The organism is Enterococcus sp. DIV1444a (assembly GCF_051712125.1).
Lineage (GTDB): Bacteria > Bacillota > Bacilli > Lactobacillales > Enterococcaceae > Enterococcus > Enterococcus faecalis.
The window spans coordinates 1-47,172 of record NZ_JBIOOG010000003.1 but is presented as its reverse complement, the minus strand read 5'-3'; the positions used below and the strand labels follow the sequence as shown (position 1 = coordinate 47,172).

54 protein-coding genes are annotated in these 47,172 nt (G+C 37.0%); 8 read left to right on the top strand and 46 right to left on the bottom strand.

Going from position 1 to position 47,172, the window contains the following annotated elements; genetic code table 11:
• Nucleotides 1–396 precede the first annotated feature (396 nt).
• Together IGI87_RS14270 and IGI87_RS14265 are read left to right on the top strand one after the other, a co-directional pair.
• Nucleotides 397–1,299 (top strand): AAA family ATPase, encoded by a 903-nt coding sequence (locus IGI87_RS14270; RefSeq protein WP_002382055.1) that lies wholly within the window; start codon nt 397–399, stop codon nt 1,297–1,299.
• A 3-nt stretch (nt 1,300–1,302) separates the two neighbouring features.
• The gene (locus IGI87_RS14265; RefSeq protein ID WP_002382053.1) at nt 1,303–1,644 is read left to right on the top strand and encodes a hypothetical protein; all 342 of its coding nucleotides are present in this window, start codon (nt 1,303–1,305) and stop codon (nt 1,642–1,644) included.
• Nucleotides 1,645–1,810: 166 nt separating this feature from the next.
• Here IGI87_RS14265 and IGI87_RS14260 read toward each other — a convergent pair whose 3' ends face one another.
• The 6 genes from IGI87_RS14260 to IGI87_RS14235 form a co-directional block, all read right to left on the bottom strand.
• On the bottom strand, nt 1,811–2,107 hold the full coding sequence (locus IGI87_RS14260) for a hypothetical protein (protein ID WP_002393081.1): 297 nt from the start codon (nt 2,105–2,107) through the stop codon (nt 1,811–1,813).
• Between the two features lie 239 nt (nt 2,108–2,346).
• Entirely contained in the window at nt 2,347–2,448 is a 102-nt protein-coding gene (locus IGI87_RS14255; protein ID WP_154082327.1) for a type I toxin-antitoxin system Fst family toxin, read from the bottom strand.
• A gap of 90 nt (nt 2,449–2,538) precedes the next feature.
• On the bottom strand, nt 2,539–2,751 hold the full coding sequence (locus tag IGI87_RS14250) for a hypothetical protein (RefSeq protein ID WP_033604193.1): 213 nt from the start codon (nt 2,749–2,751) through the stop codon (nt 2,539–2,541).
• Complete coding sequence (locus tag IGI87_RS14245) at nt 2,708–3,058, bottom strand: hypothetical protein (protein WP_010714356.1); 351 nt, start codon at nt 3,056–3,058, stop codon at nt 2,708–2,710. Before IGI87_RS14245 ends, IGI87_RS14250 begins: the two co-directional genes overlap by 44 nt.
• Nucleotides 3,055–4,383, bottom strand: coding sequence for an ultraviolet resistance protein UvrA (gene uvrA / locus IGI87_RS14240; protein ID WP_010714355.1), 1,329 nt, complete (start codon nt 4,381–4,383; stop codon nt 3,055–3,057). Before uvrA ends, IGI87_RS14245 begins: the two co-directional genes overlap by 4 nt.
• A 428-nt stretch (nt 4,384–4,811) precedes the next feature.
• Nucleotides 4,812–5,129, bottom strand: coding sequence for a DUF6440 family protein (locus IGI87_RS14235; protein ID WP_010824100.1), 318 nt, complete (start codon nt 5,127–5,129; stop codon nt 4,812–4,814).
• 278 nt (nt 5,130–5,407) lie between these two features.
• Between IGI87_RS14235 and IGI87_RS14230 the strand changes: the two genes are divergently transcribed.
• Both IGI87_RS14230 and IGI87_RS14225 read left to right on the top strand, forming a co-directional pair.
• Entirely contained in the window at nt 5,408–5,866 is a 459-nt protein-coding gene (locus IGI87_RS14230; protein ID WP_025190466.1) for a ParA family protein, read from the top strand.
• Complete coding sequence (locus tag IGI87_RS14225; RefSeq protein WP_010824098.1) at nt 5,859–6,164, top strand: hypothetical protein; 306 nt, start codon at nt 5,859–5,861, stop codon at nt 6,162–6,164. Before IGI87_RS14230 ends, IGI87_RS14225 begins: the two co-directional genes overlap by 8 nt.
• 143 nt (nt 6,165–6,307) lie before the next feature.
• On the opposite strand, the gene IGI87_RS14220 is transcribed toward IGI87_RS14225, so the two are convergent.
• The 18 genes from IGI87_RS14220 to IGI87_RS14135 form a co-directional block, all read right to left on the bottom strand.
• Nucleotides 6,308–7,123 (bottom strand): hypothetical protein, encoded by an 816-nt coding sequence (locus tag IGI87_RS14220; protein ID WP_010824097.1) that lies wholly within the window; start codon nt 7,121–7,123, stop codon nt 6,308–6,310.
• Between the two features lie 39 nt (nt 7,124–7,162).
• Nucleotides 7,163–7,366 (bottom strand): hypothetical protein, encoded by a 204-nt coding sequence (locus tag IGI87_RS14215; RefSeq protein ID WP_010824096.1) that lies wholly within the window; start codon nt 7,364–7,366, stop codon nt 7,163–7,165.
• A gap of 33 nt (nt 7,367–7,399) precedes the next feature.
• The gene (locus IGI87_RS14210; protein WP_010824095.1) at nt 7,400–7,699 is read right to left on the bottom strand and encodes a BRCT domain-containing protein; all 300 of its coding nucleotides are present in this window, start codon (nt 7,697–7,699) and stop codon (nt 7,400–7,402) included.
• A 40-nt stretch (nt 7,700–7,739) separates the two neighbouring features.
• The gene (locus IGI87_RS14205; RefSeq protein WP_025190465.1) at nt 7,740–8,357 is read right to left on the bottom strand and encodes a recombinase family protein; all 618 of its coding nucleotides are present in this window, start codon (nt 8,355–8,357) and stop codon (nt 7,740–7,742) included.
• A 272-nt stretch (nt 8,358–8,629) separates the two neighbouring features.
• Nucleotides 8,630–8,824 carry a CsbD family protein gene (locus IGI87_RS14200; RefSeq protein ID WP_010714351.1) on the bottom strand — a complete coding sequence of 65 codons (195 nt, stop codon included), beginning with the start codon at nt 8,822–8,824 and terminating at the stop codon, nt 8,630–8,632.
• A gap of 29 nt (nt 8,825–8,853) precedes the next feature.
• Complete coding sequence (locus IGI87_RS14195; RefSeq protein WP_010714350.1) at nt 8,854–9,165, bottom strand: hypothetical protein; 312 nt, start codon at nt 9,163–9,165, stop codon at nt 8,854–8,856.
• A gap of 402 nt (nt 9,166–9,567) precedes the next feature.
• Nucleotides 9,568–10,185, bottom strand: coding sequence for a hypothetical protein (locus IGI87_RS14190; protein WP_010714349.1), 618 nt, complete (start codon nt 10,183–10,185; stop codon nt 9,568–9,570).
• Between the two features lie 585 nt (nt 10,186–10,770).
• Nucleotides 10,771–12,165 (bottom strand): DUF6056 family protein, encoded by a 1,395-nt coding sequence (locus IGI87_RS14185; protein ID WP_267591450.1) that lies wholly within the window; start codon nt 12,163–12,165, stop codon nt 10,771–10,773.
• Between the two features lie 6 nt (nt 12,166–12,171).
• Nucleotides 12,172–12,303, bottom strand: a complete 132-nt coding sequence (locus IGI87_RS14180; protein WP_267591449.1) for a hypothetical protein — start codon at nt 12,301–12,303, stop codon at nt 12,172–12,174.
• 5 nt (nt 12,304–12,308) lie between these two features.
• Entirely contained in the window at nt 12,309–13,145 is an 837-nt protein-coding gene (locus tag IGI87_RS14175) for a DNA/RNA non-specific endonuclease (RefSeq protein WP_438737532.1), read from the bottom strand.
• 43 nt (nt 13,146–13,188) lie between these two features.
• Complete coding sequence (locus IGI87_RS14170) at nt 13,189–13,374, bottom strand: hypothetical protein (protein ID WP_141435780.1); 186 nt, start codon at nt 13,372–13,374, stop codon at nt 13,189–13,191.
• Nucleotides 13,375–13,541: 167 nt separating this feature from the next.
• The gene (locus IGI87_RS14165) at nt 13,542–14,003 is read right to left on the bottom strand and encodes a single-stranded DNA-binding protein (RefSeq protein ID WP_267591447.1); all 462 of its coding nucleotides are present in this window, start codon (nt 14,001–14,003) and stop codon (nt 13,542–13,544) included.
• A gap of 277 nt (nt 14,004–14,280) precedes the next feature.
• Nucleotides 14,281–14,565 (bottom strand): hypothetical protein, encoded by a 285-nt coding sequence (locus IGI87_RS14160; RefSeq protein WP_173962130.1) that lies wholly within the window; start codon nt 14,563–14,565, stop codon nt 14,281–14,283.
• Nucleotides 14,566–14,987: 422 nt separating this feature from the next.
• Nucleotides 14,988–15,476, bottom strand: coding sequence for a hypothetical protein (locus IGI87_RS14155; RefSeq protein WP_267591446.1), 489 nt, complete (start codon nt 15,474–15,476; stop codon nt 14,988–14,990).
• A 5-nt stretch (nt 15,477–15,481) separates the two neighbouring features.
• Nucleotides 15,482–16,267 carry a replication-relaxation family protein gene (locus tag IGI87_RS14150; RefSeq protein WP_173962128.1) on the bottom strand — a complete coding sequence of 262 codons (786 nt, stop codon included), beginning with the start codon at nt 16,265–16,267 and terminating at the stop codon, nt 15,482–15,484.
• 964 nt (nt 16,268–17,231) lie between these two features.
• Nucleotides 17,232–19,454 (bottom strand): TraM recognition domain-containing protein, encoded by a 2,223-nt coding sequence (locus IGI87_RS14145; protein ID WP_267591445.1) that lies wholly within the window; start codon nt 19,452–19,454, stop codon nt 17,232–17,234.
• Entirely contained in the window at nt 19,441–21,828 is a 2,388-nt protein-coding gene (locus IGI87_RS14140) for a hypothetical protein (RefSeq protein WP_267591444.1), read from the bottom strand. The genes IGI87_RS14145 and IGI87_RS14140 overlap by 14 nt, the downstream gene beginning before the upstream one ends.
• On the bottom strand, nt 21,815–22,180 hold the full coding sequence (locus tag IGI87_RS14135; protein ID WP_142657776.1) for a hypothetical protein: 366 nt from the start codon (nt 22,178–22,180) through the stop codon (nt 21,815–21,817). Before IGI87_RS14135 ends, IGI87_RS14140 begins: the two co-directional genes overlap by 14 nt.
• Before the next feature lie 86 nt (nt 22,181–22,266).
• Here IGI87_RS14135 and IGI87_RS14130 point away from each other — a divergent pair, with 86 nt between their 5' ends.
• Entirely contained in the window at nt 22,267–22,353 is an 87-nt protein-coding gene (locus IGI87_RS14130; protein WP_142657794.1) for a type I toxin-antitoxin system Fst family toxin, read from the top strand.
• A gap of 141 nt (nt 22,354–22,494) precedes the next feature.
• Here IGI87_RS14130 and IGI87_RS14125 read toward each other — a convergent pair whose 3' ends face one another.
• Complete coding sequence (locus tag IGI87_RS14125; RefSeq protein ID WP_267591443.1) at nt 22,495–24,981, bottom strand: ATP-binding protein; 2,487 nt, start codon at nt 24,979–24,981, stop codon at nt 22,495–22,497.
• Between the two features lie 256 nt (nt 24,982–25,237).
• Between IGI87_RS14125 and IGI87_RS14120 the strand changes: the two genes are divergently transcribed.
• Nucleotides 25,238–25,498 (top strand): hypothetical protein, encoded by a 261-nt coding sequence (locus IGI87_RS14120; protein WP_267591442.1) that lies wholly within the window; start codon nt 25,238–25,240, stop codon nt 25,496–25,498.
• A gap of 113 nt (nt 25,499–25,611) precedes the next feature.
• On the top strand, nt 25,612–25,719 hold the full coding sequence (locus IGI87_RS14115; RefSeq protein ID WP_142657779.1) for an LPXTG cell wall anchor domain-containing protein: 108 nt from the start codon (nt 25,612–25,614) through the stop codon (nt 25,717–25,719).
• Between the two features lie 41 nt (nt 25,720–25,760).
• Here the strand turns inward: IGI87_RS14115 and IGI87_RS14110 are convergent, their stop codons facing one another.
• From IGI87_RS14110 to ipd, 18 genes are all read right to left on the bottom strand, one after another.
• Entirely contained in the window at nt 25,761–25,988 is a 228-nt protein-coding gene (locus IGI87_RS14110) for a hypothetical protein (protein ID WP_267591441.1), read from the bottom strand.
• Nucleotides 25,989–25,992: 4 nt separating this feature from the next.
• Nucleotides 25,993–26,394, bottom strand: a complete 402-nt coding sequence (locus IGI87_RS14105; RefSeq protein ID WP_267591440.1) for a TcpE family conjugal transfer membrane protein — start codon at nt 26,392–26,394, stop codon at nt 25,993–25,995.
• Nucleotides 26,340–26,657 carry a hypothetical protein gene (locus IGI87_RS14100; RefSeq protein WP_173962116.1) on the bottom strand — a complete coding sequence of 106 codons (318 nt, stop codon included), beginning with the start codon at nt 26,655–26,657 and terminating at the stop codon, nt 26,340–26,342. Before IGI87_RS14100 ends, IGI87_RS14105 begins: the two co-directional genes overlap by 55 nt.
• Nucleotides 26,650–27,681 carry a conjugal transfer protein gene (locus IGI87_RS14095; RefSeq protein WP_267591439.1) on the bottom strand — a complete coding sequence of 344 codons (1,032 nt, stop codon included), beginning with the start codon at nt 27,679–27,681 and terminating at the stop codon, nt 26,650–26,652. The genes IGI87_RS14100 and IGI87_RS14095 overlap by 8 nt, the downstream gene beginning before the upstream one ends.
• Nucleotides 27,674–27,982 (bottom strand): hypothetical protein, encoded by a 309-nt coding sequence (locus IGI87_RS14090; RefSeq protein WP_267591438.1) that lies wholly within the window; start codon nt 27,980–27,982, stop codon nt 27,674–27,676. Before IGI87_RS14090 ends, IGI87_RS14095 begins: the two co-directional genes overlap by 8 nt.
• 4 nt (nt 27,983–27,986) lie before the next feature.
• The gene (locus IGI87_RS14085; RefSeq protein ID WP_197078142.1) at nt 27,987–28,388 is read right to left on the bottom strand and encodes a thioredoxin family protein; all 402 of its coding nucleotides are present in this window, start codon (nt 28,386–28,388) and stop codon (nt 27,987–27,989) included.
• Nucleotides 28,375–29,022, bottom strand: coding sequence for a hypothetical protein (locus IGI87_RS14080; RefSeq protein ID WP_267591437.1), 648 nt, complete (start codon nt 29,020–29,022; stop codon nt 28,375–28,377). Before IGI87_RS14080 ends, IGI87_RS14085 begins: the two co-directional genes overlap by 14 nt.
• A 3-nt stretch (nt 29,023–29,025) precedes the next feature.
• The gene (locus IGI87_RS14075) at nt 29,026–30,231 is read right to left on the bottom strand and encodes a CHAP domain-containing protein (protein ID WP_438737538.1); all 1,206 of its coding nucleotides are present in this window, start codon (nt 30,229–30,231) and stop codon (nt 29,026–29,028) included.
• 108 nt (nt 30,232–30,339) lie between these two features.
• A complete protein-coding gene (locus IGI87_RS14070; RefSeq protein WP_267591435.1) occupies nt 30,340–31,227 on the bottom strand; it encodes an LPXTG cell wall anchor domain-containing protein in 888 nt (295 codons plus the stop codon).
• 24 nt (nt 31,228–31,251) lie between these two features.
• A complete protein-coding gene (locus IGI87_RS14065) occupies nt 31,252–32,160 on the bottom strand; it encodes a hypothetical protein (protein WP_267591434.1) in 909 nt (302 codons plus the stop codon).
• A gap of 4 nt (nt 32,161–32,164) precedes the next feature.
• Complete coding sequence (locus IGI87_RS14060; RefSeq protein ID WP_142657789.1) at nt 32,165–32,437, bottom strand: hypothetical protein; 273 nt, start codon at nt 32,435–32,437, stop codon at nt 32,165–32,167.
• Between the two features lie 25 nt (nt 32,438–32,462).
• A complete protein-coding gene (locus tag IGI87_RS14055) occupies nt 32,463–32,879 on the bottom strand; it encodes a PrgU family protein (protein WP_230375005.1) in 417 nt (138 codons plus the stop codon).
• Between the two features lie 68 nt (nt 32,880–32,947).
• Nucleotides 32,948–36,868, bottom strand: a complete 3,921-nt coding sequence (locus IGI87_RS14050) for an LPXTG-anchored aggregation substance (protein ID WP_438737523.1) — start codon at nt 36,866–36,868, stop codon at nt 32,948–32,950.
• A 475-nt stretch (nt 36,869–37,343) separates the two neighbouring features.
• Nucleotides 37,344–40,016: a surface exclusion protein SEA1/PrgA gene (sea1, locus tag IGI87_RS14045; protein ID WP_267591451.1), complete on the bottom strand. Its 2,673-nt coding sequence runs from the start codon at nt 40,014–40,016 to the stop codon at nt 37,344–37,346.
• Nucleotides 40,017–40,026: 10 nt separating this feature from the next.
• Nucleotides 40,027–40,332, bottom strand: coding sequence for a hypothetical protein (locus tag IGI87_RS14040; protein WP_010714381.1), 306 nt, complete (start codon nt 40,330–40,332; stop codon nt 40,027–40,029).
• A gap of 495 nt (nt 40,333–40,827) precedes the next feature.
• The gene (locus tag IGI87_RS14035) at nt 40,828–41,139 is read right to left on the bottom strand and encodes a hypothetical protein (protein WP_010714382.1); all 312 of its coding nucleotides are present in this window, start codon (nt 41,137–41,139) and stop codon (nt 40,828–40,830) included.
• 93 nt (nt 41,140–41,232) lie between these two features.
• A complete protein-coding gene (locus tag IGI87_RS14030) occupies nt 41,233–41,550 on the bottom strand; it encodes a hypothetical protein (protein WP_010824132.1) in 318 nt (105 codons plus the stop codon).
• A gap of 386 nt (nt 41,551–41,936) precedes the next feature.
• Complete coding sequence (ipd, locus tag IGI87_RS14025; protein WP_032488634.1) at nt 41,937–42,002, bottom strand: peptide pheromone inhibitor Ipd; 66 nt, start codon at nt 42,000–42,002, stop codon at nt 41,937–41,939.
• A 180-nt stretch (nt 42,003–42,182) separates the two neighbouring features.
• On the opposite strand from ipd, the gene IGI87_RS14020 reads away from it, so the two are divergent.
• Entirely contained in the window at nt 42,183–43,148 is a 966-nt protein-coding gene (locus tag IGI87_RS14020) for a hypothetical protein (RefSeq protein ID WP_010714384.1), read from the top strand.
• 61 nt (nt 43,149–43,209) lie between these two features.
• Here the strand turns inward: IGI87_RS14020 and IGI87_RS14015 are convergent, their stop codons facing one another.
• The 3 genes from IGI87_RS14015 to IGI87_RS14005 all read right to left on the bottom strand — a co-directional run bounded on the left by IGI87_RS14015 (nt 43,210) and on the right by IGI87_RS14005 (nt 47,172).
• Entirely contained in the window at nt 43,210–44,364 is a 1,155-nt protein-coding gene (locus IGI87_RS14015) for a TraB/GumN family protein (protein WP_010714385.1), read from the bottom strand.
• Nucleotides 44,365–44,374: 10 nt separating this feature from the next.
• On the bottom strand, nt 44,375–46,012 hold the full coding sequence (gene traC, locus IGI87_RS14010; protein WP_049098560.1) for a peptide pheromone-binding protein TraC: 1,638 nt from the start codon (nt 46,010–46,012) through the stop codon (nt 44,375–44,377).
• A 158-nt stretch (nt 46,013–46,170) separates the two neighbouring features.
• A complete protein-coding gene (locus IGI87_RS14005) occupies nt 46,171–47,172 on the bottom strand; it encodes a replication initiator protein A (RefSeq protein ID WP_049098559.1) in 1,002 nt (333 codons plus the stop codon).

Here is a 47,172-nt window from a genome sequence, read left to right as displayed (position 1 = left end):
TTTAAAGCTCCTTTAGAATGTAAGTGTTATCAATCGTCCACGTATTCTTATCTTGTAAACTACAGGAATACAATTCGATTGTAAAGTAATATTTTAACGCAATATTTACGCAAGTACACAAATACACAAGTGCAAAAATGTATTTGTGTAAATATCTAATTTTGAATATTATCAGGTTAAACAAAATTATGTGTACATTTACACATTTGTAAAAATACACATAGCGGAAGACTTTCATTATTGATTATATTACTAATTACACAAATAAAAATGTGTAAATGTGTAAAAAAAACATTGATTATTTAAATTGCCTATTGTATAATTTAAGCATAGATATTTACACAAATGTAAATGTGTAAATTTGAAAAATTACACATAAAAAAAGGAGGAACTTTCATGATAGAGCTTATAGTAGAAGAGTTTGAACAACTAGCCAATCTATTAGAAGAAAGGTGCAGAGTAATTAGTATAGGTAACCAAAAAGGTGGTGTAGGTAAATCTTCCCTTGTTCGTTTACTTCCGTCTGTGTTAGCTTTTTCAGGTAAAAAAGTTTTACTCATAGATATGGACCCTCAAGCGAATACAACTAAAAGTATGTTCGTAACCCGAAAAAATTATTATGAAGACGAAGTTGTTGTATTTAAAAAAACATTAATGGCTGGTATCGTTGAAGGTAATCTTACTGATCTAGTTATCAACGTTTTACCTAATTTAGATTTTATTCCATCTTCATCAGATTTAGAAAGTTTCCCTACGTTTCTGTCTAAAAAGTTTGGATTAGTTGATAAAACAGACCCTGATTTTTATGAAGTGAAAGACAAAGCCTATGAATATTTCAATTCATTGATTGAATCATTAAAAGACAATTATGATTATATATTCTTTGATACGCCGCCTACGGTTTCTGATTATGTTAGAGCTGTATCATATGTTAGTGATTATATACTAATTGCATTTCAAACTCAGAGCGACAGTTTAGACGGTGCAAAAGAATTTTTAGAAGATACTTTAATACCTTTAGTAGAAAATACAAGAGCAGAGTTTGAAGTTGTAGGTATTTTGCCTAATCAAATGACTAAGAACGGTAGTATTGACACTTCATCACTTAATGATGCATATACAATTTTTGGAAAGGAAAATGTATTTGAGAATATTTTGCCTTTTAAAAAACCAATACAAAACATCCCTAGACATGGCGTTACATTAGAAGGTTATTGGAATAGTAAAATGTACATTGATACATTAATACCAATTACTAAAGAACTTGTCACAAGAATTAGTTTAATAGAAGGAGATTAGACCATGACTGAAAATAGAAAACCATCACTAATAGGAAATAGAAATAAAAATCTTTATCAGGAAACACCTAGACCAGAACAACCTTACAGTGGAGCTGAAACCATACCTAAGGATATCTTAGCTAATGAGAGGGGAACAATACGTGTGCCTCTTGATCAAAAAATAGAATTTGATGCATTGTTAGCGACTTCTGAATATCATTATACTTATGAGTTAATGGCTGAACTTGTATATGAAGCAGTCAAAAACAAGACTAAGGAAGAGAATAAAAAATATCAAGAAACGTTAGCAATGTTACGAGAGAAAGAATTGAAAAAAATAGAGAGAAAGAAAATGAAAAAATAAAAATATTCACATGTGTACTTTTGTAAATTTACACATGTGAATATTTTTATTATGAATCAATATATAGCAAGTAATAATTAGTTAAAAAATTACACAATTGTAAATGTCCACATTTACAAAAATACACATATATATCAACGACAGTAAAACTCCCTAAATAATATAGCTATCTTTCATCAATAATTTTTTTAGTTCGTCTGTGATGTTCTAAGTGTAGCAAATAATCGTCTTGCAGTTTTAGAAGGTCTGAATAGACCTGATCCATAGTCTTGCTGGCCGACAAAGAAAGAGAATAAATAAATGAGATAGGAAGTGTTTCAATTTTTTTGTTGCGAGTAATCCAAGAAGAAACAGTTCCTTGAGAGAAAGCATGTAATTCACAAAATTCTTCTACAGTAATCCCTAGTTGCTTGATAATGTATGCGTTGATAGGGTGTGGATATACAAAGGTTTTTCTAGGCATGGTGGGTAAGTTTCCTTTCTTAGATTATTAATGCGTTTGCAGTAATATTGTACTAAAAAACATGCAATAAGGGAAGGGCGTATCTGCTTCTTTTTGGTTGACCTCCTTTAAAAATATGTTATACTAAAGGTGCGAAACGACATTAAATCGTACAAATAACACAAAAAGCAATCCTACGGCGAATAGGATTGCTTTTTTTTACACTAGTTGCGACTCCTAGCGTGTGTGTTGATAGCAGCTTACTTTCGGTTATCGTCTTCCTCGTCCAACACACGAGAAATCATTTCCAGAACCAATCCTACAAAGATCGGTGCGATAACCAACGACATTAAATCTTTCACAAATAACACACCTCCAATCGAGGCGAGCTGCCGTATTAATTATATCATAGATTGAAATTCTGCCAATTCAATAATAAAACCTTCAACAATTTATCTAGCTGTTCTATGATCTTTTCTAAGCGTGTAAACTCGTTTACACCAGGAACATTTATACTTGTTTGAGTCACTCGTAACTCTGCTTGCTAGACAGCCACAGCTGCATTCTACATAAGCCACTTGGTGGACGCTGTCTCCTAGAGGAATAATGGTACCATTATAATCATATGCCTTCATTACGAAACCCCCAATCGCTAAAATACTCATCTAACTTTTTCTGCTCTTTTTTTGACAAAGTAGGGGAGACTAAACCTTGAAAAGGGTTTGAATTTACTCTTTCTTCTTGTTTTATTCTACTAGAATGACGATACATACACACAAAGTCAACTTCTTCTATACTATAGGAATCTTCACCAATTATTATTTTGTTTTCTTCCGCATATCCTCTAAAAGTTCCTATAACTGGTCTAGGAAAAGGATTGGTTTCTGAAGACACAAGTAATAAATATAATGGCTTATTTTGTTTGATTGAGCGAGAAAAATAAGAAGAAAATTCTTTTCTATTTTGCTTCATTTGGTTGTACCTAAGCCAACAGTTCCACCTGCATGGCCACCAACAAGGCTTGCTCGTGAAATTGCTGTGGCGCCTTCCATCAGTGAAGAAGCATGTATCAGTGCTTTAAACCCAAATTTCTGACGAATTTTATCAATAAGAAAATACATATCCGTTTCATGAATTTGCTCCTCCGGAACAGAAAATAAATCCAGCTGTAAATTTTTGTTCCATACAAGACGGCCATAGGATACCCCTAAATTTCGTACGTCGACCCCTGGTGCGTAATTCTCTTCAAAAAGACGCAGTACATGTTCAGTCAAGACTTTTGTATTATTACTTGGTTCTACTTTCATTTGTCTACGCCAGCCGTTTTGGCCGTATTTGTCTGTCTGACCTTTTGAGTAGCCAACAAACAAAGAGACACAGGTTGTCTGACACGATGCCATGCGTAAGCGACTAGCGACCTGGTCCGACAATTCCTTCAAAACCAATTTTATTTGTTCTTTATTTGCATAATCTTTGGGTAAAACCTGACTATTGCCAAATGATTTTTCTGTTGGCCGTCCCGCTTTTTGCCCTAAAAAACTACGATCTATGCCCCATGAGTGCGCGTACAGCTGTAGCCCCATGATACCAAAACGCTCTTTTAACATGTAAGGTTCAATGTGCGCTAGGTCATAAATGGACCGAATACCTAGCTTTTTTAAGCGAGCAGCCATGCGATTTCCTATCCCACAAAATTCTGTAAGAGGGGAGATTGGCCAAACTTTTTTTGGCACATCTTCATAGCGCCATTCAGCCACAAAGCCTGGTGCATTCTTTGCTTCATTATCCAATGCTAACTTGGCCAGCAACGGATTTTCCCCAATTCCGATTGTCACATACAATCCCATATGGTTATAAATCACACGTTGAATAATCTTGGCCAGTTTATAGGCGGTGTCACACTTAAAATAGGTCAGCGAAGCAGTCACATCAAGAAACGATTCATCGACACTGAATACAGAATGATCTTCATCAGAAACAAAGCGTTTATATAAATTGTTAATTTCTTGATTTTTCTTCATGTATAATTTCATGCGTGGAGATACAATAATTAAGTTCGGGTGGTCCGGAACTTCATTTTTCCTTGTAACATTGGAAATGCCTAATACTTTTTTTGCCATAGGGGAAGCAGCGAGTACCAAGCCACCCGAATTTTCAGAATTGCTCATGACCACAAGCATTGTCTTCAATGGATCAAGTCCACGTTCTACGCATTCCACGCTGGCATAAAAACTTTTTACGTCGATACAAAGCACATCACGACTGGGTTCTTTCGTATAATCGAACGTCAAATTCATCCAAAATCCCTTCTTTCTACTAACCCATTATACGAACTAATGTTCTCTTTAGCAACTAGTAAAATTCAGTTTTCCGTATTTTTTTACACCTGTAAACTTTTGGCATAGTTGGACTGAACGCAGAGAGGGAAACTATACAAAACGTTGAAGGCCAGTTGAGCAAAGCGAAACCAATTATTCGTCTTTTATATTCCAGCTGTATTCCTGGAACAAATAATTATTCGTATTTAAAAGGGATTTTTCCCATTATTTCCGTCTGCAGTCTATCATTTAACAATATAAATACGAACGTTCAATATATTCTTTGCATAACTACCGATCAATATTTTTGAAAACGGCTTAGAATTGCTCTCTCATCACTATAATTATCATTAATAATTGAATATAGAATAACCCCCAAAAAAAGATTTTCAGGGGTGGGGTTTTATTTACTTACTAATTTTATCGATGCAAGCTTTCCCAGTTTCATCAAGCAATGGTGTAATTCCTCCTTTAGGAGTTTCTAAATAATTCACACCAGTAACAGTATCAACTACAATTTTATAGCCTAATAGAGTTAAAGATTCACTTTCTTTTTCAACAAAACGTTTGTCTTTAAATACATGTTCCTTACATTTATGTCTGTCTAATGGTACGTTATCTGATTGTTCTATCAACTCACTATTTGAATTATCCCCGGCAACCATCATGCCTAAATTTTTATCATAATAAATATATTCTCCACCTAGTATTAAGGTTAATGGCATAAAAATCTTCCTTTCTTTAATTTTCTTACCGTCCTTTTTGTTCATTTTCTACGCACAATCAATCGATTAAACAGATTGCCTCTTATTCCAACAAGTAAATTTCAAGTGCAAATCATCCTATTTTTAAATAGGATCTGTTGTCAACTTTTTCTTAATTCTATCAAAAACCGGAAGATTTTGCTTGCAAACCAATTCCCTTTTACTAAATTAAAACAGGTTTTTATTTAGTATGAAACAGAAACCAACATTGAAGTAAATCTCATTATCCATTAAATTTATTGCAAAGACCACTAAAATATTTAAAAAATAACTATGATTTCATTCTTATTGATACACCGCCTGCAATGGGAATGATTTCGGCAAACGTTTTTAATTCTGTTGACGATGTTTTAATTCCATATCATCCTGAAGTATATTCTTTCAGAAGTATGGTTAAGTCAATAAAATCAATTAACAATTTTAAAAGAAGTAACAAAAATTTAAATATAAAAGCAGTGATTCCAGTTAAAATAAGAAAAGTCCTGACTCACGAGGCATTTTTACAGTCTGCACAAGCATTGTGTGAACAAAATAGTATATTAATGACTAATACAACAATTCCAGAATCAATAAGATATGCGGAATCTATAGGAAAATATAAATTACCTGTCACACTTATTGATGAAAAGAATAAATCCTTAATAGGATACAAACAAATTTATGCAAAATTAGCAAGGGAGTTGACCTATATTGGCTAGAACTAAGAAAATAGATGGCTTTTCATTCGAAGATATCGTCAACACTAATATCAATAACGATATTAATGATAATGTTAATGTCAATGATAATGGTAATGTTAATAATGATGTTGATGATAATTTAAAAGACAAGGAAAATTTCTTGGAAAATTTAAAACCTGAAAAAGAGAAAAAAATTAAAACATTACTCTATATTGATTCTGATATTGCCAATCATTTGGACTTCTATGGCGAGAAACTCGGAAAAAAAATGGTGGTAAAAGTAAATTTTGTAATGAATTATTTAAAAAATTTTTAGAAGATAATAGTTTATGGTCGGAAAAAATTGCTTCTAAAAAAAGAAAATAAAACAATAGCCATAAATGCACATATATTTATACGTATGTGTGTTTCATGGCTATTGTTTTTATTTCAGGAACTTAAGTGAAAAGTAACAACCAGTTATGACGGCCAGCCGTCAACCATGACATCAACTAATTTATTAGCATACGCTACAATAAATTGAGCATTTTCTTCTGTCTCAATGGGCACAAGTGTGTCGCCAATAAATTCATAGAGTGGTTGAGAAATAATTTCTTTCATTAAGTCTGTAGGTAAAGGAATCAGCCCTGGGGTTTTATCCATCAGTCTTTTTTCTTCCTCATAAAAGGCGGTCATTAAAGAAAGCTCATCTGTAACGGGATCTAAGCAGCCATAACTACAAGACAACATCCGGTCCACAACCACAGCTTCAGGCAAACCTAGTCTCAAAGCGATATACGCTCTAACAAAATATTTTTGATGGATACTTGCCAACATTGGGCAGGCATCCTGCCAGTCCAACACGATACTCTGTTCCTCATCTTCTTCATCCATGAGGCCTAGTAATACTTCTATGCCCGATTCTAATTCGTCTTTTTCAAAAATACGCTCAATAGTCATTGCTTTTAATCGTGGAATAGAAGCTAATATGTTTTCAATTAATGCTTCCCAACGAACAAGTTTTTCTTTAAAGCGTTTTACTTGGGCTTGTTGTTCTAAAGAAAGAGACGTTTGTTCCCAGAATGAAATTTGGTCTTTATAAGCTGGGACAAGCTCTTTTTCAGATAAGTACAAGCGCTCTGTTCTTAAGACTGTCTGATCATCTAATTGATAGGGAACCTTAAGAGCTGGCTGTAAAGAATCGTAGAGCTCTTCAGCAGATTCTAGTTGACTTGATAGTAGTTGATTCATCAGGGGAAAATAATCAATCGTGTATAAATTTTGATTTTCTGTCATTTGTTTCTCCAATTCTTGGAAATATTTTTTAAGACTTTATTAGAACTGCCCATGTTCTTCTTTGATTTCAACGTACTGTCCTAGGTTCATTTTGTATTTCCGATGACAGGTTGGACACTCATAGTAATTTTTTTGATAAACATTCTTTGCTAGCTCCCCGCAATCACATTCCACATAAAAAGCGATATTTCGATTAAAACTAGCTATTTCAATACCCCAACGATCATAAGATTTTCGCTTCATAAAAATTTTCCTCCTTGTACATTTTACTAACGATTATAAATACCGTTGCCATTCTTTCAACTGTTGACTAATTAACGCATAAAATTCGACTTCTGATAAAATGGTAATCTCATGACCTAACGCAATCAAGTCCCGCGCGGTTTGTTCCTTTTTTGTATAGAGAGAATCATCAAACAACGACTTAGAATACTGACCACAAACCAGGAAATTTGTTTTTGAAGTAACACTTGATTGACAATGGCCGTTTAAAGAGTGAACCAAACCGATGGCTTGGGTTCGTGTCATTTGCTGCAGCGTTCCAGTAAAAACGACCCTTTGATCCGTTAAGTCCATTTTCAAACTCTCCCTTCCCGTCTAATAGCTGCTATATCTATCAAGAAAAGTGGTGCAAGGTATTTTCATATTCTTTCACTCGTCGATAAAAGGTATTTCGTTTCACGCCCAATTGCTCCATAGCATAGACTGCAGTTATCTTTCCTGCTTTCCAGTCAGAATAGATCGCAGGAAATTCAGGAGGTAAAGCAATTTTCTTTCTGCCGAATTTTACACCCTTTCGTTTCGCAGCTTCTACGCCTTCTCTTTGCCGGCTATTAATTCGTTTCCGTTCGTCTTCGGCCATATAGCTCAGTAATTGCAGAATTAAGTCAGAGATAAGCGTCTCTAATCCATCTAGTTGCTTGTAACTAGCAGTATCTAACAGAGGCATGTCTAACACAGAAATATCAATCTGCTTTTCCTTAGTTAATTCCCGCCATTCTTCTAAAATCATTTGTTTATTTCTGCCTAGTCGATCTAATGATTGTAGATAGAGTAAATCTCCCTTTCGAAACATTCGTTTCATTAATTGATATTCAGGGCGTTTAAAATCTTTGCCGCTGGCTTTTTCAATAAAAATATATTCTTCAGGGATTCCTAATTCTTTCGCAGCAATTAGTTGTCGTTCGATCGATTGATCATAACTACTGACCCGGATATAAAAAAATTTTCTCATCATTATTATCTACCCTTTTTTCACTAAAATCGTTTCAAAAAACTTACATTAAATCAGAAACGTTTCAAATTGTATTATGTGATTATTATGCCATATATAAACAAAGAAAATCAAGGCATTTCAAAAAGTATACTTTTTGAAACGATGAGTTTACCCTTCGGATTCAGTATTGAATCTATCCTGTATAAAATTTGAACTTGACCATCCATAAATATATTTTTAAGCAGTTAAAATACTAAAAAAACAGACCTCAAGGCCTGCTTTTAAAGAAACTATTTATCCAATTTTTCTTTTACATCTTCAACAACATCTTCAACTTTGTCTTTCGCATCGGAAGCGACTTCTTTTACTTTGCCAATGGCTTGATCTAAGAAACCTTCTGCTTTTTGTTGATCATCGCCAGTCACATTTCCTGCCACTTCTTTTGCTTTTCCTTTGATTTTATCTGTCGTTCCTTTATCTGTCATAATGAATTCCTCCTGATATTTTATTTTTGTTAGTTATTTGTATCTGAAGATTCTAATTCTTTACTAGCACCTTCAATGGCTTTACTAGCTTTTGTTTTTCCTTCTTCTACTTTTTCTTTGCCTTTTTCAACTGCTTCACTGGCTTTTGTCTTTCCTGTTTCTACAGTATCACTGGCTTTATCTTTCGCTTCATCAAGCGCGCTGCTTCCTTTTTCCTTTGCCTCTTCTACTTTAGAAGAAGTAGCTGTAGAATTCTCTGTTTTCTTTTCTTTACTTCCGCCACACGCAGCTAATGAGAATACAGCTACTCCGGCAGCAATTGTCAATACAATCTTTTTCAACTTTCTTCGACCTCCGTATATCAATTTTTTATGGTACATATTAATTATAAAACAAATACATCAAAAAATATAATGGTCTAAAGTCTGATTTTTTACCTTACACACTTTATAAATCATGAGTGACATGGTATAAAGAAGTTGTAAGAAGCACAAATCACTTCTTTACAAATCTATCTCTTTTGCCAGTCGGCGGAAAACGACTGGCTATTTATCTGGTATTTCAATTGAAATAATGGTTAATCAGTGGTCGGTTGACTATTGCTCTTATTCAAACGCAGAGTTGGAATTAAGAGAGGTAATTAGAAAAGCAGAATCCCTTTTTTTTAAGGATTCTGCTTTTTGAGTGTTACTTGAGTTCACTATTTTAAACTTGCATTTTTACTGTAATAACAGTTACTTTTTTTATGGTTTTGTAACAGCAGAGATACCAGAAGGACCAATTTTCAACCATTTATTATTAAGAGCTGCATCAGACATTGCTTTCAAAACTGTTGCTGCTCCAAAGAATCCAATCGCTGCGCCCACAATAGTACCTGCACCTGGTACTATTGACATGGCTGCGGCTAATGCTCCTGCTAGTGCAGCTGGACCTACTCCTACTACAGCCGACATAATGCCTCGCTGATCGTCAGGACTCAAGAATAAATGCCAGTCTTTAATAAGAGCTCTAGGCTGAATATTGGTATTAGCACTTAAAACACCATGATTATACTGAGCAATGATATTTTTAACAAGTAATAATTCTGAATCGCTAAGCTTGAAATCATCTTTTAAAATATTATCAGTGACAGTTAACCGTAATAAATCGTTAGAGAATGTAAGCACTTTATCAAGCTTTACGAACAAGTCAATTCTCGCTTTTGCCTCTTCATTAAGAGTAAACGTATAATTCTCATTTCCAGAGATTTCTTGTTGGTCAGTAGATACATCTTCAGCATAGGCAGAAACACTAAAAACATTAGGTAACACAGAAGCGCTAATAGCAATTAATGACAAACTTGTAACTAGAAACTTTTTCAAAGCAAACATCTCCTTATAAGTTTAATATTTGTTACAAGTAAATTATATTAGTAAGAAAAAATAATTACAATTGATAACCTTAATATTAGTAAAAAAAACTGATATTTAGAACTTAAATTTTTCTATAAAACAACAAAAGAGCACGGTGTAGGAAATTCACTAAAAAAGTGGTAAACTACCATTATAAATATTAAAAATCAGTTTAGTCTATTTAAATGTGAAAGAGAGGATTTTATGAAAAACAAGACTTTAATGCTACTTTTATTGGTCATAATTTTTTTATATTTAATGGAATACTTATCACCTGACCTATTTAAGATAGGGAATACAGTGTTATTTTGGTTTGCAATCCTTTACTTTATTTATATGATAGTTAGTTTCTTTTATTACAAAAAACGAAATAAATAACAAGTTTATGCTCGAAAAGCAAAATAGATAAAAGAGTATATAAGACGTTGATATCGAGACAGGTTATGAGAAAAGAGGAGCCCTCAATTTAAAGGATTCCTCTTTTTTAGTTATTGCTTATTTTTGCAGTCTCACAAACCATCGTTTTTGAAACAGATTTATAGTACCCAATAATGCTTAATCAAATTGTCCTTTTATCGCATTCACTTTATAATATCTTGCCATCCAAGAATTGAACCAATGATTGGGTGCTTCTTGTAAATTAGCAGTCTGAAAGTGCGCATTGTAGTTATAATCTGATCGAGGTACTTTTAAAATGATTAAGGGGTTGGATCGTTCCTTCTCTATTTTTTTAAGATTATTTGTTATTTGAGCAAAAGTAATCGAATTATCCCGATATGCTGTTCTATATGAATTTAGAAAAGTGACTGAGACAACAAGACAAATGATGCCGAGCACACAAAATTTGGTTAGTTTAAGTTTTACAAAGCTATTAATGAATATTGTAACAAGATAAACAAAAGGAATAATTAAAAATATTACTGAACCAAAAAAGGCCCGAAGAGGTGTTTCTGGCGCAAGAGCAAGACTGTAGGCTGCTGCAACACTACCAATAAAAAATGAACTTACAAAGACGAAGTCTTTCATTGTAAGAATTTTTAAAATTAATAAGAGAATTAGTAAAGATAGGATACCTATTAATAATTCGATATAATTATTGAAGTAAATGCTGGTAACTTGTTTTAAGTTGGCGATAAATTTTGGTAACGTAATAATCACATTAGACCTTATCTTTGTACCAGGCGCTTCCAGTACAGATAAACTCCCGATAAATCCAGCTATTAAAGCTATCAGTTGCCATAGACGAACTTTTCTACTACGAAAACTGAAGTAGCAAAAAAAGAGGAACCAAATAATCAATGCCGCAGGGCCCGAATTTTCATTAGTAGCTCCTGCCATGAAACTTATAAAACTAGCCATCAAAATAAGAGACGGCTTGCTTTTCTTTTCAGTGTTAGTGAGAAAGAACAGTATTAGAGAGCAGTATATTATACTCATCCATAAGTAATTACACGATCCAGAAAGCCATAAAACGGTTTGACCAAAATCTGGAATAAAAAACCACAAAAGAAAAAACGTCAATATATGCAAAAAGTAGTTGAATTGGTAGCCATAATATTTTGCTCCAAGTTTATTGATAATAAAAAGTAATGCTACAAAAGCAAGACTATTTAGAATGTTAAATAGAAGCTTATCGTACTGCATAAAAAACTGAACGATAGTGTGCGCAACATATCGACCATTCCATGAAAGATAATGATTGTATTGAGAATGGATAATATCCCAAAAATTATTAATTTCTTTGGGATATTTACTTGGTAAATAGCTTTCGTAAAAAAAATGATAGGAATAGTCATCGGACGTGTAGCCTGTTTTTTGGTTAAGAAAAAAGATCGGCACGAAAAGAACAAGGCCTAAGAACACCTTGCCAAAAGGTGGGACAAGTAAAAAACTTCTAATACGACTTAAATCTATTCCAACCTTATTTATTCTAGCGCGTAGATTTTCCATAATAGTTTAGCTTTCCTCTTTTTCTAAAACGTGTGCAGCGTACAAATTGTTGATGCTATCAAACGGTAAGTTTTCCAATTCTTCATAGGTAAAATCACTGTTGCGTACTATTAATAGTATTTTCTCTTCTTTGGTCATAATTTTCATCTCACTTTCATTGATCGATTGATTTGACTTGTCCCATCTTCATAATTAAACACGACGTTTGGCTGCACGTTGTACTCGTATACGTTGAAATTAAGTGTACCTGCACTATCAACCGCTTGTAACCAATAACCTCGAGGCATTAATTCCTTTCCACGAAAAACCGTCACAATCTGATAAAGAACTTTATTTCCTTTAATTTTTTGTGCATCTCTGACCAGTTTCTCATAGGGCGTCTGCACTTTTTGATTGGAAAAAGCTGTTTGTGTCGCCAAGTTTTTGGGATTGTCTTGACTTCCATTTTCACCTATCTGAAAGTTTCCGTCAATATCAAAGTTAAAACTAGACGTATAGGCAAGCAAATGGCCGCGATTAATAATCGGTTCCCCATCGACCTTTTTTTGGTGCCAGCCTGTCGGCTTCCATACTTGACGTTCTCGCCCTTCAGAACGTCCTAAATTCTTCTTATCAAGGTAGGCCGTCACAAAGGTTGTCCGATTCAAGGGATCTAATTCCCCATAAATCACTTTGTTCTCTTTCCAGTTGTCAATGTTTAGCATTGATTGGCCATTATTCACGTTTAAAATGGCGTTTCCGCCACTTTGGAAGTCTAGTTTAGCTAATTGGTCATATTGGTCTTGGCTATACGGTGCGGTACTTGAATTGTTTGTTTTCGATACCTCTTTATGGTCTTGTTTGCCAGTAATTGCTTGCTCCGTTTCGTGTGATTGAACCTGGCTAATCCAAGAAGTGACTTCCGTTTTACTTACTACTCCAAAGCTAGCAAACAAAATAGCTAACAAGCAACTAACTAAATATTTCTGTCTTTTCGTCATCTTCATTTTCTCCTCTCATCAAAAAGTGCAGGCACTTATAAAATTAGTGTGGGCACTTTTCCAAACCAGTTTTGAAATGAGCGTTCTCTTGCATAATTAATAGATCTAATCCATGTGCCAGGACTTTACTCTCCGAAACAGCATATTTTTTTGCTAATTTCGTTAATTCAGCTTGTTGTAAAGGATTTAGAGTAACTGTTGCACGTTTGTTTTCACTTTTTACTGCCATATTAAAATACCCTTTCTGATTTTTTGATTGAAACCGTTTTTCCTTGCTTTTTATTTTGCACTATTGTATTCTGAAACTACCTTAATTAATTAGTTTATATTCACTAATTTCATTTCTATAAGCTCTTTTGAGAAGCCCTAACAATAGGGCTTCTCTCTTTTTTATTTTTATTGATTAAATCCGTGTTCAGAAATCCCGTTCAACGGAGGCTGCTGGTACGTTTGCTCTTGGATCATCTCGGGCTCTTCTACAGGAGGTTCGTAAGTTGTTGGTTCAGGCCCGTGTTGTTTTTGTTCCCGCTGTTGCACCGCTGCTTTTGATTCCAAAAATTCAAACTCTTCTACCACTAACTCGGTGACATAATGTGTAATTCCTTGTTGGTCATCATAAGAGCGGGTTTGTAGTTCACCACTTGCTCCAACCAATGCGCCTTTTTGAGTAAATTTCGCAAAAGCTTGTGCGGGTTTTCCCCATAAAACACATTGAACGAAGCTCGTTGGCACTTTTCCATCTTTGTCTGGCCGTTTGCGTTTGCAGGCAAGTGTAAAGTTTGCGACACTCTTTCCTGTGCTGGTGGTACGTAAATCTGCGCCTTTCGTTAAGCGTCCTACTGCGTGTACATTAATCATTGTTTTTCCTTCTTTCTTGTTTTTTTATATTAGTCCAAGGGCAGTTACCCACTCTTGGAGATTAATATCAATAGTTTCCTGTGTTACGTCTGAAATAATTTACAAGTTCGTTCCTTTGTATATCCCCGCAAGCTTTTAGCTTGCGGGGATATAGCTATTGTCAAATGTTTATAGGTACGTTATACTTAATTTACAAACTTATTCAATTCATAATGTAGTGCCTTGAGAAATCTTTTGTCCCCAAACAAAAGATTTCTTTTTTTGCATTTATCCTCTTTCAAGAAAAATTTTCCAGTTCCCCATTAACAATGTCCCATTCAAACCATTCAGCAAAATCTTGTGGAAAGCCATTTACAGCATACTTTGCTTGTTCTTGGGCTTCTTTTTCGTTCATCGGGTCTAAAGCAGTTGGTTTATCTAGTGGTCTAGCATAGCAACCGATGTACGTTTCAAAATCACCTTCAAAATTTCCCTCGATAACTAGTCCTCGTTGGTGTAAGTCGTTTCTTGCTTGCTCTTTTAGTTGTTCTACGCTTTTTGTTTCCACTGTTGTGTTTGTCATGATTTTTCATCCTTCCGATTTTGATTTTGGTTTTTGAACAACCATTTTTGTTAGGCGTTTGAGGAAGTGAAGCTGGACGGTCAAAGGCTCCTTTTCTCAAACGGTATAGACTGTCCCCCTTTGCTTGTTTGTTTAGATTGTTCATTTTCGCCAGTGTGTTCGTGTCGTTCGCTGTGCAGTGAAAGGACCATCGACATAAAGAAAAAACAAGGGCGAGCGTAGCTCGTTTATATACCCTTGTTTTTTCGACTGGCTATGGTACTGTAGCAATCAGTGAATGACACGTTACACACGGCAAAATGAATGATCTGAACAAGCAAAGGTCTGCGTGATACCGTCTTGAATCAGAAAAGGAGCATTTGACCGGAACGCCCTTGACCTTCACCAATTCATTGGTGTTCTTCTGAAAGAAGAAAAGCTTTTTAATCGTACTTCACATGTTCCTGTATTTCCTGCAAGCATTTCCTTAAAATTATTGCATAGTTTATTAACTCATCAAATTTTTCAACATATATTTCAGGCATAGTAATACAGTACCTATTAAAATTAACGCAGCGAATTTTTTCGAAATTTAAGTCAAAAGGTGTTCCATAGAAAATAGTCATTAACTTTTTTAAAGACAATAAGTCATTAATAAAAATAGGGACACCTTCTTTAGAAATACTATATGTTCCATCGTGATAAATAGTAATTTCTACATCTCCTAAAATACATAAGTTTTCATTATCTAGCGTTAATCGAAAGAATCTCACGATTGTTTTTGCAGGTGTAACAGGTCGCCACCAAATGGCATGCCACCGTCTTTTGCTGATAGAAATCATTTCTGTCTCGTCTTCTAGATAGCCTAATTTATTTAGCTCCTCTTCATAAGCGGGGAGCTTCTTGTTGAATTCTTTCTCTATTCTTCTCATGAAACTCACTCCCAATTAATAAATTTGTCTTCTTTCAGTAGTTTTTTCATTTGTTCTTCGAATTCATCGGCAGTAAAAATGTGCAGCCGGTCGAATAATTCTTGATGCTCTTCCCCTTCTTTTTTTATAAAAAAATATTTAAAGCGATCAAGTTCCTCTTTAATTAACGGACTAGGCGTAACATAGATAAGTCGCGCATATTTATATTTTTTAAGTTCAGCAACGTATTTCGGAAAAATCCCTTCTCGGTAACGTCGTCTCGTTTTCATTGTCAATTCAATTTCAAAAGACCAGTTCACCTCTGCTTTTTCTTTATTGCGGAAACGAAAAATAAAATCAGCGACAAAATATTTTTTTCGGTTCCGATTGTTGGCCAAGTCTTTTGTTTCAAAAACTTGTCTGCGTTCAGTCAGCACCCATTTTAGATTTGGATGGCCTCCTGCAAGTTTAAGCATTTTAATTAAGTAGTCATTAATTTGTAAATGGTGCTGCAGATTGTACTCGGGAACTTTTGGTAACGTATAGTACCCACCAATACTGCTGTGACCTGCTTGCGTTAAAAAGTAGTAAGCGTGATTGCTCTTTTTAATATTTTCGACCAAGTGATTTTCTCGTAAATATTTAAGAGTAGTATCTACGGTACGTTCGGCTGCAGTGTCAGTAATTGTTAAAAAAGAAATAAGTTGTTTTCTTGAAACAATTCTTAGCTCATGGAGTAAACACAAAATAGTCATAGTAGTTTTGTCTGATGAAGAAGCATCAAAAAAGTAATTATATAAAAGTGGATTCATAGTATCACCTCATTTCTAAAAAGGTACAAATTGGCAAAGCCTATTTGTTTTATTGGCTTGCTTTCTTTTTTAACTTAGTAAGTTCCGCCTCTTTCTTTTTAATGTTTACGGGTGCGCTTTTTAAAGGGCACGGTTTTGTTTTCCTTTTCGATTGGTCTTTAATCGAAAAGGAAAAGGAACAAATAGGCAACGCCTATTTGTATCGATAAAAAAGAAGTTCGCAACGTCGTGGAGAAGTTCTTTTTTGGGTCTTAAGTCCCCCAAGTTTTGTTGGGGGATTTAGGGGGTTGTTGCTTTGAACCAATCATCAATATTCCGCTAGTTATCAAACAGAACCACTCGTTTGGGTTTCCGGTCTTAGCGACAGTCCCCTCAAGAATTGGTGAGGGGGCGCAGGCGCAAGGGGGAGTTGTAAGTTTTCTCTTTCAAAAGAGGTTGAAAGAGAACGGAAAGAGATAGTTTTGAGACCCCATGATTGGGGTAGGGGTTGATCTTTTGAACTTCCTCTCCTCTCTCTGTTTTTCTCCTACTTTTTGTTTTCAATGTATCATCTATATTAGTTGTCCTCGGCGCTTGGTATTTTTTTCGAAGTTGCAAAATTCCTGACCATTTTCTCTCATAAGTGGGTTTTTACCCCACGTTGCGAGAAAATGGTCAGGAATTTTGCAGGCGGAGAAAGCCTTTAATACCAAGCGCCGAGGACTTCTCTTTATAAATTGTAAACTGCTACCCTTTCCGCTGGCCTTTCAGTTGGGCTTACCGCTTGGCATTCTGCTGTCCTTTCCGCTGATTTTACTGTCCTATATTTAACTACTTTACGTGCTGTTTAGTATTACTAACCTACGCTTTTCATTCAATTTCGTGTGCAATCCCCACACAAAATTGTCATCAAATGAGTATGAATGACTAACAATCTGTCGGTCAATTATACGCAAACGTGACAGAATTTTACCTGGTAATCGTCTTATTTAGACTTGTTCTCTTGTAACCATTTGAGGGCATTTCGTACATAAACTTTTTGTGGAGGAATGTCCACATCCATTGCCGTTCGATACACAATAAACTCCCCAGTACGCAATGCTTTGAGCGCATTTGGGTTTACTTTAAAGCGATCCACGTTCCGTTTTGTTCCTCTCTCGCCCGTCCAATCGGCTTTGCCAACGTCGGAATACCCGTCTTCTTGTTCAATCATACTTGTCACTTCGATGTCTTCATACGTTCCTATTGAGTTGCTCCAGTATTCGGGCTCTGTCGTTCCGTTGACCTTTCCAATGATTAATGTGTTGACATTTCCCACCAACTGTTCGTCTAATTTATCACCAAGCTTGGCAATGTCAGCCATCGTTTGCGGAGAAAAGATCGCATGAACACCCGCGCCTCGACCCTTGTTTACCATGTTAATAAATGCTTCATTTAGATAAGAAGCGGGCTCATCAAAGATGACTAATATGCCTTGTTTTTGATTTTTTCGGTACATTTCTGACGCAAAAAAGTTAATGTCTTCTACCAACATTTGGGCCAAGGTGCGAATAAACTCTTTATAGATTAATCCGTTCAGCGACACATAAACAATCTCTTTTCGACGAGCGATTCGTTGCACGTCGAGCTTATTTTTTGCACCTTTTGTGTCAAACAGTCGCCCCAACTCGCTATCAAGTAACATATTTAAATTCATCTGTAAGGCTTCTGATGTCGCATACAAATAGAACACACTGGATTTATGTTCGTACCGCATAAATAAACGCTCGAACATCGTTTGCTCTGCTTCAGACAAGTAAAAGAGGTTACGTTTGAGTAAAAAATAGAAGCTATCCAGGTCTAATGTCTCTGGATGCACAACGACAATTTCGGTTTCAACTTGTGGTTCATCACTGTCTGTTAGTTCCTCTAAAAGGACATCATCGTCAGTTTCTTTAGGGGCAGTTTCTGAGTCACTTCCCCCCATTTCATCCTCAATGGTTGATTTATCTGCTTCTTTTTTCTGTTTCTTTTTCGGTTTTTTCTCAATCTTTTTTTCTACTTCTATCTCATAAAGTGTTGGATTTTTAATGAGTATCTGCTCCCCAAAAAGTGTTAAAACGTTTCGAGGAAGTAAATATCTTTGAACATCGTGAAGCGTTCGCTCGATGTCCTCTCGGTAGCTAAACAAGTCTAATAGCTGAATCGTTACTTGTAAAAGTGCCTTAGCGGCATTAGAGTAATGGACACTTTCGGTCTCTGCAAGGCTTGCTAATTTGTCTCGTACGGAAATATCATTGCCATGCTCTACCGGGTTGTAACGCATGTCCCCATCCGCTTGGTTGTCTGTAAAGGCATGGACTTTTTTGTCATAGTAACGAGCAATAGCCTGCATAGAGTCATACGTATCTCGAGATCCCTTGCCATCAAGAAGAATTAATGGCAGATTAAACTTGGCCGCATGTTGAATGAATTGTTGTAACAAAGTCGTCTTCCCTGCCCCAGTAGTTGCGGGAATAAGGGCATGCTGATTCAGCTCTTCAATCGACAACTTATAAGGCAAACCAAACTCACTAGTTCCTAACAACAAGGTGTTTTGCAATTGTTCATATAAGAAGAAATCCGAGGTGTCTAAAGCTTTTTGGTACTGTGCTTCGTCTTCATCGGCGTAGCGTTGGGACTCCTTGAACTTATTTTTTTTACGGTTTTTGTATGCTTTTGAATTGGTTATTTTCTTACGTTCGTCTTCTTTTGAGATCACTTTCCGTTTGGCCACAAACGACGCAAACGAGACAAAAATGCTTCCCATCCCACAGCCTCCTAACGCTAAAGCAACGACCGTTTGCCAGTTAAAGACTAACGTGGTGTGCAATAAATTTAGCGGAAAGAATAAATACGTGGAGAAATATCCTCGTGGAATCCATAAAGTGAAACTTAGAAGATTAAGGACACAAAAGACAAAGGAACAGGCCATAAAAAAAGAGCTTCCTCGTTTCAGGAAGCTCTCATGGTCCATATCATACACATAGGCTGCTTGTTCTTTTTTATCGAGGAATAACACGACCACTAGGGGAATGATTCCTGCAAAAGAAAACGGGTAGAGGACCACACCAACCAGGCAAAAAGCCAGGAGGAGTTGTTGGTATTTGGTGCGTTGTGGGGGCTGATTGCCCCCTTTTAGACTGTTTCTTGGTTGAAACAAGCCATTAAAAAAGTTATTTTCGAACACGGGGTTGTTTCATTCCTTTCATCGTTTTTTCCGTTCCTGGAGAAGCGGGTTGTTTCATTTTTGAGCGACGAATAGGCACGGTTTTGGCTCCTTTTTTTGGTTTTTGTGGCCGCGCTGGTGGGGCATTTCGTTTGGCCATTCGTGTCACCGGAGAAGCGACAACTGGTTGAACAGCAGGAGTTGTTTGCGCCTTTGTTGGTGTGGCTTGTTGATCGATGACTTGTTGCACTGCCTGCATCTTTTGTCGTACAGGTGCTTGCCGATGCGTTGGACCACCCAGATTTCCAGCACTTATACGGGCGCTTGTTTGTTTATTTGTTTTAGGAGTCATTGGTTGCTGTGCAGGTTTTTGACCATTGACCTTGTGTTGACTACGTGCACCAGAGCGTTGCGCCATATTCGCCCGTGGTTTTGTTTCTGTTTTTGTTGGTTCTGCCGTAGGCGGTGTCTGTTTTTGCCCTTGGCGTCGCACAACAGAACGTTGCCCTTCTGTTCTAGCTTTACTTGATTGACCCGTTCTACGGATATTTTGGCGTAACTGGGTCCCTGATTGGTTGTCTCTAGGATCTGCTTTATCGGATGTTGCTTTTGGCGCTCCTGCTTTTAATGCTTGGTTTGCTGCCACAAGTGCCGCTGCAGTTTTTAAGTTAGCCTTATCATAAGCCTTCCGTTGGCGCTGACGGGCCAATTGTTGTTGCTCTTTGGCTTCTTGTTCTTTGCTGTTCTCATGCGACTTCTGTAACGATTGAGCCGCTCTTTCCACAGAAGTTGGGGCTTTGTGTTGCGCTTTTGGTTTCAATTCTCGACGCAGCGCACTTCGCTTGGCTTCTCGTTCTTTTGCCGGTTGCCGTTTTAAGCCAATGTCTGCGCCTTGTTTTTCCGCTTCCGCTTGTCGCTTCTTCAGCGCTTCTTGTCGTTGTTTTTTTCGTTCTTCACGGGCGGCTTTATTGGCCACTTTCCGCTCTTTGGCGTCTTCTCTCATTCTTCGGTTCGTTCCTATTGGATTGGTTGCAAAGCGCGCGGCATCAGCTAAAGAAACCCGCCCCATGAATAGATTGCCTAAGAAATGGCGGAAAAAATATAACCCTAAGGGCGTTAATAAATAAATCAGAATGGTTAAGATTTTCTGCCAGGGATTATCGACGGCATTACTTAATTGAAACCCTAAAGACAGAAACGTCGCAAAGAAGATACAGGCAAAGCCCGTCATGGCTTTCATGAAAATAGTAAAGCCAAAACCTTTAAAATAATTGGCAAAGACATTGATCCCTTGCATGAATAGCCCCGTCAACAAGATAATTGGTAATAGGGGCAATAGAAAGACTTGTAGGACAGCAATCACTAAGCGTACAAAACACAAGATAAAATACACCAGGGTCTGAATAAGATTGACAACTAAATAAAATAACCCATAAAACGTATTCCCAAAATTATTGAAATACATGATACTGCGATTATTTAGTTCATCCGCCTCTATTTCGGTGACTTTGTCATGTAATTCTGTATTCGCTTTATTGACGACATCGTTATCTAACAGAATATTAATCCGGTCGTAGTCTTTCTTTTCGTAGGTGATTGTTTTTTTGCGAATCGTTTCAGGATTTGAAGTACCGTAGTTCATTAGTAAATACGGTTCATAGACGTTTGTGTAAAAAACACGGGAAGCAATTAATTCGCCCGCACTTTTCATTCGATCCTGCACGTTTCCGTCTTTGCTTTCTGGTACACTTGTGCCACCTAAGACAGGATTGACTTTAACAAAAGCTGCTTCGATTTGTTTGTCTGCCTCAAACATCTGATTGAACAAAGAATCCGCTGATTTCGCGTCTTTACAAACAACTAATCCCGTAAAAATAAAAATAGTCATTAAAAACACTTTTAGTGCTTGGCGGAATCGTTGTTCGCCAATAAACTTAATCCCCATAACCAGCGTAACAAAGCCAATACCGATTGTTCCGGCGATGGATAACATGTTGCCAGCAATATTTGAGGTGAGTTTCTGGATCGGTGCTTTAATCGGGGTAACGACGTCCATGCTAAAGAGATATTTGACCATTTCAGCATTAAATTGTCCTAAGCCTTTTACTGCTCCCCAGGTAAAGTTTTTCATGGTGGCAGACGAATTAACCATCGCTTCTTTGATACCGGTTAATGATTCCTCTTCCATATTTTGTGTCATTAGTTCGAAAGAATTGTCTTTGTAGGTGTCATAAAGGGTGTCTACATTTGTTGTTGGTTCTCGAATGACTACTTTATTTTCATCAGGTTCAGGCGCTGCGTAACTGACCATTGATTGAGAGAAGAAAAAAAGACAACCGAAGAGCAGCACAAGCAATTTTCCTTGTTTTCTTCTCTTTTTCTTAGTCGTCTTCATGCACTTTTACCAATGTGATTGATTTTCCGCCATGATCCATCGTCAGCGTCTTGTCATCGCTTTGTTTGATGTTTCGGTAAACGGTGTCTTTTTTACGACTAACCAAGGATAGCTGCTCGTCTCCTTTAGATAGTTCATAGGTTCCTTCAGTAATGGGTACCTGTTGGCCATCTACTTTAGTAAAAGTATCATCGTCATAAAAATAGAAACAGTTCGTAGGAATTCCATTTCCCGCCTCTATTTTCCATTTTCCGCCATCAGAAACTAAGGTTTGCTTTAGATTTGATTGATGACTACAGCCACCCAAAAAAACCGCTACTAAAAGCAGTAGCGGGACTAGATATTTTTTCATTTCTTTCACATCCATTCATTGTTGATTTAAGGTATAATAAATTGTCGCCTATCCGACAGTCTTGCGACTGGAAGGAGGTGAACTGTATGATCTCAGATTTTTTATTCCCTCTTCTTGTCGGCATTTTACTTGCCCTATTCGAGTATTGGCTGAATAAGCGAAACAAGAAGTAAAACCTACTAAGGCGACATCAGCCCACAGAAAAACCCCTAGAGAATCCGACTTCTCTAGGGGTTTGGTGTACTGCATGATCTCATCTTCACCTAGTATATTAGCATGTTTTCCACCAATTATCAAATATTTTAGCTGAAAAATTAGCTCTTTTGTTCCATAGCAAGAGCTGCTTGGGTGGCTTCATCTTCTTTGTTGGTGGAAGAAATCGCCAGTAGCCAGCTGTCAAACAAGACATCGATAGCAATTGGCTGGTTTCGCCCCTCGTGATCCTGGAATAAACAGGTTCCAGCTTTTAAGTTATTCATCATCTGCAGATTCGCTTTATTGGCTTCCATCCCAAAGAAGGCCAATACTTTGGCTTGCGCTTCTTTTTGATTTGGGCGAAAAGCAAACTTATACGACAAGAGTTCTTTCTTGTCTTCGGAATCATAATCCATAAAGGCTTGGGTCACGAGATAAATATCGGTCATATTGGCACGACCTTTTCGCAAGCTATCCTCAATTAAGAATCGGCCTTGAGCAGTATCCTCGAAGCCTTTGGCCTCGTCGAATATTATGGCTGCGTCTTCGGCTTTATCTGTAGAGAAAATGTAGGTCATTTTCATAATGACTTCCATAATAGACATCCCAGCAATTTGTTCTTTCTTTAGTTTATTTGCCGCGATTTCTTCTTGTGTCGGGATTTGAAGACCTTGTGTTCCTAGTACATTAATTTGATTCTCAAAGCGAATGGGTTCACTATAATCGTTCCCTAAGAGAATTTTCCCTAGCCCGACATTATGTCCGGAGATTAATTTTGCCAGCTGTGGATCCTTTTCTCGAATTACCTCAATGACTTTGGTTAAGTGCTTCTTTCCTTTCCCTTTCATCACAGTTTCAATAGCTTCTAAAATCACGGTTTTTTTCTCACTTGCCGTATGATTATTGGTATCAACTTGCCCAAAATTTTCTAAAACCGTTTGAGCGGTTTCAATCGCTTCTTCTCTCGGTAAAAAAAGTAATGGATCAAGCATTCCTCGATACTTCTCTTCTTTTGACAGAGAAATAAAATTAATCCGGTTAAAGAGCGCTGTAAACTCAGGAATATGCCCATACTTCTCTAGGGCTTTTCGAAAAAATAATTCGGATTCATTTTTTGGGTCGACGTAAAGGATTTTTTGTCCCAAGAAGGTGAGCCACAAAAAAAGATACTTCACCAAAACGGATTTCCCTTGTCCAGGTGGGCCGATAATTAAGGTATTGCCATTGGTATGTTGGGCGCCTTTAATGGCTCGTTTGGTTAAGTTTGGGAAGAACCAAACGATTTTACTAGACATGGCTAAGGCTTGTTGAACCGATTTAAACTTTTTCACCGTAATTACTCGCCCTAAGGGTAAGCCAAAACGATTGCCCACATCTTTTTTTAAGTCCAACCCAAAATCTGCGACATAGCCTGTGGTCACTACTTGTTCATAGCTTCTAAAGGTGCAATTACTCCCAATCAGGCATTGATTGAACAAGGTTAGCTGATCCACTAATGGCCGATAAAGTTTATAGTTGGTGCTGTCTAGGACAAATTCTACTTCTTTTATGTGGTCTTCTAGCTCTTTTTTTGATTCAGCGGAAACCACAAAAGTGACAGTCAAACGACACAATCGGCGATCCTTCCTTTTGAGCGTTTCGTTTAGATCCCGCAAGCGTTCTTCACCAAAAAGAACGACTTCATCATCGTCTAAAATTCCATCTACTGACTCTTGATCTTTCTCTTGCTCAAAGAGCCGTTTGCGCATTTTATGCACTTTTCGGCGGTCGACTTGTTCGTGGTCAAAGCGAACCCGTAAATGGGTCTCGATGGTGGTCGACAAGCTATCCTGTAGGTTTTGGATAAAGGCACTGCCAAACATACTCGTAGGGACATTCACCAGCGATAAGAAAGCCAAATAATGGGTCTTTCCTAGCTGTTCTACCGTTAGGTAGCCACTATGATTTTCAATAACCCCTTCCGTCATCTCCTCCACCATTAGTTCCCGTTGGGGCAAGCGTGTATTGGCACGATGGAAGAAATAATAAAAGAGGCGCCCCATCGTTCGAGGGTCTAATCGTTCGATTTGTTTATAGTTTGCCAGATCACTGTAAAGTTGCTTTTCTGCTTTCCGGTACGTGGAAAGGAGTACGCTTTTTGGTACCCGTTGCCCCGTTGCTCGATGGACTAAACGCCCTGTTAATTCCTTGAACAATTCAAGATATTCTAAAGGATTGGCCGCTTGAATGGGCGTGGTAAAACGGACAAATAAATAGGTACTGTACTCATTCATTTGCACTTCGTCTTTTAGAATTTCTCCTGCTTGGCGAAAATAGGTCTCCCCAAGATCTGAGAAACTTCCTTTGACGAGTTTGTCAATCGTTTCTTCTATGTGTTCATCCAAATCAAAGTATTCAGGGATGTTCATGAGGTGGTATTCATAGCTATCATGCTCGAACAACCCTTTGCCATCCTCAATGTATTCTTTAAAAAAATCCAGGTCATTTAACGGAAAAACCTGATGAGCGAGTTTGTAGCCCACCCACACTTCCTGGGTAGTCGTAAAAACGAAATTTTGGGTCATGGCTTCCACTGGAAAAGCCAAGCGTGGTTCTTTTGTTTTCATTGGTAAGGGTTCACCGCCTTTGCTATAATAGGTTTAATCCGCTAACAGAATAACCCACTAACTGTTAGTGGGTTATTGTTTTATTATATTTTTAGTCTGTGCTATGCTTTTTTTGAGGTGATTCGCATGTTTCAAAAATTGTTAGCGATTCTCGTAACTGTCCTTGCGTTACTTGTCATCTTTTTGGTTCTTTTCGTTCTCTTGATTTTGTTATACCCAGAATTTTTTCAACCATTTTTCGTGTGAGGTGATGTGTTTGAAACCCTATGTCGGTGTACTTGATAAAATCCGCGTACTAAAAAATCAGCCGTTGCTGGTGCGATTTACTTTAGTAACCATTCATAGTTCCATTAGTTGCCTGGTTGCCAATCCAGAAATTGCCAATAAAATTCTGCTACTGAAAGAGAATAAATATAATGTGGCGGTAACGGGGCATTTGAATCAACGCAAACAACTAGTGGTTACGTCATTCATCATTAGAAATCCTGATGAAACGGTAAGGCAGTTAGGCTTATGAAAAAATTATGGAGCATATTGTTGACCATCTTGATGTATCTCTTGATGTTTGCCCTTATTTTTCTTGTCGCCTGGTTGTATGCTCATAACTATTAATTTGATAGGAGGTTTCTTATGTTGCCACAAACTGGAGAACGCATAATGCATGCTTTACCATGGATTGGCGGACTTATTATTTTAGCTGTTGGTTGCTTCTATATCTATCAAAAAAAGTTCAAATAAGAGAAAAGACCTTCGCTCACAACGGGCGAAGGTCTTTTCTCTTAACGATTTTTTTTGTAGACACTTTCCCAATAATCAAAAAAACTTAATGTTCCACCATTAGCCCTGTAGCGTCTATAAAGGTCCATTTTGTTATTCCTTCCTTGGGCTAAAATAAACATGTTTTTATTTTCTGGGAATAACTCAGACTTTAGGTCCATGTTCTGAGTCATACTTGGCTTGAAAAATGGTGACTTTGCATGTTTAAGTACTTTTTTGATGGTAAACATTTTTTCACTTCCTTTGTCTACTTTTCACTTGATACGTAACTTTTTCATGCAAAAACTGTACCAGCAACTCATGCTCGTACCGTTTCTTTTTCTGTAAAATATAACTTCCTCGCCCTAGCAAGTAGTCAATAAAATTTTTATTGTCCCACTTAAGGGAAAAAAGCGTCCAAACAAGGACGCCTACGCCCGCACCGACTAAGAGCCAATAATTGGCAAATAACGATTGGAGAAACGTAATTTTTACAATGAAACTGATTAGCCAGATAAGGAAGACTAAAAAAATAAATAGGCCCCCAACTACGAGGTACTCCAACCGCAGTCCGTTTGGTGCAAACGGAATAGCGTATCCTCTTATCGAATAAATTTTGTTAGGCTGCTTAAACTCTCTTGTATAGTTGTATTCCATGTCATGTTCACCCACTCTCTTGGTGGTAGAATCATGCCTGCATTCGGTTTAAAGATTTTGTCTTTAATCCATGTACCGATCTTTTCCGCATCAGACAACATTAAGACTAAAGCAATCAATACAAACACGCCAAGAACCATACAAATGGTTCGTGCAAATCCCTGCGTACATAGTCCTACCACAATTAAAAAGACCGCCACAATAGCCAACAAGATAATCACTTGGCCTGAAATGTTATCCCAAATGGGTTTTAAATCAATCATTTTTCCACACTCCGTTCATTTTACTTACATAATAACTTTCTTTTGTTGGTTTTATTTCTAGTGCAAATTGAGAAGTTAACGGATTCCTTTCGTCAAAGCTAAATTGATACGTGCCACTGACGTAATAGTCCCCATTTTCTGTCTGAAGGACCTTTTTTGCTTCTACTTTTTCTAAAGCAGCTTTTCCTATTCCTTTGACATTGGCAACCAATGCTAACTTCTCATCATTGGATACGTAAAGCTCAAAGAATCGTTTCGTGAATTCGATGACTTTTTCTTTTTCTTGATCTTTTACTTCTACACCTTTAGGTTCAAAACGATTTTCTTTGTAGTTGCTTTTATTTCTTTCTTCTGCTGGAGCCAAATTAGTAAATGTTGGCCGATCGAGTAATTTGAGCGCTTGTCCGGCATAACTAACCGGTAAAATCACCTGCACTTGTCTCCAGGTGTCCCCTTCTGTAAAACGGACATCATAATACAGCCGGTAAATCGCTTCGCCCTCATTAACGGTATCCATCTTAATGAAACGCACATTGCGTGCAATTCGATCGACGCTCACTGTATCTAATCCTAAGCTGTTAGGACTTAGCCCAGTGGCTAAAAACGGCGTTAATTGTTCTTCCCAGTATTTTTTTCCTTCGTCCTTATGGGAAAGAGTAAATAAGCGATCGGTTAACTTCATCCCCTCGTATTTTAGCTGTTCGGTGTCTTTTAACGCATTGTTAACATTTGTCACCAATTCTTCCTTATTGACTTGTTTTTCCATGGCCATTCGCGTTAAGGTATCGACACGCCCAAATGTGAGTACCACCACCAAGCACATGACCAAAAACAAGCTAAAAAATAGGACAGAAACGATGCTTTGGGCCGTTCGTGGCGCAAACCGAATGGTGCGCGTGTTTGGGTCTTGTTCTTTTCTTCGATTCAGGAGTAAAAGAACACTCGCTTTCTTTTTCTTTTGAGGTGCTACCTTCTTTTTGCTAGTCCCCGCCTGCGGATTAAAGACGGGTTTTTGTTCAGTCATTCGTCAAAATCCCGTATCGGTGAATCAAAGTAGCTGGCACTTTATCTTCGATCACCACTTCATTCACCACTAAGCCTGCCCCTTCTAAAAAAGCCAAGGCTTCTTTATAGGCATTTTTACTCGTGGGGTTATTTTTGTGAATTTCGTCATAGAACAATCTCGCGCCTCTTTGGTACTTCTTGTTGTGAATCCGCCATAAAACATAGAGGGCTACTTGAATCGCAGGACGTTCATTTTCATACGTTGCTGAAATTCTTTCGTTTGGTTGTGTTACTATTTCTACTGGTTGTTTTCCATCCATACTTTCACAGTCCTTTATCTAGTAATTTTTGTATCTGCTTCGTATCTGTCCCTTCGTATCTGCCTTTTGGCGACACAAATGTTGGAACAGAAGTTAAGTCATATTGTTTAATGTATTTTCTGTTTTGCTCTTGGTTGAGATTAATGAAAATCAAATCTCGCCAGGCTAAGTTGTGCTTAACCAAAAAAGGTAAAACCTTTTTACAGTATGAACAATCATCTTTGTAGAACACAAGCAGCCGTTCTTCTTCTGCAGCAATCGTTACGACCCTTCGATCTTGTTCTTGTTTCTGAACTGCCTGGTCTAACTCTACCCGTTTCCACAATGACCCAAAAATACCGAGAGAAATGACGATTGTTACACTTGCAAGGAGAAGGAGCCAACGTTGTTTCTCATTGTGGGACATTCACTTCACCTACGTTCTGAATAGCTGTAAACCTTTCTGTTTCTGGATCAAACGTGACTTTGTACATAAATGTTCCTGGTTGTTTCTTACTTCCTGCAATAGCAATCGCATAGTGCACCACCACTAAAGCTGTAAGCTTGGACTCTTTTTTTGGCATGAGATAAATCTCTGGTGCTTGTTCTAAACTGGAAAGCGTACGAACAGAGGACTGGCCTTTTTCTGCATCTTGTGGAAACAATTCAGCTAAGGCACGTTCATTGGTGAGTTTCGCAACTTTTTCTTTTCTGACTTTCACGCTATCTTCTGGAAGATCCGATTGGTAGTCATAGAGAAGTGAAAATAATTGTTCTGCTTTCGTAACAAGCGCTTGTTTTTCGGTTTCCTCTTTTTGTTTTTCTTCTTTCACAGGCGATTTTTTGGCTTCTTCTTTCTTTGCTGGAAATTCCTCTGCTTGTTGGTTCTCTGCGGTCTCAAGTTGCTTTTGTTGTGCCTTAATGGTTTGTTGTGCATCGATCAATTGCTTCTCTTGTTTTTGTTGACTGTTATAAGACCAGTATCCTAAAAGTGCCAGCAATACAAACAAGACTGGCACAAGAATTTTACTGATCCGTTCATAAAGATCCGTTATATCCATACCTCAACGTCCCTTTCCTTGAATAAATTCAATTTGATCCACCGTGGCTTTATCTAGCACGCGCCAAGAACGCGTACCGGAGCCACTATTAACCACATTGGTTTCACTGACTAGAATACTGCCATCCGGATTGACATACTCACAAACTGCAATATGCCCATATGGGGCAACGGAACCTGCTAAGCCACCATAGAAGCTTGCCGCCCAACCGACTGCGGGCTTACCTCTTACTACCGTGTAGCCCTTAGCTCTCGCACTAGCTCCCCAGTTTCCGCCGTTTCCACTATCTCCAGAAAACCATTCAATCGGCTGACCAATTTGCGCCATTCGATTAAATGTTCCCCAGGTACATTCCCCAAACGGATAACTATTTCCTTCATAATTCTTTTGGTCTGGAGGGGGCAAGGTTAGCTTTCCTTTATATTCTGCTGGGACTTCTAATGTCGGTGCAGACGTTTCTCCCACTGCTTTACCTGCAGAATCAGCAATCAAAACACAATTCCCTTTGTTTTTTCCCTTTATCTTCGTTTTCTTGTCATTTACACCCGTAGAATTAGGAACAGAATGCGTCGGTAGTTCTTGTTCTTTTTGGTAAGGGGTTGCGCCATGTTTTTTGATGGCTTCTTGATCTAGCCACAGAAACTGTTTGCCTAAATTATTGTAAGCAGCATGTAGTTTCACCAAATAGGTGGGATCGGTTGCCCATCCACCTTGGTAAATCGCACTTAAGGTTCCTAAACCATCCGTGTTGTTAATGGCCGCAGTATAAAGAGATTGGTGAGCCATAAACTCCGCTTTTCCAACAATGCCGACATTATAATCACGAAACCAGGTATAGGCACCCCCTGTATTATCTCCTACACTCGTTCCTGGTTTTGTGCCAGTAATATCGACAGCGTCCTGACCAAAGGTTGCCAATGTAAGCGGAAAATCTTCTTTACGGGAAGTCTTAACGCCTCCCATATTGTGTGCTTGCCAAAAAGAAGTACCTGAAGGATTGGTAAAATTAAAGCCATTTTCCACCATGGTTTGGGCAATGCTCGCAGAGGGCAAAAAGCCCCCTGCTTTCCAAGAAAGAATATACGCATCTTTATGACTTTTTACGAATTCTTCCACCGAACGAGGAACGGTTGTCCCATCCGCTGGATTCTCCATACTGGAAGGAATACAATGATCCGATTTCGTCATTGATCCCCCACTAATCAGCATAATCGTAAAAAACACACTACCGATAATCAAAATTGCAGGCAAACAGAAAAGGAAACAACCCCAAACGATTTTTTTCTTGAACATCGCTGATGGCGCCCCTTCCTCTAACTATTCCATCAATGAACCCTTACGGCGTTTGAAGAAGACAAAACCAGAAACAATAGACAAGATACTGCCTGCGGCAGAAACAACTAGATTGATTTCTTCACCCGTGTAAGGGAGTACTTTCATTTTTCCATCCGCTGCTTTCACTTGAACATTCCCACTTGGTAACACCTTATACTCACTCGTAATCGGTTTTAATCCATCCGCCGTTTGTGTCAAAGGAACGCCCTTATCCACTGCAACAATTGCTTCACCGGCTGCTGTTGTAACAGGCGTATCACCACTTGGTACATGCGTGATTTCTGCTAAGTTACTGGTTTCAATTGGTACGGTCGGTTGTTGTGTGACTTCTCCTGTAGCAATTTCTCCAGTGGGTGTGACAACCACATTTGTTGGCGTAGGTTTGCTTGGTACTACCGGTTTTTCTGGTGTTACTGGCTTTTCTGGCGCAGGCTTATTTGGCGTGATTGGTTTCTCTGGTTCTGCTGGCTTTTCTGGCGTACTTGGCTCTGTAGACGTTCCTGGTTCTATTGGCTTTTCTGGTGTGCTTGGTTCCGTCGTTGGTTCTGTAGGATCAGTAGGTACTACGGGAACACTTGGTTCCGTAGGCTTTGATGGCTCCGCAGGTTCATTAGGCTCACTTGGTGTCACGGGTGGTTCTGATGGTTCTGGAAGCACTGGCTTGTCTGGCACAATAGGCGGTTCAGGGGCTGGCTTATCTGGTACAACAGGCGGTTCTGACGGATCTACTGGAACACCTGGGCTCTCTGTATTTGTAATAGGTGGCGTTATGGTGTCTGTTGGAATTAATTCGTCTGCGTATGCGTTGCTTCCAACTGTTCCTAATAACATTGTGGCGCTAAATAAACTCGTTATGATCATTTTTTTCATGGGTAATTCCTCCATTTAGTTGTTTTATTCGTTGATTTCAAACGGCTCTTCTTTTGGAACCGTCATTACTTTGTATTGCTTGTCTTGTTCTTTAATGGAAAGCTGAACGTGTACCATTGTGAATTCATGCTCTTTTTGAAGCGTAAGGACATAAGCGACTTCCCACACGTCCTCTTTTTTCTGAATATTCCAAGGAAGCACACTTTTTAGTTTGCTTTCCGTTCCTTCAAGATCGGACACGATATCTTTATCAACGTAGCGTTTGACTTTTTCTTGCACCTTGTGGTTATTTGTTGTTCCATCATAATACTGTGTAAGAAAATACCGACTAAACGTGTCAATTCTTGGTTGTTGTTGCACTTGTTTTTCCAAGTTTTTTAATTGTTCGGTTACTTTATTTGAAATCTTAGGTTCTGATTGAACAGATTTTCCAAGATAAAATCCTGCCAGCAGTAAGAAAAATAAACACCCGACTTTAAGAAATGTCGCAAATTTGACAGTCATTCTTCCCTGTGTGTAAGGAACTTGAATGATTTTTTCCTTATTATCTGCTTCTTGTTCTAAGTTTGTTCCCGTCTTCCTTTTTTTTACTGACCGTTTTCGTTTCTGCTTTGGCGCGTTTTTTTGGAATAAATTAAGAAAGACTTTGGCATCTTCTGGATCAATCTCTTGATTATCAATCACTGGTTGTTGCAGGGCTTCCACAACGGTTCCTTCTGTGATTGGCAAGTGGATAGCGGCTGTAAGTGTGGGCAGTTCTTGCGCCTTGTCATAATAGATTTCATAAGCCACTGTTGCCTTTTGGTTTGTTGCCAACAGTTCTCGATTCAGTTCTTCCAGCATGGGAATACCCTGGACCAAGGCAAAGCGCTGATTAATTGGTAACTCAATTGCCTCTTGTTGCTTCTCGCCCACTTGGAATAGAATGAACATGTTCTCAGCTCCCTTCGACGGGTGCTAGCTCTTCCACGAAGACAACCTTTAGCGGTTTATTCGCAGAAAATTTAATGCGGTATTCCGTGTCTTTTAAAGACAAAATAAAGCCATCTTCGACCCCTTCCACAAAATAAGTGTATTCGTTTGATTTGACATTAAAGTGGTTCTGAATGGCTCGATTTTGTTGGATTTCTACCCATTTTGGAAAAGTTGCCAGCTGATAGCCACCAACCCCGCCAATAACCAATAAAAATAATCCTGTAATTATAATCACTCGGCTTCCCTACTTTCTATCTTTTTTAGTTGGAACAGTTATCCTTTTTTATTACGCTCTCTTGCCTATTATTTTTCTGTTCGTTTCGCAGTTCTTTTTCTGATAAAAAATAATCATGATAGGCTTCTCGCTTAATTCGTGTTTCAATGTAAAACATTGGGACTTCAAAAGTAGAGTTTTGTTCGAATCCAAATTTGCTTCTTTCGGTATCCACTTTCAGCGTTAATGTTTTTCCGTTCTTTAGTAAGTGAATAACATCGATTTCATGGATGTTTTCGGGTGTTACTTGGTTATTTGTTAATAATTCAAAAGTCTTTCCTTTTTTTACCTTAATCATCAATAGGCGGCCACGAAACCCTTGCCAACGAGTATTAACTTCTTTTTCCTGAATAGCTAACTCTTTCATTGCGACACTTCCTGTTCGTTCTTTTATTTTTTCCATCATTGTCCTTTCCAACAAAAAAAGAGAAGCACGCATTTGGCTTCTCTTTACCTGTCTTCATTGCTTCATTATTTTTCTGTTTCTTTTCGTTTCAATCCAAACCATGCCAGCCCTGCAAGCATTCCTGCCCCTAGTACAGAAAGTAACGTATTTTCTTTCTCGCCAGTATGCGGCAATTCTGGCACTACACTTGCCTTTTCTACCACTAATGGCTCTACTGGTGCTTGCGGTGTTTTTGGTGTTGGTGGTACAATCACTGTTTTTTCTGGTGGCGTTTGTGGTTTTTCTGGCGTATGCGTCACAACCGTATTGGTCTTGATTGTTTCATTATTGAAAGATTCTTCGATTGTGTTGTAAACGTCTCCTGCCGCAATTCGTTCTACACCAATGAACGCTTTCCATGAGTGTGCAACGTTTTTGTTTTCTTTTAGATTCATCGCATCTAAAAAGGCTTGACTGGCCGTGATTTTCACTACCCCTTGTTCAAAGGTCATCGTGAATAGTTTCGAAATGTCGTCCCCTTTATTCACTTTGGTTCCGTCTGCTAAAACAAAATTAGAATTGGCAAACACAGACCATTGGCCACTAAATTTGTCATGTTTGACGTCTAGTTTGTCACTAAGCGACCATTCTTCCACAACACCAGCGTATTCTGCAGGAATGTCACTACTTGTAAATTCATAGAAGAATTTCTCCCCTAATTTGATTGTAGCGCCATTTTGACTTTGTTTGTCACCGACTTTAATAACCACGTCTTTTTTAGGGTTCACTTTTGGAATATGGTTGACAACGGTATTGGTTTTAATTCGTTGGCCAAATGTATTTTGTTCCGCTGAGTTATAAACATCCCCAGAAACATTGGCTTTGACTTTTGTAGGGAGCGTTACACGCAATTCTTGCCCACCATACGCTAGAATAAAGGCTTGTGGGTCTTTGGCAGAAATCGTCACCGTGCCTTTGGCATCGTCCCATGAGATCGTGAACTGGTTCGTAATGTCTACCCCTTTAGAATCTTTGACACGAAGTAAGTCTTTGATTGGTGACACTTTCGTTTCGTCGTAATCATCGAAGAAAGAAACGCCTGTCGCAAGATCGACGGTGTCAAAAGCAAAGTCTTTATCGTACCCTTTTAAGTCCCAGGTCATTTCATAAGAAAGAACATCACCACGAGCCACTTTTCCATGGTTAATATCTTCCCCTTTCTTGTTATGAACGGCTTTAATTGGTTTTGGATCATCAGGCGTATGCGTCACCACCGTATTAGAACGAACAAGCTCTTTGTTGTAGTTTTCTGTTTGCGTGTTTTCTACGTCACCTGTTTTGATCCGTTCGACTTCCAGATACACAGACCAAGCTTGTTTGCCTACTTTATTGCTTCCTTCATTTAACGCTGCCAATAATGCTTGATTCATTGTAAACGTCAAGTCTTTATTGTCTTTGTTTTCTAAAAGAATGTAGGCAGAAATATCTGTTCCTGCTTTTAACGTTTTATCCCCTACTTTAAGGTCATAGTTCGTAATAGCGTGCCATTTTCCTGTGAAACGATCATGGGTCGTGTCCAAGACATCATTCATGCCCCATTCTTCTGTGATTCCGCCATAGTTGGCTGGACGTTCGGAAGATTTCACTTCATAATAAATTTTTGTTTGTAACGGAATATCTTTATCATGTAGAGAAACACTGCCAACTGTACCGTTTTTATCTGCTTTTACATCTTTGGAAGGATTACTACCTGGCACATGGTTAATCACTGTATTTGTTACCGTTTCACCATCGTTTGTCAGCTGAACAGCTGTATTTTCAAAATCGCCTTCTACATTTTTCACTACAAACGGCAAGACAAGTAAATATTTATACCCCATTGCTAAAACAACGGAGCCGTCTGCGTTGGTTTTCATCATTGCTGTAACGGTGTTTTGGTCTAAATGAAGGTCATAAGAAGCAGTCACGTCTTTCGCTTTTCCTGAATTAATCGCTGCAGCAACAGCTTTTAAGTCTTTTTCGTTTAGACTTGCGTCTGCTTGATAAACCTTCACTTTGGATAAATCAATCGTCACTTTTTCTGCATCAAAGGTATCTCGAATCCCTTGTTTTGTTACCGTTTTTGGATCTACTTTAGCAAGTTCTGTCGTATCTCCTGTCACAATGTATTGTAAAGAATCGCCACGCTTCACATTTAAATCATTGATATTTTTCTGACCATCAGTGACTTCTTTATTCGGAACAAGAACAGGAACCACATTGGCTTTGTATCGATTGAATTCAATTGTTGCTTTTTCTGGTTCTTTTGGATTCCCTTTCTTTTGGTATGGTCTAATTGATTTCGCATTTAAATTGGTACTAAAGGCAAACCATTGCGCACCAGATAGGTTGACTTTTCCTTTGGTTGTCATCCCGAAAGAGAAAGAAATACGTCCACCCTCTCTAGCTAGACCAACACCAGAACCATAGTACGCATTTTTATGACCTACAGCATCCCAATCACTATTTTTTAGTCCTGAAGGACCTGTTCCATAATCAAGGTCTTCGGTTGAGTAGAATTTTCCATCTGCTTGTTTCTTTACGTAGGAACCATTAATATACTTGAAGGCATTTTTTGAACCAAAGTCTGAAACAAATTCCGCATGTTCTACACTATAATTTGTTCCTAGACTAGAGTTTAATGACGATAACGCATAGGCAAAGGCATGGTCTTTCTCTGGTAAAACTTCTTTGCCATTAGCATCATATAATTTAATGGTTAAGCGAACTTTTACGTCCTTCCCATTGGCATTTTTAGTACCAACAAATGCAGTAATAATAGGATCGTTTGAAAATACTGCATTTAAGGTGCCGCTTTGACTTGGTGCAGATTGAAGTTCATAAATGAATTCTGCTTTTGTGATTTTTCGGTTTAAATAACTAGCATTTAAGCCTGTATACGTGACATTGGCCGGTTTGTTTTTTTCTAAAAGAACCGCGTAGCCGCCTTTAGGACCAAACTCAACAGCAGCCACTTTTGAGCTTTGGAAGTTGCCTGTTGCTTTTCCATTCATATCTTTACTTAATTTTGTAAAAATATCTTTAGATTGTCCTTGGTTTACTTTGTTAAATTCGGAGGCTTTAATAAACTTGCCACCTGTAATCTTGTCTATTTTAGTATCCTTAGTCACAATACTTGAATCAAAAACTAAGTCTTTGCTGATTGCTTCATTAACATAGCCTTTGTCATTCTTATGTTTGTTGTATTCCGCCACTTCTTTTTCATAACGCTCTTTTTCCGCTTTGTTTTTTGCCGCAATTTCTGCATTTTCTTTGGCAATTTTTTCATTTTTGGCTTTTAATTCAGCTGCTTGTTGGGCAATCTTTTTCGCTTGTTCTTTTTGTAGTTGGTCTACTTCTTTTTCTTTTTCGACTAAATCTTTAGAAGAAACGTTGCCTAAATCTTCAGTTGGTTTTTCAACGACGGTAATGTTTGGATCTTTTTTCGCCTCATCAACTGCTTTGTCAACATCTGGTGTTTCAAATTCTTTAGGAATTGACGTTGATTTATTCGCTTCATTTTCAGCTGGTGCAACTTCTGTTGGCTGCCCTAGAGGTTCATTGGTTGTTTCAGGGCTTACTACTGGTTGTTCTTGTGCTGATTTTTCAGCTCCTACTGTTGGTTGTTGGACGTTTGTGGTATCATTTGGGGTAGCTGAACTTTGTTCAGTACCTTTATTTTCTGGCACTACTTCTTCTACTTTGGTCGGTTGAGAAGTAGTGTCTTTTTGTAATGCTGCTTCTTCAGATACTGCCGTTTTAGGTGTTTCCTTTTCTGACTGCAGGTCGGGGTTATCGGGTTGCACCGTCGTTGTTCCTGGTTGCGTATCTAATTCCGCAGCTTGTACATTATCAGTAGCTAATCCTACAGCTCCTAACGCGCCTAGAAAAAGAATAGGGGCTACGACCCAATGCTTCTTTGCCTTATACATTTTAAAACGTTTTTTTACTTCAGTCTGTTGATTCATGTATCATTCTCCTCGATTTTTTATTTTTTGTTTGTAGAAATAGTTCACGCAACACAAGGGGCTCGTTGCTTTTTCATCATTATTTCCATTCCTCCTCACAAAAAGAGAACCGAAAGTTTTTCGATTCCCTTAGCTTTTTTTTGCGTTAAAAACATTTAACGTGCTATTATAATTGTGTAAAAAGTACAAATCACTTCTTTACAAATCTTATTCGTTTAGTCAGTCGGCGGAAAACGGCTGACTTTTTTGTTGCCTAAAATTTTATTGTCAGGTACTATTTAAGTGTCTCCATCCGAGACAATCCATTTATTTTTTGTCGATCAGCGGAAACTGGTTGGCTCCTAAATTGGGTAGATTCTTCTGCCTTTAATACGATCAGCCAACCATTTTGGTTGGCTATTTTTTTGTTTTTCAATTTATTCCAATGATTACAAAAAAGGAGCGATATATTACGCTCCTTTACTCCACTATGCTTTTAATTATTTTTCCGTCTTTTGTTCTTGAAACTGATCGCACCTGCTGCCATAAATAAGCCAATAATAGTCAACCAGATACTTTGTTGTTCACCTGTATGCGGTAGGGACTCTTGGGCTTTTGCTACTTGTTTCGTCTTACGAGATTCAAGACGAGTTAATGCTTGTGCTTTTGGCTGTTCTTTTTGTTTAGAAAAAGATAACTGTTGGAGACCAGGTGTTTTATCTGCTGAAGTAGCACTTGCTACTAATGTTTGATTTTGTTTTGCTTCTCGTTCAAGGCGTTGTTGCTCTTTTGTGACTTGTTCTTGCAACGCTTCTTGTCGCTGCTGTTTGATTTGTTGTGCTTCTAAGTCTCTTAATACGCCTTGGTACTGCTGTAGCTCTAACTTCGCATTAGATAGGTCTTCTTGTGCTTGTGTATAAGCAAGTGTAGCAACAGCTTGTTGTTCTTTAAGTTCCTCCAATGATTTCAGAGAATTTTCATAGGCTTCTTGTGCTTGGACCACTGCTGCTTCTGCCTTGTTTAACTCGTTTAATGCTTTTTCGTATGTTGGTTGAGCATTTTCTAAACGAGACAATGAACGTGTACTTGTTTTAAGCGCAATTTGTTTTTGATTTAAGTTTTCTTTTGCTAAATCTAATACTTCCTTCAAACTATTCAATGTGTTTTCTTCTGCTTTTTGGGCTTCTTGTTTTTCTTTCAGCACTTTAGCAGACGTTTGTTCTATCGCTTGTGCGTCTGCAACTTTTGTTTTCGCTTTTTCTAAAACAGCAGCGCGATTTTGAATTAACTCATTGATTGTTACCAATTGATCTTTTGTTTGTTGAAGGCTTTTTTCTGCCGTTGCAGTTTGTCGTACTTTTTCTTCATAGTTTGTCGTACTCTTAGTCGCAACTGCTTGAAGATTGGCCAATGTCGCTTTATGAACAGATAGTTCTTTTTCTGCTGTTGCTTGTGTTGCTTTGGCTGTATTTAAGGCTTGCTGACTTGCACTTCTTGCTTGTTGAGCGTCTGATTCTGCTTGTTTAGCAGTAGCTAAATTTTCTTGATTGGTTGCTACTTCTTTTTGAAGGGTTTCTTTACTCTTAAAGACTGGTGCAGTGCCTTCTTCATAGGTACTTGCTTCAACTAATTTTGATTGATTATAGCTAATGATATGGATTTTTGCTGAAATATCATTTAAATCTCCTGAAATAGAAACTGCCATGTTTGTTGTGTCCCCTTTTAGCAATGAATCTATATGAGAATACGCTGAACTTTCATCGTCAAAAAGCATATCAGCAATTGTTTTTCGAGCAGCTTTTTCAAACTCTAGTTGAGAAATAGTGCCATTAATCGTTTCAAAATAGCCCATACTTAGATTTTCATAAAAGTTTTGTCCTGGGAATTCTTTAAAACCATTTTCTTTTGCTGCACGATTGATCGCATTTACGTCATGATCAAACTCTTTTGGATTATCATATTTTGCTACATCCCAAGCAAATTTCATAGCTTGGTTAGAAATCTTCAACTTTTGTAACCCAAGCTTTTCGCGAACATCATTGATAAGTCCTACAACGTAATCGCTCATTTGTTGCTTTTGTTTTTCGGTAGGATTTTTGATATTGATCATTTCCGTTACTTTTGCCGCATCTGCTTGATTTTCAGGAAAAACTTTATTTAATGCTAATGCTTCTTTTTCCATTGCTTGCTTTTCTTGTTCAGTTAATTTTTTGTAATAATCAGGTGTGAAGTTAGCAGGTAAGTTAAGTCCTTTATGCCCCTTTAACTCTTCTTTTGAGCTATCTAAAGTATTCTGCGCTTGCTTTGTTGCTGCTTGCTTGTCTTTCAAAGCATTTTCTTTCGCAGTTAAGTCTGCCTGTTTCGCAGCTGTATCTGCTTTTGCGTCTGCTGCTTTCTCTTGACTAGTTGTCACAACGGTTTGTTGGTCTACAACTGCTTGATCGTCCTTCGTTTTTTGATCTTTAGCTTTGGCTTCTTCTTTCTGTTTGTTAGCCAGTTCAGCTTCTTTTGCAGCTTGTTCGTTTTCTGCCTTTGCTTTTTCCGCTTCCGCATTTTTCGCTAATTCTTCAAGCTTGGCTTGTTCTTGTTTCGCAGCTGTTACTGCTTGTTGATCTTTTTCATTTTGCACTTTAGCAGCATTCGTTTCTTTTGCTTTTTCATCAACAACAGCTTGTTGTTGGTTAACGTCTGCTTGAGCTTGATCCACTACTTTTTGTTGGTCATCAACAGCTTGTGTATCCGTAGCCACTTGCTCTTTGGCTTTTTCAATGGCTGAAGGTGTTGCTTCATCCACGACTTTTTTAGCTTCGTCTACAACTGCTTGTTGGTCAGTCACTGCTTGTTGACTTTGATCCAATGCGTCTTTGTTTTGATTGACCACTGCTTGTTGGTCTTTAACAGATTGATCAATGGTGTCTTTTTCTTTTTTCGCAGTGTCAGCAACTTGTTGTTTTTGATCGACAATTGCTTGTTTCTCTGTTACTTGTTGCTGTTTTTCAGTAATGGCTTGCTCCGTTGTTTGTGTAGCTTTCACTGTTGGTTGTTCTGAAGAAGCATTTTCAGGTGTTTTTGGTTGCGTTTGTTCTGCTGCCTGTACCTCATTTCCCCCAATACCTGCTACCCCTGTTGCGACTAAGATACTTAACCCTGTACTTGCAATCTTTTTCATGTTGTTTTCCTCACTTCCGATTTTTTTTATTATAAATGGGATACCCATTTTCTTCACGCCATTTTTTTAGCGTTTTTGCATCTACGTTTAGTCGTTCCGCTATTTGTTTGAACTGCAAACCACTTCTCTGATAAATTTCAAAAGCTTCTTTGGTAATTTGGTTATAATACTGTCTCACATCCGCAGTTTCTATTTTTTCTGCAAGCTCTTGAACACGTTTAAAACGCTCGGTGTGTTCTTTTCTATGCCAATCAGGGTCTTCATTCATTAATCGTAACATTTCTTTACGCCATATTTTCTGTTCTCTTTTTGTCATGCTCTCACCCCTCGTAAATTATCATAGCAAAAGATAACTACCCTGAAAAATAATACCCTGTTATTTCGTGAAATATGTCTCATAAGGAAACACCTATTGTTTACTGGTTTCAAAAAATCAAGTCTTTTCACAGGGTTTCTAGCAACCGTTACCCTAAACTCTAGGTGAGTCGGATATTGCTCACTACCAATAATTGGTAGGTCGTGGCAATCTCACCATGTACCGTAGCACACCAACTTCACAATCATTGTGTGGGTCTCCGTTCATACTGGAGCTTTTAGCTTTTCTCCTAGCGTTTAACGACACCCTGATGGCTTCTGTACCCTTGCCCCTTCATAGCTACGCTGATAAGCAAGGCAGCGGACTTCTCGCTGACTATTCAGTTGTAAAAAAGAAAGAGTTCTTCTTCTCGTTATCAGAAGATAGAATGTTTCTTTTTTGTTTGGCAACTTTGCTGGAAACCAGCAAACAATAGGTGTTTCCTGAATACTTTTTTTACACTTCTTCTTCGTTTAAATAATTCCAAATAGTAGTGAGTAACTGATCAAATCGTTCGACAATGAATACGTCAACATCATTTTCTAGTAACCAATCCACTGTTATCTCCCAACTCGCACCTTTTTGCGCAGCTCGATACAGATGGCCTTGGAAGTCTTGCGGAATGACTAGTTTTTTCTTGTCCGAGCAGGCAACAACAAGAGCTGTAAAAGTTGTTTCATCCATTCCACAATTTTGTTCATAGGAAAATACTCGTATCACGTCTCCGTGATTTAGTTCTTCTGCATGGGTAATTCGTTTCTTTTCCATAGAGTCCTCCTTGTTCTATTTACTCAGTTACACTTCCTGTGGTATACTATTCTTAACATTTTATTCATTAATTTTTTCTTTCAATGATGCTTGTCAGCTAGCGGAAACTAGTTGACTTCTTTTTTTATTCACTTTTTTTACAGGAACAAGGGTTAACTTGGTGGACCCTTTTTTTCGTTCAATGATTTTATTTCCATCTTTGTCATAACAAGAAATGATTTGACGAAGCAATGCTTTTGTGACACCCATTTGAGGAATTTCTCTATATTTCTTCCAGATCATTTTCCCATGTTCTAAAACCTGAACCGCTAGATAAAATCGCTCGTTTTCCAATACATAACAATTTCCTGTCTTTGTATGTATCCGATAGACCTTTTGTAAAATCATTGTACCCGTCACTTTTTGTTTCATTCTTGAACACCAGCCCTTTCTAAAATTTAGCGATAAAAACCAAAAAACGGGGAACATATACATGAACTGTATACGTTCCCCGTGTACTGCAACCATCATTCCACCATACAAAACAATTTATTTAAAGTAATCTTTTTCCTAGACCAATAAAGGAGTTTAAAAAGGTCTGGAAATTCACTTAAAAAAATGTTATAATGTATGTTGTAACTTATGTTGCAGTGTTCGAGAACCGAGTATAGTTCATGGGATCAGCATGAATTATTTAACTATCCTCTTGGGTTGGTAGCCCAAAGATAGTCGGTTCTTATTTTTAGTTACTTTTTTCTAGTTTCATGGTATAATTCGTATGTTGGACGAAGTCATACTACTAGTGGTGTGGCTTTTTTTTAAGAAACAAGAGTTAATATTAGTGCAAACAATAATGCAGCTATATGTTTTTTTTGTTGTTTCATTAAATTTACCTCACTTAGTAACTATTCATTACAGTTACTACTATAGCATTAAAGTTTACTCATTACAAGTATATGTATTTTAAAAAAGACGTTTCCGGGAAAAATAATTCATTTTTTATTTATTTTCTTTTTTTTGCCGATTTTCGTCATATTCAGAATACATTTATAGGAGTTGAATATATGCATTTAAATGAATTAATGAAAATACAAAGAAAAAGCGAGAAATTATCTCAAGCTAAGTTTTATGAAGGTATTTTTCAGCGTAATTCAGCAAGCCTTTTTGAAAACCATAATGAACATTTTTTAAAAATTGCTGATTTGCCAATTCTTGCAGATAGAAGTAATTTAACAATACCTGAAATAATTAGAACTTGTAATGAAGATTTTAAAAGTGTTTTTGATAAAGATTTAGAAACATATTATTTTGTTCTTTCAAAAATTCAACAAAATCCTGATTCAGAATACAATCAAGAACTCTACTCTCTTTATCAAAAATCTATACATGAAAAATTTACTTCGTTAAAATACATGAATTTATATTTACTTATAAAATTGCAAACCTCTAGTTTGATTTCAGAAATTATTCCTGTGGATAAACAAGATTTAGCTGATATAAAAAAGATGTTTTCATCAAGCAAAAGATTTGTATTGTATCACTATAAAATTCTTTCTAATCTATGCACTATATTCCCTTACTCTGATCTTCAGACATTGATAGAGCAACTATTTCCTTTACGTGAAGATAGTGACGAGCAGATTAAAGATACAGCTTGTTTATCCTTGTCTAATGCAATTGCTCTAAGTATATTTACAAAGGATTACAGTTCTTGCTTTATACTTCTAAATCACTTTGAAACTTTGTTATCAAATTACACTAGTTATAAATATAAATTAAGTTTCATAGCTTCAAGAAATATGCTTCTATACTTTACTTCTGGAGATATAGAGCATATTATGAAAGTATTCTCGTATGTTGAAATATTGAAACAAGTGGAAAGCCCTGAATATGTTGAGCAATTCCATAAAAACTTACAAACAATCATTTCTAAAAGTGATGATGAAAAAGCAAAACAAATATTTGGTGTTCTTGACGATGATGGACAAGTATTAGACCCCAAAAATTTTGACCACAAAAAAATAGATTAACTTAAAACCCAAAAAATAAGACATTAAAAATCTTATTTTTTGGGTTTTCCTATCCTTACAGTTAAAATAAATTCTTAATTATATCTAGTCCACCTATGATATTTCCAACAGTACCACCAATACTTGCTAAAATAAATACCAAAAATATTCTCAATACCCTATTTTTATATATTTTTTTTATTGATAGCAAATCTTCATCCATTGTTTGAAAATCATGAACTTTAGGTTTTCTGATGGTAGCTTCTACTATTGCAGAAAATACACCTATTGATACCATTGGTAGTAACGTTGCAAGTGGAGCAAGTACTAAAGAAGTAATAACCGTCAATGGATTAGCAAGTGCTAAGACAGTAAAGAGTGCAGCTACGCCGCCATTCCATATACCCCATCGAATGATTTGATTTATACCTATATCCATTCCTAAAACAAAAGAATAAATCAATAAACCAATAATTATTAAAGGTATAATACTTTCTAAAACCCTAGTTGACCAAAGTTTGGGTGGTAATCCGTCTAATTCCTCAATATTTGCTTTTCGATTTTCCTTTATATTTTTCTCAACTCCATTTAAGTGAGCTTGACCAATAACAACAACTATTTTTTCTCCTTCTTCATTTAGAATTTTTGTAGACATATATAAGTCTCTCTCAATTAAGAAAGATTCCCACAATTCAGGGTATGTTTGCTGTAATTGTTCAAATATAGGTTCAAAATTTTCTGAATTAAGAAGTTTCTTCATTTCTTCTTTAGAATCTTCTGCTCCTTCTAAAACTTTACCAAAAGCATGTGGGAAAAGAGCTTTTTTTCTTAGAGGTATCAACCGCCAAAAACGTTTAAATGTAACTTGTGAATCTCTATCGACTAAAGCTAATTTAGCCCCAATTTTTTCTGCACTATTCACTGCTTGGAAAAATTCTGCTCCTGGCACAGAATCATTTATTTTTGCCAAATGTTTTTGAATTAAACTGTATATTACACTTGAGATCAAAACTATTAATTTTTTTTGTTTAATTACTTGAACAATATCTGTATCTGACCATTCATCAGGATTCATATATTTATTGTACCTTGTTTTATCCCATTCTAAACAAACAGTATCTGGACTTTCCTTTTCAATTACCTCTTTTACCAATTCTGCACTCTCTTTAGATATATGAGAGGTTCCAACAAGTATAATTTCTCGTTTATCTAAAAAAATTCTACGTACTAATTCCATACTTCCTCCTCTAATTTTGTACCATCATTTTTTTGTAATCATATCTAGCTCCAACAGGGTGAATCACTAAGTTCCTTATTGTATTTTTTTGAAGTCGAGCTATTCCCACTTGAAACACGGGTATAACGCCCGCATCATCTATCACTATCTTTTCTGCTTTTTTTAATTCCTGCCAACGTTTAGAGGAAGTGTCTTTAATCAACTCATCGTAGTTTTTATTAGAATATCCACCGTGATTCAATGGACTATTGGTTTCAAAGTTTGCTAAAAAACTAATAGGGTCTGCATAATCAGCTTGCCATCCGCTTAGACTTATCGCAAAATCTTTTTTAGTCAAACGTTCCATAAATACATTAGCAGGTACTGGTGTGATATTAACTTTCAACCCTTCTAAGTTTTCTTCTAATTGACCTTGTAAAAATTCTCCTGCTTTTTTTTCAAACTCTCCGTCACCTACTAAAATATCTAGTTCTAGTTTTTCAGAGACACTATCTTTACTTTTGACAGTTTCCCAATAAGTTCTTGCCTGTTTTTTGTTATACTCTACTAATTTTTCATTGGCAAAATCCTTTTTTGTTTTTGGATTATAAGCCATCTTTTCAGGCACAACACCAACAGAAGGAATAGATCCATTATCTAATAATTTTTCGACTAAGCTATCTCTATCAATTGCATAGCTAATCGCTTTTCGGACATTTTTATTTTTTAAAAGTTTATTCTCTCCAGTTTGGTTCATTTCTAAAAACATCGTATTCGCCATTAACGTTGTTGAATATTCTTTATCTTTTTTGTATTGTTTCGCATATTCTCCCGCAAGTGGCGCATCGTCCAGTTGTCCGTCATTATACAAATTAATTCCTGTATTAATTTCTTTGACAACTTGGAAATTAATTTTATCCATAGAGACATCTTTTTTATCCCAGTACTCTTTATTTTTAGAAATCGTCCACTTATCAGAAGTGCCTACCCCCTCTAAAATTGTTAAGTTAAATGCCCCATTTGTTACAATTGCTTTTTTAGAAGTACCATAGTCTTTCCCGTACTCTTTAATTGCTTTCTGCTGTACTGGATAGTAAGCGGTTAAGGATAACAGATCAGTAAAATAAGGTGTTGGTTCAACTAATTCAATTTCTAATGTTTTCTCACCAATACTTTTCACTGCTAAAGTATCTTTTACTTGTTTTCCTGAAGCAATTTCTTTGGCATTTTTTATAGCAGAAAACAGTTCCACATTTGGAGAAGCTGTTTTAGGATCTACAACTCTTTGCCACGCGGCCACAAAATCACTAGCAGTTATTTGTGTACCATCAGACCACTTAGCGCCATCTCTAATCACAATGGTATAAGTTTTGCCATTATTCGATACTTTTGGTTGACCAGCTGCGATGGCTGGTTGCGGTTGATTTTTTTCATCTAATCGATACAACCCCTCCATCACATTGGCTAATAAAGTTATACTCGTTTGATCTACAGCAGTTGCTGGGTCTAAACTTTGGACAGGTGTCCCTGCAGTCAAAGTCGCTACCTGTTCTACTTTTTTTTCGGTTACATCTTGTGAATCTTTTGTGGCAGTATTTATACCACAACTGGCTAATACCAAAGGTAATAACCCAATACCTAAAAAACAAAACTTCTTGTACTTCTTCATTTTTATCAACCTCCGTAGTTTAAATTTGCTAACTAATTCTAGCGATATACAAATAAAATAACCAATTAATAGCTATTATATTTACAATTTTATCAAATAAACTTTAATAGGGATACAAAATACAGAATGAAATTTATCCAAACGAATGAATCAATTACTTATTGTTCAATCCAATTATGCAAAGTTATCTCAGAACCTTTAGACTTATTCCCATTATTTATATTTTCTTTTTCTAACGCACATGCAACAAATAAATTATAAAACGACTTGTAGAATAGGCCTTTTGGACTTTTTACAGTAGAATCTGTCTTAATTTTATGCATCACACGACGCAAACATTTGTCAATTTCTTCTTGATAATCCTCTCCAATCAAAACAATGTTGTATTCTTTTTCTACTTTGGTTTTTGCACGTATAATTGTTCCTACTTGTTCATGGGCTTCTTGAATAGTATCAGAAAAAGCAGCAATAAATTTTAAGCTATCTTTGCTTAGGAAAGTGTTCTCTTGAACTTCTGAAAACTGATCGAGCAATAATTGTTGCTGCAAGACTTCTTTTTTAGTATCTAATGTATCTAATGTATCTAAATAAGAAGTATAGAATAGATTGTCTGCGATTTTCGCAATTACAGGATTTTCGTTGATATCATTGACTTTTTCTGTATTTGCGATTTTCGCAATTACAGGATTTTCGTTGATATCACTGACTTTTTCTGTACTTGCGATTTTCGCAATTACAGGATTAACATTGTTTTGTTCCTCATTGATTTTGAAAACATCTTCTGAAGTAACGTTAGGTTTTCCGAGATATAGCAGGTTAGGTGTAGTTTCTATTTTTCCATTAATTTTCTTTACTCTACCTTTTTTTTGTTTAAGAAGATTAACTGCTTCAAGCTCTTTTTTTATTTTTGATACTTTTCCTTCTCTGCAATTTAGCAGAGTCATTAATTCAGCAACTGTGTAGATAAAATAAACATTGTCTTCACTATCTACCCAATTATTTTTAACGGAATTATCAAACCGATCTTTTAAAAGCATGTATGCAATTTTTGCATCATTGGATAATGATTTGTAAACTTCATTTGTGAAAAATACTTTTGGCATTTGATAGTATTTTTCTCTGTAAATTTCTTTAGATTTGTAAAATTGAAAATTTTCCAT

Excerpts from the sequence above, each read along its gene's own strand:
- IGI87_RS14270 (WP_002382055.1), top strand. The coding sequence starts at position 397 with ATGATAGAGCTTATAGTAGAAGAGTTTGAACAACTAGCCAATCTATTA.
- IGI87_RS14265 (WP_002382053.1), top strand. The coding sequence starts at position 1,303 with ATGACTGAAAATAGAAAACCATCACTAATAGGAAATAGAAATAAAAAT.
- IGI87_RS14260 (WP_002393081.1), bottom strand. The coding sequence starts at position 2,107 with ATGCCTAGAAAAACCTTTGTATATCCACACCCTATCAACGCATACATT.
- IGI87_RS14250 (WP_033604193.1), bottom strand. The coding sequence starts at position 2,751 with ATGAGTATTTTAGCGATTGGGGGTTTCGTAATGAAGGCATATGATTAT.
- IGI87_RS14245 (WP_010714356.1), bottom strand. The coding sequence starts at position 3,058 with ATGAAGCAAAATAGAAAAGAATTTTCTTCTTATTTTTCTCGCTCAATC.
- uvrA (WP_010714355.1), bottom strand. The coding sequence starts at position 4,383 with ATGAATTTGACGTTCGATTATACGAAAGAACCCAGTCGTGATGTGCTT.
- IGI87_RS14235 (WP_010824100.1), bottom strand. The coding sequence starts at position 5,129 with ATGCCATTAACCTTAATACTAGGTGGAGAATATATTTATTATGATAAA.
- IGI87_RS14220 (WP_010824097.1), bottom strand. The coding sequence starts at position 7,123 with ATGACAGAAAATCAAAATTTATACACGATTGATTATTTTCCCCTGATG.
- IGI87_RS14215 (WP_010824096.1), bottom strand. The coding sequence starts at position 7,366 with ATGAAGCGAAAATCTTATGATCGTTGGGGTATTGAAATAGCTAGTTTT.
- IGI87_RS14210 (WP_010824095.1), bottom strand. The coding sequence starts at position 7,699 with ATGGACTTAACGGATCAAAGGGTCGTTTTTACTGGAACGCTGCAGCAA.
- IGI87_RS14205 (WP_025190465.1), bottom strand. The coding sequence starts at position 8,357 with ATGAGAAAATTTTTTTATATCCGGGTCAGTAGTTATGATCAATCGATC.
- IGI87_RS14200 (WP_010714351.1), bottom strand. The coding sequence starts at position 8,824 with ATGACAGATAAAGGAACGACAGATAAAATCAAAGGAAAAGCAAAAGAA.
- IGI87_RS14185 (WP_267591450.1), bottom strand. The coding sequence starts at position 12,165 with ATGGAAAATCTACGCGCTAGAATAAATAAGGTTGGAATAGATTTAAGT.
- IGI87_RS14180 (WP_267591449.1), bottom strand. The coding sequence starts at position 12,303 with ATGACCAAAGAAGAGAAAATACTATTAATAGTACGCAACAGTGATTTT.
- IGI87_RS14175 (WP_438737532.1), bottom strand. The coding sequence starts at position 13,145 with ATGACGAAAAGACAGAAATATTTAGTTAGTTGCTTGTTAGCTATTTTG.
- IGI87_RS14170 (WP_141435780.1), bottom strand. The coding sequence starts at position 13,374 with ATGGCAGTAAAAAGTGAAAACAAACGTGCAACAGTTACTCTAAATCCT.
- IGI87_RS14165 (WP_267591447.1), bottom strand. The coding sequence starts at position 14,003 with ATGATTAATGTACACGCAGTAGGACGCTTAACGAAAGGCGCAGATTTA.
- IGI87_RS14160 (WP_173962130.1), bottom strand. The coding sequence starts at position 14,565 with ATGACAAACACAACAGTGGAAACAAAAAGCGTAGAACAACTAAAAGAG.
- IGI87_RS14155 (WP_267591446.1), bottom strand. The coding sequence starts at position 15,476 with ATGAGAAGAATAGAGAAAGAATTCAACAAGAAGCTCCCCGCTTATGAA.
- IGI87_RS14150 (WP_173962128.1), bottom strand. The coding sequence starts at position 16,267 with ATGAATCCACTTTTATATAATTACTTTTTTGATGCTTCTTCATCAGAC.
- IGI87_RS14140 (WP_267591444.1), bottom strand. The coding sequence starts at position 21,828 with ATGAAGACGACTAAGAAAAAGAGAAGAAAACAAGGAAAATTGCTTGTG.
- IGI87_RS14135 (WP_142657776.1), bottom strand. The coding sequence starts at position 22,180 with ATGAAAAAATATCTAGTCCCGCTACTGCTTTTAGTAGCGGTTTTTTTG.
- IGI87_RS14130 (WP_142657794.1), top strand. The coding sequence starts at position 22,267 with ATGATCTCAGATTTTTTATTCCCTCTTCTTGTCGGCATTTTACTTGCC.
- IGI87_RS14125 (WP_267591443.1), bottom strand. The coding sequence starts at position 24,981 with ATGAAAACAAAAGAACCACGCTTGGCTTTTCCAGTGGAAGCCATGACC.
- IGI87_RS14115 (WP_142657779.1), top strand. The coding sequence starts at position 25,612 with ATGTTGCCACAAACTGGAGAACGCATAATGCATGCTTTACCATGGATT.
- IGI87_RS14110 (WP_267591441.1), bottom strand. The coding sequence starts at position 25,988 with ATGTTTACCATCAAAAAAGTACTTAAACATGCAAAGTCACCATTTTTC.
- IGI87_RS14105 (WP_267591440.1), bottom strand. The coding sequence starts at position 26,394 with ATGGAATACAACTATACAAGAGAGTTTAAGCAGCCTAACAAAATTTAT.
- IGI87_RS14100 (WP_173962116.1), bottom strand. The coding sequence starts at position 26,657 with ATGATTGATTTAAAACCCATTTGGGATAACATTTCAGGCCAAGTGATT.
- IGI87_RS14095 (WP_267591439.1), bottom strand. The coding sequence starts at position 27,681 with ATGACTGAACAAAAACCCGTCTTTAATCCGCAGGCGGGGACTAGCAAA.
- IGI87_RS14090 (WP_267591438.1), bottom strand. The coding sequence starts at position 27,982 with ATGGATGGAAAACAACCAGTAGAAATAGTAACACAACCAAACGAAAGA.
- IGI87_RS14085 (WP_197078142.1), bottom strand. The coding sequence starts at position 28,388 with ATGTCCCACAATGAGAAACAACGTTGGCTCCTTCTCCTTGCAAGTGTA.
- IGI87_RS14080 (WP_267591437.1), bottom strand. The coding sequence starts at position 29,022 with ATGGATATAACGGATCTTTATGAACGGATCAGTAAAATTCTTGTGCCA.
- IGI87_RS14075 (WP_438737538.1), bottom strand. The coding sequence starts at position 30,231 with ATGCTGATTAGTGGGGGATCAATGACGAAATCGGATCATTGTATTCCT.
- IGI87_RS14070 (WP_267591435.1), bottom strand. The coding sequence starts at position 31,227 with ATGAAAAAAATGATCATAACGAGTTTATTTAGCGCCACAATGTTATTA.
- IGI87_RS14065 (WP_267591434.1), bottom strand. The coding sequence starts at position 32,160 with ATGTTCATTCTATTCCAAGTGGGCGAGAAGCAACAAGAGGCAATTGAG.
- IGI87_RS14055 (WP_230375005.1), bottom strand. The coding sequence starts at position 32,879 with ATGGAAAAAATAAAAGAACGAACAGGAAGTGTCGCAATGAAAGAGTTA.
- IGI87_RS14050 (WP_438737523.1), bottom strand. The coding sequence starts at position 36,868 with ATGAATCAACAGACTGAAGTAAAAAAACGTTTTAAAATGTATAAGGCA.
- sea1 (WP_267591451.1), bottom strand. The coding sequence starts at position 40,016 with ATGAAAAAGATTGCAAGTACAGGGTTAAGTATCTTAGTCGCAACAGGG.
- IGI87_RS14040 (WP_010714381.1), bottom strand. The coding sequence starts at position 40,332 with ATGACAAAAAGAGAACAGAAAATATGGCGTAAAGAAATGTTACGATTA.
- IGI87_RS14035 (WP_010714382.1), bottom strand. The coding sequence starts at position 41,139 with ATGGAAAAGAAACGAATTACCCATGCAGAAGAACTAAATCACGGAGAC.
- IGI87_RS14030 (WP_010824132.1), bottom strand. The coding sequence starts at position 41,550 with ATGAAACAAAAAGTGACGGGTACAATGATTTTACAAAAGGTCTATCGG.
- IGI87_RS14020 (WP_010714384.1), top strand. The coding sequence starts at position 42,183 with ATGCATTTAAATGAATTAATGAAAATACAAAGAAAAAGCGAGAAATTA.
- IGI87_RS14015 (WP_010714385.1), bottom strand. The coding sequence starts at position 44,364 with ATGGAATTAGTACGTAGAATTTTTTTAGATAAACGAGAAATTATACTT.
- traC (WP_049098560.1), bottom strand. The coding sequence starts at position 46,012 with ATGAAGAAGTACAAGAAGTTTTGTTTTTTAGGTATTGGGTTATTACCT.
- IGI87_RS14005 (WP_049098559.1), bottom strand. The coding sequence starts at position 47,172 with ATGGAAAATTTTCAATTTTACAAATCTAAAGAAATTTACAGAGAAAAA.